Annotated in this window: 46 protein-coding genes and 3 pseudogenes (1 of these 49 only partly in view); 32 read left to right on the plus strand and 17 right to left on the minus strand. The window is 45.4% G+C overall.

Annotation, left to right across the window (positions count from 1 at the left end; genetic code table 11):
* On the minus strand, positions 1–130 hold the beginning of the coding sequence (locus tag MBEAL2_RS13730) for a deoxyribonuclease IV (RefSeq protein ID WP_047152861.1). The gene continues 974 nt to the left of window position 1, outside the view; the window shows 130 of its 1,104 coding nt (coding positions 1–130); the start codon lies at positions 128–130; its stop codon lies beyond the left edge, outside the window.
* Between the two features lie 128 nt (positions 131–258).
* On the opposite strand from MBEAL2_RS13730, the gene cysK reads away from it, so the two are divergent.
* Together cysK and MBEAL2_RS13740 are read left to right on the plus strand one after the other, a co-directional pair.
* Positions 259–1,185 (plus strand): cysteine synthase A, encoded by a 927-nt coding sequence (cysK, locus tag MBEAL2_RS13735; protein WP_047152862.1) that lies wholly within the window; start codon positions 259–261, stop codon positions 1,183–1,185.
* Positions 1,186–1,325: 140 nt separating this feature from the next.
* On the plus strand, positions 1,326–1,787 hold the full coding sequence (locus MBEAL2_RS13740) for a CBO0543 family protein (protein ID WP_201780820.1): 462 nt from the start codon (positions 1,326–1,328) through the stop codon (positions 1,785–1,787).
* A gap of 214 nt (positions 1,788–2,001) precedes the next feature.
* Here the strand turns inward: MBEAL2_RS13740 and MBEAL2_RS13745 are convergent, their stop codons facing one another.
* Positions 2,002–2,826 (minus strand): alpha/beta hydrolase family protein, encoded by an 825-nt coding sequence (locus MBEAL2_RS13745; RefSeq protein ID WP_047152863.1) that lies wholly within the window; start codon positions 2,824–2,826, stop codon positions 2,002–2,004.
* A 313-nt stretch (positions 2,827–3,139) separates the two neighbouring features.
* Here MBEAL2_RS13745 and MBEAL2_RS13750 point away from each other — a divergent pair, with 313 nt between their 5' ends.
* From MBEAL2_RS13750 to MBEAL2_RS13785, 8 genes and pseudogenes are all read left to right on the plus strand, one after another.
* Positions 3,140–3,376: a hypothetical protein gene (locus MBEAL2_RS13750; RefSeq protein WP_047152864.1), complete on the plus strand. Its 237-nt coding sequence runs from the start codon at positions 3,140–3,142 to the stop codon at positions 3,374–3,376.
* 188 nt (positions 3,377–3,564) lie between these two features.
* Positions 3,565–4,665 (plus strand): 3-phosphoserine/phosphohydroxythreonine transaminase, encoded by a 1,101-nt coding sequence (serC, locus tag MBEAL2_RS13755; protein WP_047152865.1) that lies wholly within the window; start codon positions 3,565–3,567, stop codon positions 4,663–4,665.
* 152 nt (positions 4,666–4,817) lie between these two features.
* Positions 4,818–5,674: pseudogene (locus MBEAL2_RS13760) on the plus strand (MurR/RpiR family transcriptional regulator).
* 209 nt (positions 5,675–5,883) lie between these two features.
* Positions 5,884–7,407 carry a gluconokinase gene (gene gntK, locus MBEAL2_RS13765; RefSeq protein WP_047152903.1) on the plus strand — a complete coding sequence of 508 codons (1,524 nt, stop codon included), beginning with the start codon at positions 5,884–5,886 and terminating at the stop codon, positions 7,405–7,407.
* A gap of 48 nt (positions 7,408–7,455) precedes the next feature.
* Positions 7,456–8,352, plus strand: coding sequence for a phosphogluconate dehydrogenase (NAD(+)-dependent, decarboxylating) (gnd, locus tag MBEAL2_RS13770; RefSeq protein ID WP_047152866.1), 897 nt, complete (start codon positions 7,456–7,458; stop codon positions 8,350–8,352).
* 179 nt (positions 8,353–8,531) lie between these two features.
* Positions 8,532–10,577 (plus strand): molybdopterin-containing oxidoreductase family protein, encoded by a 2,046-nt coding sequence (locus MBEAL2_RS13775; protein ID WP_047152867.1) that lies wholly within the window; start codon positions 8,532–8,534, stop codon positions 10,575–10,577.
* 153 nt (positions 10,578–10,730) lie between these two features.
* On the plus strand, positions 10,731–11,561 hold the full coding sequence (locus MBEAL2_RS13780; protein WP_236692844.1) for an STAS domain-containing protein: 831 nt from the start codon (positions 10,731–10,733) through the stop codon (positions 11,559–11,561).
* A gap of 620 nt (positions 11,562–12,181) precedes the next feature.
* Positions 12,182–12,607: pseudogene (locus MBEAL2_RS13785) on the plus strand (reverse transcriptase domain-containing protein); the annotation flags it as partial.
* Between the two features lie 88 nt (positions 12,608–12,695).
* Here the strand turns inward: MBEAL2_RS13785 and xerA are convergent.
* Both xerA and MBEAL2_RS13795 read right to left on the minus strand, forming a co-directional pair.
* Positions 12,696–13,661 carry a site-specific tyrosine recombinase/integron integrase gene (xerA, locus tag MBEAL2_RS13790; RefSeq protein WP_052947715.1) on the minus strand — a complete coding sequence of 322 codons (966 nt, stop codon included), beginning with the start codon at positions 13,659–13,661 and terminating at the stop codon, positions 12,696–12,698.
* On the minus strand, positions 13,654–15,567 hold the full coding sequence (locus MBEAL2_RS13795; protein ID WP_047152868.1) for a tyrosine-type recombinase/integrase: 1,914 nt from the start codon (positions 15,565–15,567) through the stop codon (positions 13,654–13,656). The genes xerA and MBEAL2_RS13795 overlap by 8 nt, the downstream gene beginning before the upstream one ends.
* Before the next feature lie 86 nt (positions 15,568–15,653).
* On the opposite strand from MBEAL2_RS13795, the pseudogene MBEAL2_RS13800 reads away from it, so the two are divergent.
* Positions 15,654–16,499: pseudogene (locus tag MBEAL2_RS13800) on the plus strand (reverse transcriptase domain-containing protein); the annotation flags it as partial.
* A gap of 573 nt (positions 16,500–17,072) precedes the next feature.
* On the opposite strand, the gene MBEAL2_RS13805 reads toward MBEAL2_RS13800, so the two are convergent.
* The 3 genes from MBEAL2_RS13805 to MBEAL2_RS13810 are packed head-to-tail and all read right to left on the minus strand — an operon-like array spanning position 17,073 to position 19,270.
* On the minus strand, positions 17,073–18,257 hold the full coding sequence (locus tag MBEAL2_RS13805) for an IS200/IS605 family accessory protein TnpB-related protein (protein WP_052947716.1): 1,185 nt from the start codon (positions 18,255–18,257) through the stop codon (positions 17,073–17,075).
* The gene (locus MBEAL2_RS29285) at positions 18,238–18,639 is read right to left on the minus strand and encodes a hypothetical protein (protein WP_052947717.1); all 402 of its coding nucleotides are present in this window, start codon (positions 18,637–18,639) and stop codon (positions 18,238–18,240) included. Before MBEAL2_RS29285 ends, MBEAL2_RS13805 begins: the two co-directional genes overlap by 20 nt.
* Positions 18,605–19,270 carry an IS607 family transposase gene (locus tag MBEAL2_RS13810; RefSeq protein WP_047152869.1) on the minus strand — a complete coding sequence of 222 codons (666 nt, stop codon included), beginning with the start codon at positions 19,268–19,270 and terminating at the stop codon, positions 18,605–18,607. The genes MBEAL2_RS29285 and MBEAL2_RS13810 overlap by 35 nt, the downstream gene beginning before the upstream one ends.
* A gap of 147 nt (positions 19,271–19,417) precedes the next feature.
* Here MBEAL2_RS13810 and MBEAL2_RS13815 point away from each other — a divergent pair, with 147 nt between their 5' ends.
* The 3 genes from MBEAL2_RS13815 to MBEAL2_RS13825 all read left to right on the plus strand — a co-directional run bounded on the left by MBEAL2_RS13815 (position 19,418) and on the right by MBEAL2_RS13825 (position 22,900).
* Complete coding sequence (locus tag MBEAL2_RS13815; protein WP_047152870.1) at positions 19,418–20,743, plus strand: IS1380 family transposase; 1,326 nt, start codon at positions 19,418–19,420, stop codon at positions 20,741–20,743.
* A 552-nt stretch (positions 20,744–21,295) separates the two neighbouring features.
* Positions 21,296–21,991, plus strand: coding sequence for a ribose-5-phosphate isomerase RpiA (gene rpiA / locus MBEAL2_RS13820; RefSeq protein ID WP_047152871.1), 696 nt, complete (start codon positions 21,296–21,298; stop codon positions 21,989–21,991).
* Positions 21,992–22,183: 192 nt separating this feature from the next.
* Positions 22,184–22,900 (plus strand): threonine aldolase family protein, encoded by a 717-nt coding sequence (locus tag MBEAL2_RS13825; protein WP_052947718.1) that lies wholly within the window; start codon positions 22,184–22,186, stop codon positions 22,898–22,900.
* Between the two features lie 188 nt (positions 22,901–23,088).
* On the opposite strand, the gene MBEAL2_RS33985 is transcribed toward MBEAL2_RS13825, so the two are convergent.
* The 3 genes from MBEAL2_RS33985 to MBEAL2_RS13840 all read right to left on the minus strand — a co-directional run bounded on the left by MBEAL2_RS33985 (position 23,089) and on the right by MBEAL2_RS13840 (position 26,687).
* Positions 23,089–23,865, minus strand: a complete 777-nt coding sequence (locus tag MBEAL2_RS33985; RefSeq protein ID WP_052947719.1) for a carboxymuconolactone decarboxylase family protein — start codon at positions 23,863–23,865, stop codon at positions 23,089–23,091.
* Between the two features lie 41 nt (positions 23,866–23,906).
* Positions 23,907–24,278, minus strand: coding sequence for a MerR family transcriptional regulator (locus tag MBEAL2_RS13835; protein WP_047152872.1), 372 nt, complete (start codon positions 24,276–24,278; stop codon positions 23,907–23,909).
* A gap of 831 nt (positions 24,279–25,109) precedes the next feature.
* A complete protein-coding gene (locus MBEAL2_RS13840) occupies positions 25,110–26,687 on the minus strand; it encodes a COG4705 family protein (protein WP_047152873.1) in 1,578 nt (525 codons plus the stop codon).
* Between the two features lie 255 nt (positions 26,688–26,942).
* Here MBEAL2_RS13840 and MBEAL2_RS13845 point away from each other — a divergent pair, with 255 nt between their 5' ends.
* The 3 genes from MBEAL2_RS13845 (at position 26,943) to MBEAL2_RS13855 (ending at position 28,631) form a co-directional block, all read left to right on the plus strand.
* Positions 26,943–27,620: a superoxide dismutase family protein gene (locus tag MBEAL2_RS13845; protein WP_047152874.1), complete on the plus strand. Its 678-nt coding sequence runs from the start codon at positions 26,943–26,945 to the stop codon at positions 27,618–27,620.
* A gap of 121 nt (positions 27,621–27,741) precedes the next feature.
* Complete coding sequence (locus tag MBEAL2_RS13850; RefSeq protein WP_047152875.1) at positions 27,742–28,083, plus strand: hypothetical protein; 342 nt, start codon at positions 27,742–27,744, stop codon at positions 28,081–28,083.
* A 230-nt stretch (positions 28,084–28,313) separates the two neighbouring features.
* Complete coding sequence (locus MBEAL2_RS13855) at positions 28,314–28,631, plus strand: hypothetical protein (protein WP_047152876.1); 318 nt, start codon at positions 28,314–28,316, stop codon at positions 28,629–28,631.
* 28 nt (positions 28,632–28,659) lie between these two features.
* Here MBEAL2_RS13855 and MBEAL2_RS13860 read toward each other — a convergent pair whose 3' ends face one another.
* The 3 genes from MBEAL2_RS13860 to MBEAL2_RS13870 are packed head-to-tail and all read right to left on the minus strand — an operon-like array spanning position 28,660 to position 30,529.
* On the minus strand, positions 28,660–29,463 hold the full coding sequence (locus MBEAL2_RS13860; protein ID WP_047152877.1) for a Cof-type HAD-IIB family hydrolase: 804 nt from the start codon (positions 29,461–29,463) through the stop codon (positions 28,660–28,662).
* Positions 29,464–29,510: 47 nt separating this feature from the next.
* On the minus strand, positions 29,511–30,158 hold the full coding sequence (gene kapD, locus MBEAL2_RS13865) for a 3'-5' exonuclease KapD (protein WP_047152878.1): 648 nt from the start codon (positions 30,156–30,158) through the stop codon (positions 29,511–29,513).
* Between the two features lie 35 nt (positions 30,159–30,193).
* A complete protein-coding gene (locus MBEAL2_RS13870; RefSeq protein WP_047152879.1) occupies positions 30,194–30,529 on the minus strand; it encodes a MerR family transcriptional regulator in 336 nt (111 codons plus the stop codon).
* A gap of 259 nt (positions 30,530–30,788) precedes the next feature.
* On the opposite strand from MBEAL2_RS13870, the gene MBEAL2_RS13875 reads away from it, so the two are divergent.
* On the plus strand, positions 30,789–31,979 hold the full coding sequence (locus tag MBEAL2_RS13875) for an MFS transporter (protein ID WP_047152880.1): 1,191 nt from the start codon (positions 30,789–30,791) through the stop codon (positions 31,977–31,979).
* A gap of 248 nt (positions 31,980–32,227) precedes the next feature.
* On the opposite strand, the gene MBEAL2_RS13880 is transcribed toward MBEAL2_RS13875, so the two are convergent.
* The 4 genes from MBEAL2_RS13880 to MBEAL2_RS13890 all read right to left on the minus strand — a co-directional run bounded on the left by MBEAL2_RS13880 (position 32,228) and on the right by MBEAL2_RS13890 (position 35,686).
* Positions 32,228–33,844 (minus strand): ABC-F family ATP-binding cassette domain-containing protein, encoded by a 1,617-nt coding sequence (locus MBEAL2_RS13880; protein WP_047152881.1) that lies wholly within the window; start codon positions 33,842–33,844, stop codon positions 32,228–32,230.
* A 234-nt stretch (positions 33,845–34,078) separates the two neighbouring features.
* On the minus strand, positions 34,079–34,291 hold the full coding sequence (locus MBEAL2_RS13885) for a hypothetical protein (protein WP_047152882.1): 213 nt from the start codon (positions 34,289–34,291) through the stop codon (positions 34,079–34,081).
* A 52-nt stretch (positions 34,292–34,343) separates the two neighbouring features.
* Positions 34,344–34,472, minus strand: coding sequence for a hypothetical protein (locus MBEAL2_RS33630; RefSeq protein WP_269082477.1), 129 nt, complete (start codon positions 34,470–34,472; stop codon positions 34,344–34,346).
* 329 nt (positions 34,473–34,801) lie between these two features.
* The gene (locus MBEAL2_RS13890; protein ID WP_082129937.1) at positions 34,802–35,686 is read right to left on the minus strand and encodes an aldo/keto reductase; all 885 of its coding nucleotides are present in this window, start codon (positions 35,684–35,686) and stop codon (positions 34,802–34,804) included.
* A gap of 204 nt (positions 35,687–35,890) precedes the next feature.
* Between MBEAL2_RS13890 and MBEAL2_RS13895 the strand changes: the two genes are divergently transcribed.
* From MBEAL2_RS13895 to MBEAL2_RS29290, 14 genes are all read left to right on the plus strand, one after another.
* Positions 35,891–36,445 (plus strand): thioredoxin family protein, encoded by a 555-nt coding sequence (locus MBEAL2_RS13895; protein WP_047152883.1) that lies wholly within the window; start codon positions 35,891–35,893, stop codon positions 36,443–36,445.
* Between the two features lie 180 nt (positions 36,446–36,625).
* Positions 36,626–37,426, plus strand: coding sequence for an ABC transporter substrate-binding protein (locus MBEAL2_RS13900; RefSeq protein WP_047152884.1), 801 nt, complete (start codon positions 36,626–36,628; stop codon positions 37,424–37,426).
* A gap of 371 nt (positions 37,427–37,797) precedes the next feature.
* Positions 37,798–38,523, plus strand: coding sequence for an amidohydrolase family protein (locus tag MBEAL2_RS13905; RefSeq protein ID WP_369405502.1), 726 nt, complete (start codon positions 37,798–37,800; stop codon positions 38,521–38,523).
* Between the two features lie 135 nt (positions 38,524–38,658).
* Positions 38,659–40,161 (plus strand): 2-oxoacid:acceptor oxidoreductase family protein, encoded by a 1,503-nt coding sequence (locus tag MBEAL2_RS13910; protein ID WP_047152885.1) that lies wholly within the window; start codon positions 38,659–38,661, stop codon positions 40,159–40,161.
* Positions 40,162–40,340: 179 nt separating this feature from the next.
* Positions 40,341–41,171, plus strand: a complete 831-nt coding sequence (locus tag MBEAL2_RS13915) for a thiamine pyrophosphate-dependent enzyme (protein WP_047152886.1) — start codon at positions 40,341–40,343, stop codon at positions 41,169–41,171.
* 33 nt (positions 41,172–41,204) lie between these two features.
* Positions 41,205–41,972, plus strand: coding sequence for an SDR family NAD(P)-dependent oxidoreductase (locus MBEAL2_RS13920; protein WP_047152887.1), 768 nt, complete (start codon positions 41,205–41,207; stop codon positions 41,970–41,972).
* Between the two features lie 87 nt (positions 41,973–42,059).
* On the plus strand, positions 42,060–42,719 hold the full coding sequence (locus MBEAL2_RS13925) for a GntR family transcriptional regulator (RefSeq protein ID WP_236692846.1): 660 nt from the start codon (positions 42,060–42,062) through the stop codon (positions 42,717–42,719).
* Between the two features lie 203 nt (positions 42,720–42,922).
* Positions 42,923–45,058: a DNA topoisomerase III gene (locus MBEAL2_RS13930; RefSeq protein ID WP_047152889.1), complete on the plus strand. Its 2,136-nt coding sequence runs from the start codon at positions 42,923–42,925 to the stop codon at positions 45,056–45,058.
* A gap of 129 nt (positions 45,059–45,187) precedes the next feature.
* The gene (locus MBEAL2_RS13935) at positions 45,188–45,718 is read left to right on the plus strand and encodes an acyl-CoA thioesterase (protein ID WP_047152890.1); all 531 of its coding nucleotides are present in this window, start codon (positions 45,188–45,190) and stop codon (positions 45,716–45,718) included.
* A 33-nt stretch (positions 45,719–45,751) separates the two neighbouring features.
* Positions 45,752–46,102 carry a hypothetical protein gene (locus tag MBEAL2_RS13940; protein ID WP_047152891.1) on the plus strand — a complete coding sequence of 117 codons (351 nt, stop codon included), beginning with the start codon at positions 45,752–45,754 and terminating at the stop codon, positions 46,100–46,102.
* 74 nt (positions 46,103–46,176) lie between these two features.
* Positions 46,177–49,731 carry a helicase-exonuclease AddAB subunit AddB gene (gene addB / locus MBEAL2_RS13945; protein ID WP_047152892.1) on the plus strand — a complete coding sequence of 1,185 codons (3,555 nt, stop codon included), beginning with the start codon at positions 46,177–46,179 and terminating at the stop codon, positions 49,729–49,731.
* On the plus strand, positions 49,715–53,545 hold the full coding sequence (gene addA, locus MBEAL2_RS13950; protein WP_047152893.1) for a helicase-exonuclease AddAB subunit AddA: 3,831 nt from the start codon (positions 49,715–49,717) through the stop codon (positions 53,543–53,545). The genes addB and addA overlap by 17 nt, the downstream gene beginning before the upstream one ends.
* Complete coding sequence (locus MBEAL2_RS13955) at positions 53,545–54,720, plus strand: metallophosphoesterase family protein (protein WP_047152894.1); 1,176 nt, start codon at positions 53,545–53,547, stop codon at positions 54,718–54,720. Before addA ends, MBEAL2_RS13955 begins: the two co-directional genes overlap by 1 nt.
* Positions 54,721–54,768: 48 nt before the next feature.
* Complete coding sequence (locus MBEAL2_RS29290; protein ID WP_052947721.1) at positions 54,769–55,656, plus strand: AAA family ATPase; 888 nt, start codon at positions 54,769–54,771, stop codon at positions 55,654–55,656.
* Positions 55,657–57,671: the final 2,015 nt, after the last annotated feature.

A 57,671-nucleotide genomic window follows, 5' to 3' on the forward strand; every position in this document is an offset into this window, starting at 1 on the left:
GCTTGCGCCTCGTATTTTGTGGAGCTCCGGTGTAGACCATAAAGGAAGTAGAGCCGTAGCTTGCGGCTTCCTGTACTGCATTTAGCAATCCCTGTTTCGAAAAAGATACGTGTGACCCGATTTTTAGCATGTAATTTCACTCCTTATCGCTTTATTCTAACAGAAAATGCGTTTCCTTTGCAGCAATGCACTGGAATAAACAAATACTTATCTATATACTTGGAATTATAAAAGCAGCAAAAGGATGGAGTGAGCAGGTTGAAAGGAAAAGTAGTAAATCATATTCACGAACTCATCGGCGAGACACCCATCGTTCGTATTCGCAGATTAACCGGTCCGAATGATGCCGACGTATATGTAAAGCTTGAGAAGTTTAATCCAAGCGGGAGTGTAAAAGATCGTGCCGCCTATTATATGATGGCGAAAGCAGAGGAAGAGGGTGCTCTGCGAGAAGGCGCGACGATTATTGAACCGACGAGTGGAAACACCGGTATTGGATTGGCGATGAATGCGGCTGCGAAAGGGTATCGCTGCATTCTGGTTATGCCCGATAATATGACGAAGGAAAGGATCCGCATTCTGCAGGCGTACGGAGCCGAGGTTGTGCTGACACCGGCAGAAGAGAAAATGCCTGGCTCGATCCGGAAAGCCCGGGAGCTGGCTGAGAAAATCCCTGGAAGCTTTATCCCGATGCAGTTTGAAAACGGCGCAAATCCGGAGATTCACCGCAAAACCACTGCCCCCGAGATCTTAGAACAAATGGATCGCCGTCTCGATGTTTTTGTCTCTACAGCGGGAACGGGCGGAACCATTACCGGGACAGGGGAAGCGTTAAAAGAGCAGCTTCCTGATCTGCGCATCGTGGTCGTCGAACCTAAGGGTTCACCGGTACTGTCTGGAGGGAAACCGGGTCCTCATAAACTTGTGGGAACAAGCCCCGGTTTTATCCCTTCCATCCTTAATCAGAATGTATACGATGAGATTATGCAGTGCGAAGACGACGACGCCCTGCATACGATGCGGAATCTGGCCGCAAAAGAAGGCATTCTTGTCGGACCGTCAGCGGGAGGTGCCGTATATGCAGCGCTTCAACAAGCCAAGAAGCAGGGAAAAGGCAAACGGATCCTTGCCATTGCTGCCGATTCCGGGGAAAGGTATTTAAGCATGGATATTTTCAATCCTTAAAATTTAAAAAACCTAAAAAGCAAAGGTAAGCAAACATATTAATCCTACTTAATATGTTTGCTTACCTTTGCTTTTTTAGAATATGAAATTACACAAATGAACAACTTAAGAAAAGCTAAATGATATTAAGGAGGGATACTATGACACCCGAACAGAGTAGTTACTTACAAAAAATATATAGAATGCAAGAAGATCTTACAAGGGCATCGACTGACTACTGGCGGAAATATTCCAATATGGGAACCTGGCAATTCTGGGTAAGTTTAGCTATGCTTATCCTGCCTTTAGTTATCCTGTATTTTTTGCTCGACAGGAAAAAGGCGTTTCGTATCGGTTTTTTTGGCTTGAATGTTCATGTTTGGTTTACTCATATCGATAATATAGGGATAAGACTTGCATTATGGAGCTATCCACATCATGCCATTCCCTTAACGCCTACAAGCTTTGGTTTAGATGCCGCTTTAGTCCCCGTCGTTTATATGCTGGTTTATCAATGGACAATTAACCATGATAAAAACCCCTACATATATTTAACAGGCTTAGCGTCGTTTTTGCCTTCCTATTCAAACCACTGTTATCCGCCGCCGGATTATTCGATTTGAATAGGGGAATGAATTATTTTTATCTATTTCTTGGATACATGGTTATTATGTTGTTATCTCTTTGGATCACAAAGTTTTTTCTTTATCTCCAGAAAGAACAGGGAACACCCCCTAAAGGTGAGCTTAGTCTGTGGAAAACGATTGGCAATAAAGAAAAAGCAAAATAACCCCGGCCATTATCAGCCGGGTTCTTCCGTATAAGCAAACTTGATAACTAAATGATCCAATCGCTCCAGTTTGCAGATTTCCCTTCCATTCGCTCCAGCCAGCTGCCGGTTACGGCAAGCAGCTCCTCTGTAGCATCAAATGTAGAGAAGGTATGATCAGCTCCGTTAATGACATGCTTCTCGCATGTTCCTGTCACCCGGTGGCGAAGCACCCGCTCATATAAATAGCAATAATCTACGGGAATGACTTCGTCTCCTGACCCGTGGACAATAAGCACATCCCGCAAAAACCGGTGTCCCGGGGTGAGAGGATGGTGTTTCGTTAAAGAAGTGAAAAATCGCTCGGTCAGTAAATACCCTAAGTAATCGATCGCTCCACGCTCGTGAATTCTCTCATACGTTTCCTGTCCGACAACCCGCACAATATCGCTAAAAGGGTGCGCAACAGGTGACCATAAAACAAGCGACGTCACGCGCGTATCCTTCTCCGCGGTCAGAAGAGCGACAGCACCGCCGAGGCTGTGCCCAAGCAAATAGACGCGCGACTTGTCCACACAATCAATTCCGAGTGCGTAATCAAGCACATACCGGGTTTGCTCGATTAAAATGTCAAGTCCTCCGTCGCCATACGCTCCTGAGCTTTCCCCGCAGCCGCCGTAGTCAAACCGGATCGCGAGACAGCCCTTGGAAGCTAAATCACGCGCCGCCTTCACAAAAAGCCGGTTAGCACCGATTCGGCTGCCGGTAAATCCATGGCAGACAATGACAAGCGGCCAGTTTTTATTTTTCAATTTCTCTTTCCCGCATGTTGGATAATGGAGTGTGGCGGCAAGCTTTACCGTATCGCATTCAATCGTGACAACCCGTTCCATGAAAATCCTCCTAAAGTCAAAATCTCCAGTCCGGTAAGAAACAAAAAGGCTGTTTATATTTTCAGATTTATTATCCGAAGTATACTGCAAGCGAAAACCTTCGTCAATGTTTATATTGATAATTCTTATATAAATAATCGGATTTGTTTTGACAGAAACAAAAACGAAGGATAGAACTGCTGTCTGTTCCACTTTTTCTCAAGATGTATTATTATTATTAATAAATACATACAATTTTCATAACACGCCAAACAACGATTGTATACAGACCATCATCAAAGTGTTATTTTGCCGATATCACGGAGGGACAGCGATGCAAAAATACATTGAAGGAAAGCTTACATTTGTTGAAGGAAAAGGGGTGCTTATCGTTGAAGACGGCAGCACCATTCCGCTCGCCGAAGGCATACTCATCCAGGTCATGGACGAATTATACGGGTGGACAGACGGATTCTTCCAGAACGGCAAGGGGTTTCTCCATAGCAGGGGCACCGATGAACTGCAGCCCGGAGATCGAATTCGAATGAAGAAAGAGGCATTTATTTCATAATATAATGATTGGCGGAAAAGATATTGTTCGTCTTTTCCTCTTTTTTTTCTAAAAAAGAGGAAAAAATGAAGAAAAAATGAATTTTTTGCCCTGTTTTTTTTAAATTTCGATAACATCCCTTTTCATTTAAATCGATTAGGTGTAGGATAGATACAACGTTTTTATATATGACAAGGAGTGAGAGGAAAATGTTGAAACAGGTACAGCGTGCATACAATTTTAATGCGGGTCCGTCTGCTTTGCCGCTATCCGTTCTGGAAAAGGCGCAACAGGAATTGCTCGATTTTGAAGGAACAGGCATGTCGATTATGGAAATGAGCCATCGCAGCGCTGTATATGAGAAAGTACACAACGAGGCGATTGCGAATCTTAAGGCACTTCTTTCCGTACCGGACGAGTACCATGTTCTTTTCCTGCAGGGAGGGGCGAGCACCCAGTTCAGCATGATTCCGATGAATTTTCTTACACCGGAACGAAAAGCAGGGTACGTGATGACAGGGTCCTGGTCTGAAAAAGCACATAAAGAAGCGAAGCTGCTTGGCGGCGAGACGTATTTTGCCGCCAGCACAAAGGAAACGAACTACAATCGCATCCCGGCTCCAGGTGAAATCTCAATTCAGGAAAACACAGCGTTCCTTCACGTTACTTCGAACAATACGATTTTCGGAACACAGTGGTTTGATTTTCCGGACACAGGGGATATTCCGCTCATCGCCGACATGTCGAGCGACATTCTGTCCCATTCCATTGACGCCAGCAAGTTTGCGCTCATTTACGCGGGCGCCCAGAAAAATCTCGGGCCTTCCGGTGTAACGGTAGCCATCCTCCGTCCCGATATGCTGGAGCGTGTGAATGAGAACGTACCGACGATGCTTCGCTATGATACACACATAAAAAATAATTCCCTCTACAATACGCCTCCAACGTTCGGCATTTATATGCTGGGGTTAGTACTGAAGTGGGCAAAAGAACAGGGCGGCCTGGCAGCGCTTGAAAAGCACAACAAAGAGAAGGCAGCACTTATATATAACACAATTGATGAAAGCAATGGATTCTATAAAGGCCATGCTGAGAAGGACAGCCGCTCCTTAATGAATATTACGTTCCGTCTATCATCTGAGGAGTTAGAGAAGAAATTTCTCGCCGAAGCGAAGGATGCGGGCTTTGTTGGACTGAACGGCCACCGTTCTGTAGGAGGCTGCAGAGCTTCCGCTTATAACGCAGTACCGTATGAGAGCTGCAAAGCTTTACAGGAATTTATGCAATCTTTCCAAAAACATAACGGCTAAGAAAAACATCGCGGGCACTCTAAAGAAAAGGAAGGCGCACATTAAGCTGCCTTCCTTTTTGACTATACAGACGTATTTTTTAAATACTCGGAAACATCTGTCCAATCTTCTTCGTATAATAGGGAGTACAAACCGAACAGGAGGGGAATGAAATGAGCCCTGCACAGCAAAGCCATGGATTGACCCGTATGCGCTCCATGCTCTCCTCTTTGTCAGCGAAGGAGAAGGTGGCAGCGGAGTACATTATGGCCAATCCGGAAGAAGTCATCCATTCATCCATTTCTGAACTGGCAGATAAAAGCGGGGTCGCCGAAGCAACAATATTCCGCCTCTGCAAACGGCTCGGCTTTAAAGGCTACCAGGCCTTTAAAATCGTCCTGGCAAGCGATGTGGTGAAACCGATGGAGAACATACATGAAGAGATTTCAGAATGCGATACGATGATGGACATTACAAAAAAATCTTCTCAAGCAGCATTGAAGCGCTGAAGGATACACTCTCCCTCCTGGACAATGAGCAGCTGGAGAAATCGGTTGCCTGTCTATCGAAAGCAAAAAAGATTGATTTCTACGGTTCTGGCGGTTCTGGCGTCATCGCACAGGATGCTTACCATAAATTTATCCGCACCGGTATTCCGACTACGGCACATACGGACGGGCATTTGCAAATCATGTCCGCTGCCCTTCTTGACGCTTCCTGTGTTGCGGTTGGCATTTCACACAGTGGAAGCAATATTGATGTGATTAACGCCATTCAGACTGCGCGTGAACGCGGAGCAAAAACGATCGGGATAAGCAGCACGATGAAGTCTCCGTTAAACCGGGCCGTCGATATGGCAATAGGCATAACCTCGCGTGAAACCCTGTTCCGTTCGGAAGCGATGGCATCAAGGCTTGTCCAGTTAACGGTCGTGGACGCACTCTACGTTGGTGTCTCACTGAGAAGACAGGCAGAAACACTCGATAACCTGCAGAAAATTCGAGAGTCGATTGCGATAAAACGGTATTAAAAAACGTTTGCTTAAGACAACCGTCTTGAGGCAAACGTTTTTTTTCACCGGATAAGGGGAAATATACCAGATAGGCAGAGAATGACATGAAATTTTTTTTCTACATATTGACTTATAAAAGAAAACAAATTTACTATAGTAAAAAGGCATTATCACATCAAGCGGTTACATAAAGGAGGGGCAGAGCCATGAAGGCCACGGAGTCGTATATGATAGGTGTGGATATCGGTACGACAAGCACAAAAGCGGTCCTTTACACTGAAAAAGGAAACGTGGTTGCAAAGCACGGCGTAGAATACCCGCTGTTCACTCCGACGCCGTCAACAGCGGAACAGAATCCGGAAGAAATCTTCCAGGCAGTCCTTGCAACCATCCGCAAAATCGCTCGAAACAGCGGGGCAGATCCTTCAAAAATTTCGTGCGTTTCTTTTAGTTCGGCCATGCATAGTGTCATCGCTGTGGATGCAGGGGGAAAGCCGCTAACACAATGCATAACGTGGGCGGATAATCGAAGCATTGGCTGGACAGAGAAAATTAAAAACGAGATGAATGGCCATGAGATATATTTGCGTACAGGCACCCCGCTTCACCCGATGGCGCCGCTTTCCAAGCTCGTCTGGCTAAAAAATGAGCATGCGGATATTTTTAGCCGAACTGCAAAATTTATATCTATCAAAGAATATGTATTTTTTAAGCTTTTCAATCAATACATTATCGATTATTCAATCGCTTCAGCAACCGGGCTGTTTCACCTGGAGAACCTGGACTGGGATGAAGAGGCGCTGCGTGTTGCCGGCGTTACTCCGGCCCATTTATCTACACCCGTACCGACAACGCACTCCCTGAAACTGGAGAAGGAAGGGGCGGATGAACTGGGACTGGCGGCGGGAACCGCGTTTGTTGTGGGGGCGAGTGACGGTGTCCTCTCCAATCTCGGTGTGAATGCGATTGAACCTGGCGTTGTTGCGGTTACGATTGGAACAAGCGGAGCCATCCGCACCGTTTTCCCACGGCCGGTTACCGATCCGAAGGGGCGAATCTTCTGTTACGCCCTTACGGAAAACCACTGGGTCATCGGCGGCCCGGTCAACAATGGAGGGATGGTATTCCGCTGGGTACGGGACGAAATTGCCGCCTCAGAAATCGAAACAGCCAAACGCTTAGGAATCGATCCATACGATGTGCTCACACGCATTGCAGAAAGAGTAACTCCCGGCGCAGATGGCCTCCTTTTCCACCCTTATCTTGCGGGGGAACGGGCGCCGCTGTGGAATGCAAATGCGCGCGGATCGTTCTTCGGACTCGCCATGCATCATAAGAAAGAGCACATGATTCGCGCGGTTCTGGAAGGCGTTATTTTCAACCTGTACAGCGTGCTTCTCGCACTGGAGGAACTCATCGGCGTTCCAAAACAGGTACAGGCAACAGGAGGGTTTGCCCGTTCCGCCCTCTGGCGGCAGATGATGGCCGATATTTTCAACCAGCATGTTACGGTGCCTGAGAGCTATGAAAGCTCCTGCCTGGGAGCGGCTGTACTCGGCCTGTATGCGGTAGGGCGGACCTCCTCGCTCAGCATCGTAGCCGATATGGTGGGCGCCACGCATGAGCATCACCCTTTACCGGCTAACGTTGAGATCTACAACGAGCTCATGCCGATTTATATCAATCTTTCACGAAAACTTACAGATGAGTACGAACAAATCGCCTCGTTCCAGAAAAAAATGCTGGGATAACGTAGACAGGGGAAAGCCAAGTACTAATTTATAAAGGAGTGTAATGAAATGAAAGTAGGATTAGTCGGTTTAGGAAAAATGGGGTATAATCTCGCTTTAAACATGCTCGATAAAAAACATGAGGTCGTCGCTTATGACACGCAGGCTGAACAGGTGAAAAAAATCAGCGCAGAAGGGGCAGCCGGAGTGGATACACTCTCCGCGCTCGTCAGCGAAATGCAGACGCCAAGAGTCATCATCATGCTGGTGCCTGCCGGCTCGATTGTAGAAGGGGTTATTAATGAACTGGCCCCGCAGCTAGAACAGGGTGATATTCTTATTGATGCAGGCAATTCGATGTATAAGGACACGCTGCGCCGTTATGCGCAATTGAAAGAAAAAGGCATCCACTATGTGGATTGTGGAACAAGCGGTGGAACCGAGGGAGCCCGCCATGGCGTGTGTACGATGGTAGGGGGGGACGAGGAAGCTTTAAACCACATCTCGCCCCTGTTTGAAAGCATCTCGATCCCGAATGGGTTTCTGAAATCAGGAAAGGCCGGCAGCGGACACTTCCTCAAGATGGTGCACAACGGAATCGAGTACGGAATGATGCAGGCGATTGGCGAAGGATTTGAAATCCTTGAGAAAAGCGAATTCGACTACAACTACGAAGCTGTTGCGAAAGTATGGAACAATGGTTCCGTTATTCGCAGCTGGCTCATGGAACTTATGGAAAACGCCTTTTCCAAGCAGCCAAAGCTGGAGGACATTCGCGGAGTGATGAATTCGTCGGGTGAAGGCATTTGGACGATCGAAGCCGCGCTGGAACTGCAGGCGAGCGCTCCGGTTATCGCCATGTCCCAGTTTATGCGCTTCCGCTCTCTAGAGGATGATACGTTCCATGGAAAAGTAGTAGCCGCCCTGCGCAACGAATTTGGCGGGCACGCGGTTGTAAAAAAATAAAACATTATACCATGACAAAAACCTGCGATTGGATTAAAGTTAATCTAAGACAGGTTTTTTTCGTAGATAAGAAAGTATAACTTTCTTATCTACATAAGGGCAACTAAGGCGATCGCCAGTGCCTGCGGCTTGGCGCTAGCCAAGTTTTCTTTATACAGAGAGTGCAGAGGTGAATCCGGTTGAATGCGTATGTAAATGAAAAGGATGGAGTGTTTCCGTCCGTCTGCTCGCTTGATTGTCCGGACATGTGCAGTCTGCTTGTCCACAAAAAAGACGGAAAAATAGTAAAAATAGAGGGCGACCCGACCCACCCGGTCACACAGGGCGCTATATGCAACAAAGTGCGGAACATGCCGGCAAGGATTTACGATCCGGCTCGCCTGCAATATCCAATGAAAAGGGTGGGCGCCAAAGGAGAAGGTAAATTTGCACGGATTAGCTGGGAAGAAGCGATCGAGACGATTGCTTCTAACTGGCGCCGTCTCATTGATTCGCACGGGGCAGAAAGCATCCTGCCCTACAGTTTCTATGGAAACATGGGCAGCCTGAACGCGGAAGGGATGGATCGGCGATTCTTCCACCGCCTCGGTGCTACAAGGCTGGACAGGACGATATGCCAGGCGGCCGGGACGGTTGGATACGGCTATACGATGGGCGGAAGCTTTGGAATCAATCCGGAGGAAACCGTTGAGTCTAAGCTGCTTATTTTCTGGGGCTGCAACGCGGTAAGCACGAATATGCACCAGGTCATGCTGGCGGAGAAAGCACGGAAAAACGGGGCAAAAGTCATCGTAATTGATGTCCATAAAAACCAGACAGGCCGCTGGGCGGACTGGTTTATCCCTGTCCTTCCGGGCACCGATGCCGCACTGGCCCTTGGTATCATGCATATACTGTTTGCCGAAAAGCTTGTGGATGAAGCGTTCCTTCGGGAGAATACAGTAGGGTATGAGGAGCTGCGCAGCCATGTTCAGTCCTATGACCCCGCAACTGTTTCAGACGTTACAAAAGTTCCTGTAGAAGATATTTATAAGCTGGCCCGCATGTACGGCACAACCTCACCCGCCTTTATCCGGATCGGCAACGGGCCGCAGCACCATGATAACGGCGGCATGTTTATCCGGGCCGTTTCCTGTTTGCCCGCTCTCACCGGCCAGTGGGGTGTTAAAGGAGGAGGTGCCATTAAAGGGAATAGCGGCTATGCGGCAATGAATTCTTATGCCCTCGAAAGGCCTGACCTTCAGCCACAGCGGACACGGCGTGTGAATATGAACCAACTGGGCGAGGCGCTGCTTGAGTTAGACCCCCCGGTTTATTCCCTCTTTGTGTACAATTGCAACCCGGCCGTCGTAGCGCCGGAAGGAGAGAAAGTGCGGCAAGGGCTTGCCCGGGAGGATTTATTTACGGTTGTGCACGATTTATTCCTTACGGAAACGGCGAAGTATGCGGATATTGTGCTGCCCGCTTCGTCTTCGTTTGAAAATCTGGATTTATATACATCATACTGGCATTTCTATATGCAGCTGCAGCAGCCTGTCATTGAACGATATGGAGAAAGTAAGTCAAATACCGAAGTATTCCGCCTGCTGGCGAGCGCGATGGGGTTTGATGAAGCGCCGCTGCGGGACTCGGATGAAGAGATGATTCGCCAATTGCTGAATTATCCGCAAAACCCTTTTATTAAAGGAATTGACTTTGAAACCCTGGTTGAGAACCAGTTTGTACGAATCCAGGGTGACAGCCGCGCGTTCTTCGCCGGTTCGCTGCCGACGCCAAGCGGAAAAATCGAGCTTTATTCGAAACAAATGGAGAAGGCGGGCTATTCGCCGCTTCCGGTTTATGTCCCGATAAAAGAGAAGGAGACGTATCCACTGCTATTTGTTTCGGCTCCCAACCATAACTTTTTAAACTCAACGTTTTCGAATAATGAAAAGCATGCTGCACTTGAAAAGCTCCCGCGCATCTATATGCATCCTGATGACGCCAATGCCCGTGGTGTTGTGCACGGAGAGAAGGTACGTGTGTACAACGACAGAGGAGAGTGCGAGTTAACGGTGTTTGTCGGTGATAATGTGCTTCCAGGTGTTACAGTGACGCAGGGGTTGTGGTCTAACACAACGGGAACGAAACAGCTTGTGAATAGTCTAACCCCGAGCCGTCTTTCTGATATGGGAGGAGGCGCTACGTTCTTTTCCGCAAGGGTTGAGGTGGAAAGGCTGGCGTGAATAAACATTGATTTTGGAGTGCTTTAAGCCCTTACTTAGTAGGGGCTTTTTCTGTGATGATGGATATATCTTTTATCCATATTCTTCTTTTTAACTTTAATTTAGTCTTTTAGGATATAATTTAAGTATTAAAAAAGTGGGAGCGTGGAAACATTGAATTTCATTTCAAATAGTTCTTATTTAGGTGTTTCTAACCACCTGATCGAAAAGGCAGAATCGCTGGCTATTGAAATAGTTCAAGATATTATTAACAAACTGGAACAGGAATTCCCTAAAGAAGAAGTAGACCAGGGAATTGTTATCTATACTGAATTTATGACGTTCTTAGGAGAATCTCTTACTTTCAATGAAGAAGAAATACCGGAAGATCTTATCTCATGGAGCAAAAGGGTGGGAGAACATGAAGCTTCTTTAAGGGGAAGAATTTCAGATGTGGTTGTTCTTTATCCCACTATTCGAGTTATCTTTGTCGAACATATTACAAAAATAAGCCTGGAATACGGACTTTCTGCAGAGGAAGTCGCTTTTGTTCTCAAACGGATTGGCTATATATTGGATATAAGTATTAATGAAACTATCTTGGCATTTGAACGCCTTAAAGATAAAATGATCAAAGAAACACAGGAAGAAGTGAATATACTATCAGCACCTATTGTACCTCTTCAAGATGGACTTGCTGTCCTTCCCTTAATCGGTTCGATTGATACGAACAGAGCGAAATATCTGTTGGAAAACACTGTCCCAAGAATTGCAGAGTTAAAGGTTAAATCCATAATCATTGATTTTTCCGGCATCCTAGTTATTGATACAGCAGTTGCAAATCATATTTTTAAAATTCACGATGTTCTTCGCTTGTTGGGAATCGATACAATTGCAACAGGTATCAGACCTGAATTAGCTCAAACTGTTGTTAAAAGCGGAATGGATTTTTCATCCATTAAAACCTATGCAAATGTTCAGCAAGCACTAGAAGACATGAAGTGAAATTAAGATAATAAAAATGGTTAAAATAGAAATCACTATTCTACTGCAGAATAGTGATTTTTTATGTGTGCGCCCGGCATGGGCATTATCTATAGGGTTGAAGTCCCGAATAGTGAAGGCAGTAGTAGCTATTAGCTTAAGGCAAGGGTGTCGACCGTGAGGTCGAATCTGAAGGAAGCCGGCGGCAAACCTCCGGTCTGAGGAACACGAACCTCATAGAAGGCTAGCATTCGTTGGGTGAGTCTGCACAACAAGATAAAGCCCTTACTGCCAAAGGCGAATGAAAGTAAATGAGGCAGATAGGTGGAGGGGAAGATAATGCTCTTACCCGGGGAGGTCTGTCTGGCACGCCGAGTACACTTGGTAACCTTATCCGTGAGGATAAGTTGAACAGACAGAAGTCAGCAGAAGCCATAGTACATGGGATGTGACGACAACCCATGGAAGGGCTGAACATTATGGAGAATGAAAGACAAGGCGTTCGAAGACACGCGATGAAGGCAGACAATCCAATGGGACTTATCTGAAGGAGGACGTGGTGAATCCACCGGGAACTTCAGAAGGGCGGAGTGTGCCTTCGGCACAAATTGACCCTTTCATTCACGCAAGGAGCATACGTTATGATAGAACAATTGCTGTCACGGGATAATCTTTTACTTGCCTTAAAGCGAGTGGAACGGAATAAAGGAAGCCATGGCGTGGACGGTATGTCCGTAAAATTCCTACGAGAACATATTAAGGAACACTGGCATGACATCCGCCGCTCTATTGAGATGGGCACCTATCAGCCCAGCCCAGTCCGTCGGGTCGAAATCCCGAAACCGAACGGTGGAGTGAGGCTGTTAGGTATCCCTACCGTGACCGACCGATTCATTCAACAGGCAATCGCACAAGTATTGAACCCTCTGTTTGACCCTGGTTTTTCGGAACATAGTTATGGCTTTCGCCCTTCCAGGCGGGGACATGACGCTGTGCGGAAAGCAAAGCATTATATCCAGCAGGGATACCGATGGGTCGTTGATATGGACCTTGAGAAGTTTAGCGATATTAATTTAGAGTGAACCTTGCCCATTTAAGTTAAATAACGATTATTATCTATGTTTTTCTAGTTAAATCGCAGTATTTCAGAATTTTTTATTGCGTACCCGTTCGGGCACCGTAAGGTGCTTGAAAACAAGTGACTGGTTTACCGGATAAGCCTATGACAGTACGCATTTTACGCATCGGATGGCGTTGAGAAAGTTGTTTTAAGTCTTTAATGGTGATGTGTAGATAAATTTGAGTCGTATTTAGGCTCTTATGGCCTAATAATTTTTGAATGGCCACTAAATGAGCGCCTTCTTGCAAAAGGTGAGTAGCGCATGTGTGTCGCAATTTATGGGGAGTGACTTTCTTATCGATACCAGCTCTTGCCGCATATTTCTTAACCATAAACTGAATAGCTCGAGAAGTTAGCGCACCTCCCTTTTTGCTGACAAAGAGCTCAGAAATCGTGCTAGTTCTCGAAGTGAGGTATTCCTTAATGACGTCTTCAACGATTGAGTCCAGTGGTACATATCGCTCCCGTCCCCCCTTTCCTTGAATAAGGATTCGTTTCTCTTCCCAATGGACATTACGTAGCTGGAGGGAGCAGATTTCACTTACTCGTAGTCCAACTGAGTAGATCAAAGTAAGGATTGCCCGGTCACGGCGGCCTAAAATAGTTGTGGTGTCTGGTTGGGTGAGTATCTGTTGAATTTCTTTGTTTTCTAAGACGACTGGAAGTCGTTCCGGTGTATCGAGAAGTTTCGGCCATTTTTTTCGTTCATCTTGTTTAGGACTTATTATCTCCATAAGAATGAGATAGTCGATAAATGCCGAAAGTGTGGCCAATTTACGTTGCACAGCAGAAGAACCATTCTTACGGTCAACACGAAGGTAGCGGATATAATCCACAACCATTTTAGCTTTGGAGGGATTGTCCATTTGTGGGTAGTCATTCATACAAAAGGCTTGCCAAACTTTCATATCGATGGCGTAGGCATCGGCGGTTTTAGGACGACAACCTCGAACAAATTGAGTATAGTCGAGAAATTCTCTAAGGATGGCTTCATTATTCATGCTTTTTCTCTCCTGACACGGGTGGAATATTTCTACGAAGCAGGCTAACGGCTTTTTTTATATCCTCGAAATCGGCGTGAGCATAAGGGGTGGTTTCTTTTAACGTCTTATGTCCAAGTGCTTTAGCTATAACTTCTACTCTTCCACCTCGTTGGATAAGATGAGCCGTGAAAGTATGACGAATGGTATGAGGGCTAACAGGTTTTTCAATATGAGCAGCTTCGGAATATTTTCGTATACGCCTTGTTATGGTCCATGGTTTAATACGAGTTCCTTTTTGATTCAATAGGAAGGGGCCAGATTTGGCTTTGCGATAGAGCCCAATATACTGTTTTAAGTCGTTAATAGCGGCTTTAGGAATAGCTATTTGACGATCACGCGATTTTCCTTCTCGTACATGAATCCAGCCTTCTTTTAGGTCCACATCTTCGATGTTTAAAGCACTCAGTTCTCCGACACGGAGCCCTGTTGCATAGAGTACCAAAAGAGTAATAAAGTCCATAAAACCTTCGCTAGTTGAGCGATCAGGTGCAGAAAGTATACGTTGCATTTCTTCTTCTGTTAAATAGCTTTGTTCTTTTGACTGTTTGGGTACCATTTTAAGGACCTCCATCGGATTATCAGTTCTCCAGCCACGGTCTATGGCGTAAGCCATAAACGAGCGAAGGTGGGATAGATTTTTGTCTATCGTACATGGAGAGATTCCGGCTTGTCTACGAGCACTCAGCCAGCGAATGATGTCTGTGCCACATAAGACCTTAATGCCCTTCTCTAGACAATGAGGACAGCCTACGGCAAGTCGAATAAGACTGAAACGAAATTCCTTTAACGTAGCATTTGAATATTTGTTCATATCTTCTGCAATCCGAAGAAATTCTTGAATTTGTTCGGCTAATTTCCCTGTAAGTGGTTCGGCTACGGGAGTCATCGTATATTTTCGACGTAAGGGTTTATTTTGGCTGGATACGTTAACGATTTCCAACTTGGGTTTTGATGGACAAGACATCTCGTTGATAGGGTGTGACTCAAGTGTTGCAGCTATCTCTGGGTTTTGAATCCGAGTATAATGAAGGGTTGTTGTAAGTCGCTTATGGCCTAACCAATCTTTTATCTGTACGATATTGCCTCCTTGTTGATAGAGATGAGTAGCGCATGTGTGACGAAGTTGATGGGGGCGAAGGGGTTTTCCCCACATCTCATGATACTTCCTAAAGGTAACACCTATTAAGTTATTGTCCATCGCTTCTTTCCGCCAGGTTAAGAATAAGGGCGAGTTAGGTTCAAGATCATTACGCGTAGCTAAATAAATCTGAAGTAATTCTAATATCTCATTAACAACAGGAACTCGCCGTTCTTTTCGCCCTTTTCCTTCTTGAATGATGAGAACTTGTTCTTCCCATAGAACATCTCTGATCTGTAAGTTTGCTGCTTCTCCAGCTCGAATGCCGGAGGCATACAAAAGAGCAAATAAGGCTAGATTACGCTTTCGGATAGGGTCGAATTGACGTCGGCTTAAACAACTGTCGATTTGCCTTTTTAATTCCTTAAGGCAATCTTGAATCTCTTCTAATGAAGCGATTTCAGGTAAGGATTGATAAGGATCTAGATTCGTATACCTTAGATGACGAGCAGGATTTTCTGAACGTATTTCTTGTTGCACTAAGTAAGTGAAGAAAGAACGAATCTGACCAATGATTAAATTTTGATATCCATGAGATTTGCCTTCTGTGCGTTCAATACAGTAGTTTTCCAAGTGAATGAGATCAACATTTTGAAAATCGATGGATAAGTTCTCTAGATATTGGACTAGCTTTTTAAGTTCCCGCCAAGTAGCTTTCACCACTTTTGGCGTATATCCTCGAATAATGGTTTGATATTCTCGATAATCTTCAATGATAGATTCCATAAGATGTACACCTCTCCATAGTTAGTTTACAAGATCTTACGATCTTGTGTAGGGCTGATCCTATGGTTCTATCTTATATCGCTAAAGAGAAGTTCTTCGACAAAGTGAACCATGACCGCTTAATGAGGAAAGTAGCGGAGAAAGTAGAGGATAAAACCCTTCTCCTATTGATTCGTCGCTTTCTTCAATCGGGCGTCATGGTAAACGGAGTCGTTAGAGATTCAGAGGAAGGCACACCGCAAGGTGGCCCCTTAAGTCCACTTTTATCCAACATTGTGCTGGATGAACTGGATAAGGAATTGGAGAAGCGAGGACATAAATTTGTCCGCTATGCAGACGATTGTAATATTTACGTTCGTACCAGCAAAGCGGGGGAACGGGTAAAAGCATCGGTTACCACCTTTATTGAAGAAACGTTGAAATTGAAAGTGAATCAAGAAAAGAGTGCGGTAGACCGTCCGTGGAAACGAAAGTTTCTGGGCTTTAGCTTTACTTTTCATCTCAAACCGAAAGTCCGTATCGCTTCCCAATCGCTACAGCGGGTCAAACAGAAAATCCGTCAAATCACATCTCGGAAAAGGCCAGTTTTTCTTGGTGATAGAATCGAGGAACTGAATGAGTATTTGACAGGATGGCTGGGATACTTTGCGCTGGCAGATACGCCAAGTGTTTTCAAACAACTTGATGAATGGACTCGCAGACGGCTGCGAATGTGCTTATGGAAACAATGGAAACTTCCCCGAACAAAAGTAAAAAGGCTCATCGCTTTAGGCGTGCCTAAAGGAAAAGCCTACGAATGGGGAAATTCCCGCAAGGGATATTGGCGTATCTCGAAAAGCCCTGTCCTGCACAGACCCTTGAACAATCGATTCTTCGAATCGTATCAGCTTAAAAGTCTGGCAGAACGATATAACTCCTTACGGAGTACATAATGAACCGCCGTATACCGAACGGTACGTACGGTGGTGTGAGAGGTCGGGGGTTCATCACCCCCTCCTACTCGATTATAAGAGCAAAAAAAGAAGCCTTATCGCTTCTGTTGTTCTTTTGACCATTTTCCCTTAAAACTTTCGTTTGAACTTTCATGAAGCGATCGTATTTTCCCCTGCTTTATTGATAAATTTAATTCTTAAATGAGTATCAAGAATGTAAATACCGTTCCTAAAAACATAGACATTTGTGTACAATAAATGACATGCCTTCTTCAAATGAATAAATCCATTTGGACGCAGGACGAACAGTGCTTCCTGCGGATTGCGTCAAGGAATCACGCCTTGAATACAAAACCCACCATCCATACAAAAACGTCTTTCGACCTTTTTACATTTCAACGGACAGATCACAGCGTCACGAAAGTGATGAAGGATAGGGCTTAACAACCCCGCCCTGTATAAGCTGTTAGCTTCGCCAGATAAAACAGTAAATGATTTCGAAAAGATAGAGTACGTGGTCATGTTCATCCTTACAGGCGAACACAAAGCGTTGCTCTATCCGTTTTTTGTTTTTTAAATAAAATCAGCTTGAAGCAGTTGAATTTTTTCATTAAACGAAAGTTGTTTTTTTATACTTTTGGTAATGGATGCCCATTGGCTGTATCGTTTTTTGTTTTTGTTCCATGTCTTTGGCAAAGGAAGGACGGTAAAACCTTTCGGTTTTTCGATTTTCAAACCCAATCCACGGCGACCAATAACAAGAGCCGCAGACCCATGTGAGGAAAAACCGTATCGTTTCATAAATTTCATATGACCAATTTGCGATGTATAAGCAGGATTGACATGCCATGTGCCGATTCCTTCTTTTTTTGCCTTCGCAAGGAGTATGTCTTTAAATGCAGTGTACGCAAACCCCGAAAGCATCCGTCCGTATTTTTTGCTTTGCTCTCCTAACGATGCCTTCTTTTTGGCAAAGGATAGTTTTTCGTAAACAATATGCTTTCCTTTGTCCCTCGCATATTCTACAACCTGCTTGATTGCGTCCCCAAGGGACGCCTTTGCCTGTTCTTGTGATACATTGTACATACGAACAGGAATGAACCATTCTTTCAGTGGATTTCCGAATCGGTCAATATCTACCACGGATAAGAAACCCGCATTCAAATCAACGGCGATGACACCACCCAATTTCGAAGTGGCTGTCGAAGGGATTTCTTTTTCTGTGGTTGCTAGAATGTACCATCCTTTGTCCTTACGGACAAAGCGATACGAAATAGAACTTTTCACGTATTTTTTTGGGTTTCCCCCGCTTGTTTCTCCGATATAAATTTCACGTGCTTCGTCCAATTCTTTTTGTCCGTACGGAAACATTACATTTTCAAGCGTAAGATATTCTCCATATTCTTTTTCGAATTGATACGCCACACGCAACCGAAGGTTGTTTTCTTTATCATACGTACAAGATTGATTGCCATATGTCTCGTCTTTTGAACCAACGACAGTGAATTGTGAAGAACGAGCATGGTCCCAATCCCGTTTCCATTCTGCATGACTTTTCCAACCGTTGTCTTCTAGATGAAACTGCTTATGAAAAAGTTTTCTTGAACCAAAACAGAGGGAGGGAACGTTCCGTTCTTTTCTTTTTATATAATTAGCAAGCTTATGTTCTAAATTTCGAAGTTTTCGCTTTTTTTGGTGAATGAAATGTTTAATGTTCCGATATTTTTTAACTGTTTTTTCAAATTGTACATCTTTCATAGACAGCAATATGAGTTTTTTTATGTACTTTTGTTTTTTTGTTGTTCTTTTTTTCTCTATCGATTGTTGCACTTCTTTGATTTTTTAACTCTGTTATCTCTATGGCATATTCAAGCGATTCTTTCGTTGCCTTCACTTTCCCTTTAAGGTGCATCTGAATGGAATTGAACTGCCTTGCGGTGATTTGATATTTTGAAATAAATTTGCTTTTTGTCGATGTGAGCGAAGCGTTATGGACATACAATGCAACAAATAGTCTTCGTTCGACATGACCAAAAAACGCACCAAATACAGAGAAATAATCGTATAAAGAAGAAGACGTTCCGTCTTCATTTCGCACTACGATTTCATTCTTCACTTTCGTTTGGTACGTTTGCAACATCCTCTAACACTCCTTTCACTTTATCTTTTAATAATTGATTTTTATGACTTTGTAATCCATATAATTTTCCTGAAAAACTTGTGACAACGGCTAACAAATCCTCTGCCAGTTCTTGTTGTGTTGTTTTTTCCTCTGTTTGTTCGTGAAGTACATGAACGGAAACACCATGACTAGAAAAATAGGTTTCTAAATAATGAAAGCCAAAACGTGTTAATCTATCTTTGTACAAAACAAAAACATCCGTAATTTCTCCGTCTTTGGCGATTTTCATTAGCTTTTGAATTCCTTTTCGTTGATCGTTTAAGCCTGATCCTACATCTGTGATGCTAACAAGAGAAGTCGGATTTTCCGCTTTTGCTTTCTCCAACAAAATATGAACCTGACGATCCAAATCTCCTTTTTTCTTTTGTTCAGCAGACGAAACTCGTGCATAAACAGCGATGTGTTTTTCATTTTGAGATGATATTTCGCCCATTAACCGTTCAACTTCTGAAGCAGGAACTCTTCTTCTACCTCCAGGTGTTCGTATCATTTTTATTTTTCCAGCTACATCCCAACGTTGAAGTGTTTTCGTTGACACACCTAACATGTCACACGCTTTTGATAATGTATATAATCCTGAATTATTCATATAGCGAGACCGAAGGTCTCATGATCCTTGGTAACACGATATATTAGCAACATTTTTCACTTCACCTAATCGGGGAAACAACAAAAAGAGACCCATCTTTGGTATTGTTATAAGTACGACCAAACAACAAACCAAGGGGGTCTCCTTATGAAGAGTGTAACGGAAAAATCCATGGACTACAACAAAAGGATTAAAATTAATTTTGAAGGTGGAAACCTAACCTCGGATGCCGGATTGCTTTTATATAAAGAATTTGATGAAAAAATTGGATTTAGCCAAACGATTCGTCAGATGTTAAAAATCAAAGATCCGGTTTCTCATCACACACATACAAATGAAGATGTAATGATTCAAAAAATCTATCAGCATTTGGTTGGCTATCATACGGATGATCATGCGGACGAACTAAAGAATGAGCCTGTATTTACAACGATTTTAGAAAAAGAACGTTTGGCGTCTCAGCCTACCCTTTCTAGACTCAATCAAAAGTTCGATAAAGAGGCAATGAAACAACTGCAATCGATTAATCGTATCCTTTTGGATCGTATTATCCATAAAATACAGCCAGCAGATTCATTTGTTTGGGATCTGGATTCATCCAATTTTGCGACATATGGACAACAACATGGTGCTGCTTTCAATTCACATTACCAAACGAATGGCTATCATCCTCTTTTCATGTTCGATGGCCTAACGGGTGATTGCATAAAAGGGGAACTTCGTTCCGGAAACGTTTATACCTCTCGACAAGTCGTACGATTTGTCGGCCCAGAGATCAAAAGATTCAAGAAAAAATGCCCTGGTGCCACCATCTGCATTCGAGCAGATAGTGGCTTCGCAGTACCTGAACTTTATGAGTTGGCCGAAACACATGGAGTGAATTATGTGATTCGTTTGAAAGCCAATGCTCGTTTGAAGGCGAAAGCACAAGAAATCGAAGAAACGTTAAGAGAGCAATATGATCTCAATACAACGGAGCGAAAAGTATTTTACAAAGAGTTTCTGTATCAAGCTGCAAGATGGAACCAGCCCAGACGCGTGGTTGTCAAAATAGAGAAGCCGGAAGGTGAACTTTTCTCTATTTACACGTTTATTGTTACAAATCTTAAACTATCCCCCAAAAACATCGTTATGTTTTATCAAAACCGTGGGACAATGGAAAATTTTATTAAAGAAGGGAAATACGGCTTCGCCTTCGATCATATGAATAGTTCTGATTTCTATATCAATGCCTGCAAATTCCAATTGGCAATTTTGGCTTACAACTTTCATAATTGGTTTCGCCGACTCTGTTTACCAAAGAAATTGAAAACCAATCGTATAGAAACCCTTCGTACAAAGTTGATTAAAATTGCAGGAAAAATCGTGAACACTGGGAGGTACACCATTTTCAAACTGTGTAGCAGTTGTTTATATCAACAAGCCTTTTGGAAAACGATACATAAGATACAGCAACTCCCGGGTTTCCTATAAAAGTAAACTGCAAAAGAGGGTTGAAAAATCTTTCTTCTTGAATGAGGGATAAGTGTACCCTTTTTGATTAAAATTGGTTTAAATTGTAAAATGTTTGAGCCAAAAACTCATCTTAAAATCGCTTATCGTTTTTAATCATGAAAAGTAGCTCACTTACTTTACGAATATTTCCATTCCATCACCCTATCGGTGTGTAATTACTACACTATGAATAATTCAGGATAATTTATTTTCCATATTTTAAACATATCACTTTGTATATGTTTGTCAATATATGTATACTTATAAACAAAACTGAAAAAACCCTCTTCGAGTTCGTCTAACGCTTCCTGGAATATGTCAATGATGTCCATCCCCTTTGTTAATTCCCTCTATGTCTATTCATTCCATTATAACGATTAAACCCCACAGATAGTTAGTTTTACTCCATAATATTTTTTGTGTGTTGCATAGGAGATTTTAGGAAGCGGCTTAAATAAAACATGGTTTTTGTTTTAAATGGAATAATGAGAGAGGGACACTATTACTTGTAAGTATGAAGGAGATTTAAGAATGAATGAAAAACAACTTGCAGGGGAAAAAGCTGCCGAGTTCATTGAAAATAAGACGGTGGTGGGGTTAGGAACAGGTTCTACCGTTTACTTCACCATAAAAAAGCTAAGCGAAAGAGTAAGTGAAGGATTAGAAATAAAAGCCGTATCAACGTCAACCTCCACCACACAGCTTGCTAATTCCCTTGGAATACCGTTAATTTCAATGAATGAAGTGGAAAGAATTGACCTAACAATTGATGGCGCAGACGAAATTGATGCTCATTTCAATGGGATTAAAGGCGGGGGCGGAGCCTTGCTTTTTGAGAAGATTGTAGCCAATGCTTCTGACCAAATCATCTGGGTAGTGGATTCGTCAAAGATGGTTCAACAGCTGGGTGGTTTTCCGCTGCCAATTGAAGTCGTCCCGTTCGGCTATCAGCATGTCTTAGCATGGTTACGCAAGGAAGGACTGAACCCTATCCTCAGAATAAAAGGCAATAAGCCTTTTATGACAGATAGCCATCATTTTATCATTGATTTACATATGAAGAGGATTGAGAAGCCTAACCAATTAGAAAATTTCTTAAATGGAATGACAGGTATCGTCGAACACGGTTTGTTTTTAAATATGGTGGATACGGTTATAATCGGCAACGAGGATTCAGCTGAAGTATTGAACTTGTCGGAAGGCAACAAACTCGATTGTAGGCAATAAAGTCGATTGTAATCGAAAAGTATACAATGAATTAATATACTAATTAATGTATAAAAATAAGTCGGGTTATAGGAATGCATAAATATGAAGTCATTAGTACAAATGTTTTAATCAGGCATTTAAAACAGAAATTATATGTAACATCATCTGCTGTAGTAACGGTATTGTTACCAATGATTAGTGAGGTGAATTATGTATATTGATTATCGAACGGATGCTGGAACACGACCGACAAATGAAATGCGTAAAGCCATGTATTGCGCTGAAGTGGGTGATGATGTTTTCGGTGAAGATCCCTCGGTTAATCGCTTGGAGGAAACGGCAGCTGAGTTGTTAGGAAAAGAGTCTGCTCTACTTGTTATATCCCATGCCATCATCGGTGGTATGCAGACTCGTTCACTTCCTAGCGCTGGGGGTGTCATGGAGCCGAAAACAGTGAATGCAGTAATCAGACATCCTGATGAGTCAATGCAGACAAGTCTTCTTTGCATAGAAAACACACACAACCGGGCTGGTGGCACCATCGTTCCTTTAAAAAATATGATGGAATTGTACACGATTGCAAAACGTGCGGGTGTGGCTGTTCATCTTGATGGAGCAAGGCTGATGAATGCTGTTGTCTCGACATCGATTCCCGTACATGAATATGCACGCTATACCGATGCTGTACAAATTTGTTTATGCAAAAGTTTGGGTGCTCCAGTTGGTGCAATTGTGGCAGGATCATACGAGTTTGTCAGGAGGGCACGCTTATGGCGCAAGAGACTTGGAGGCGCAATGCCACAGGCAGGAATCATTGCCGCTCCAGGGCTTGTTGCACTTACTACCATGGTGGAGCGATTGGCTGAGGACCATGAAAATGCGAAGAATAATCTAAGATTTAAAAAGAGAAGGGATTCTGGTATCTGAATTCGGTATGGATACACTCCGATTCGTTACACATAAAGACATTTCAGCAAATGATATCGATAAAACGTTAATACGTTTCGCCCGTACTCTTTGATAATAAGGATATTCTTACTCCAAAACGTAATCGAGCTAGATAAAACAGTTACAAAAAACCATCGTTAAGGTAGACCGATGGTTTTTTACTACGTTTACCGATGATGTTTTTCTGCTGTGATTTTTTTTAGTACGCTAATAGCGTTCAAAACTTTAGGGAACCCGACATACAACGCACATTGAAGTAATGCTTCGATAATTTCTTCCTTAGTCAATCCAACATTAAAAGCTGTATTGATATGTACGTTCAATTGTGGAGCACAATCACCTTGTGCTGTTAATGAACCGAGCGTGACTAATTGCCGTTGCTTCAAATCTAATGCGGTACGACAGTAAATCTCACCGAAGGTAAAGCCGATGATATTCTCACCTAGTTTTGGTGCTATACTATCTAACGATTCTAAAACTGCGTGTCCGTGCTCCCCTTCGATTTCCTCCATCTTAGTCACGCCTTTTTCAATTTTCGATGATTCATTTTTAAGTTCATCGGTAATTTTAACTACTAAACCCCGATCAGCAAAGACTTGCTTGGCACAATTTACTGCATTTAGGGACCGAGGGAATCCACTAAAAGGGATACAGTGGGTCATGATTTCAATAATCTCGTTTGGTGTGATACCAATGTTAAGGCTAAAGTTTGTATGCCATTTTAACTGAGGAGCACAATCACCTAATGAAATGAGCGTAGCAAGTGTTATTATTTCTCTTTGTTGGTGATTTAAAATAGGATTACTGAAATATTGCCCATAAGATTCAATGATGTATCTTCCTATATGGGGAGATATGCTGTTAAGTCCATCAATAATTCCTTTAATTCCATCTTCATAAAATTCGTTTAGCAATGCTTCACCAGTTTCAAAGTTTGTGTTCATTGTTTTCCTCCATGTCTTTTGTGTTGTTATCTGTTACAGAATTACTCCTTGACCTCCATTTCACAGTAGTAATTGATTTTGTCCTCAATCGCCTTTACGTTTTTCTGTAGTTCAAGAATGTGCTTGTTTACTTCATCCCAATGTTCTTGAAGCAACGCCCGACGTTCAGAAATTGTTTCACTACCTCTATGTCGTAAATCAGCGAACTGCTGCATTCTACGGATTGGCATCCCGGTGTCACGGAGTCTAGTTAGGAACCTAATCCATTCAATATCGACGGTAGAATATTGCCGATAGCCGTTTGATGTACGGGTTACAGTAGGAAGTAATCCAATCCGCTCATAATAACGTAGAGTGTGAACAGTAAGATTAGTAATTTTTGCGACTTGTTGAATCGTAAATTCTTGTTCCATGTCAATAGTTTACACGTTAGAGCGCGCTCGAAGGCAAGCACTTTTTTGAGTAATTTTTATACATAAAAGACTATTTTTGGAGGTGACGTCAGCTTACATGGGTGCATGAGGGTTAGAACACGTACGTGACGCGGACTTTTCTTGCTATTTTCCAAAATGGATATATTGAGCTAACGAGAATCGATTGCTTAACAGTGCTGCTTCGGCAGCTACTTTCTTTTACTCCGCTAAAGGGCAATTTAGTGGAATAAATCGTTTTTTTAAAATTTCAAGAGAAGTTGGAAAACAGAGGAGATAAATGCTTCTCTCTAGAACATTTAGAGAGCGGGATAAAAAAGGGAGGGGATTATAAATGCAGGAACTTAAATTTATGAATGACTACAAAAACAATGAACCCCTTAGAAAGAGCTTTTTTAAGCTTGCTACCAATACCTTTGGTATAATTTTTGAAACTTTGTGAATATCCATCCCGCATGCTCGTTCAATGAGGACTTCCATGGAAAAACACCCTTTCTACGGCTTATCATTACTGGAGGCTGGTGCAGCAACCAGAGTAGGATTAATCTCCCATGAGTGTTTCCCGTAAGGGAACGACAGTCTGTGATGCACCGTGGTCGCTGGAGTTAGACTAACGGTTGGGCTCTATGGCACCATAGTTCATCGACCTTCCTCGCCAGCCGTACTATCAGTATGAACACAAAAACCAAATTTTCATAGTCTGTGGTGCAGCATTTGCGCTGCATGGATGGCTAACGGGCAGTTTTGCGAAGTCAGATATTAACATAATCAAGTGAAAACGGTCGTCTTTTTTCAGACGACCGTTTTTCATTTTTATTTATTTGCTCCGTTTAAGATACTAAGCGAATTGTTAAGTGCAGATTTGCACTTGTTGGCATCAGGGTTTCCTGAACGAGCTGCTGCTAATACAACGTCAATAGTTCCATCAATTTGGGTCCATGTTGTGCCGTCAATTTTTCTTAGTTTAGGCTCCGATGTATCCCATTCATGTTCCAACTCGTCAGCGCCTTGTTTCGCTGAAGCAAAATTATTTGAGTTTACATTTTTTAACATATCATTTTCGATTTTAACAAAATCTGTTAATTGTCCAGCTAATTTATTTTGTGAGGAAACGGTTTGCGATTTTCCAGCTAATGTAGTTTGTGGAGAATCGGTTTGCGCTGCTGATTTATTTACTCCGTTTATTACACTAAGCGAATTGTTAAGTACGGATTTGCACTGGCTGGCATCAGGGTTTCCTGAACGAACTGCTGCCAATACAGCGTCAATAGTTCCATCAATTTGGGTCCATGTTGTGCCGTCAATTTTTCTTAGTTTAGGTTCCGATGTGTCCCATTGATGTTCCAACTCGTCAGCGCCTTGTTTCGCTGAAGCAAAATTATTTGAGTTTACATTTTTCAACATATTATTTTCGATTTTAATAAAATCTGTTAATTGTCCAGCTAATGTAGCTTGTGAAGAAGCTGATGTAGCTTGCGAAGAATCGGTTTGTGATACTATATTATTGCTTAATCGAACATAACCACCTATACCAACAACTAAGAAAATACACAGTACCACAATGGTTTGCGCCAAAACATTTTTCTTGTTTCCATTTGCTTGGTTTGTTTCTGCTGTTTCGCTTTTTGCCGTTGTATCAAATTTTGTAACAGCAAGAAAAACGATTATCGCTAAAATAGCTATAAGAAAAATTACACTCGTAACTGTTGTCCCAAAACCTAACCCGCCATTAATTTTTGTTTGAGATAGGTAATCTCCTAATGATGCTCCGAGTGGACGAGTAAGAATATACGCAATCCAAAACGCTAATATTCCATCAAGTTTCAAAAATTTCCATGCCAAAAATACGCAAGCTATTATAATAACGACTGCTATTCCTGTGTTAAGATAACCAAAACCAAGTTGTTCGGAATATAAATCGCCGACTGCTGTTCCAAGCGCAAATGTGAAAAGAATGGTAAGCCAATAGAAAACTTCTCTTTTTCTTGTATGAATCGAGTGTACCGAGAGTGTTTTTTCACTAAGATACCAAAAAAGAAAAGTTAATCCTAGCAGCACGGAGAAAACTACTGTACTAAGCTCAAGAGGTACTCCCATACTGTCTGTCAAATTATCAGTTACCAACGTTCCAAATACGCTTATAAGAACAACCGTTAGCCAATAAATGCCTGGAACATATTTAGTTGCTCTGAATTGAAGAAACAATACGATGAAAAACGCGATTCCCATAATTATTGTAGTGACAGTTAAACCATATCCAAGACTGAAATTTAGGAAATCAGCAAATGTTTCACCGACAGTTGTGCATAAAATCTTGATTATCCAGAAGAAAATAGTAACTTCTGGTACTTTGCTAAGTAAAATTTTCAATTTGTTTTGGTTGGATTCCATATATTTTTTCCTTTCTTTACGGTGGTTTCCCACAAATTAATTTTTCGTTTTACCTCGTTCTATATAAAGATACATGCTTTTTTTAAAAAAAACATTATAGTGAGATTAAAATAACATTAAAAAAGGATGAGAAAGACGAAAGGGAATTTACATAGCCTGTTCATCATGTTTGATGGCCTTCACTATTGGGTATTCATAACTGAAGTACGAGCTGATTTGTAAAGTCTAGCTCACTAAAGGAACGGGAGGTATCACATGAAAAAATTTGCGGCCGGGGTTTTAGTCGGGGCCATTTTATCCAGTGGAATGGTGTATGCCGCTTCCATCAACGTTAATACGGTACCGATTAAATTTTTTGTTAACGGAGTGGAAAGGGTATCATCTGGTGGCCAAACAATCATACATAATGGAAGGACCTACGTATCTGCAAAAGAAGTTTCGGGGTGGCTTGGACAGTCTATCTACTGGAACAAAAGCACATCTGCTGTTTCGATAGGCAAACCCCAGGTTGAGATTGTGGATGCGAACGGAAAGAAAATCGGTTCCGCTACGCTTACCGAAGAGCAGAATGGAGTACAAATTAACCTCAAAGCTTCACATCTTACAGCTGGAAAACATGGATTCCATATCCATGAAAAAGCGTTCACAGGCGCGGATTTTAAAACCGCAGGGGGACACTTCAATCCGGAAGGGAAGAAGCACGGACTTGAGAATCCTGACGGACACCATATGGGGGACATGGAAAACCTTGAGGTAAAGGAAGACGGCACAGTAACAGCAGAGATTACAGTTCATAATGCAACGCTGAAAAAAGGCACCCCTAACTCTCTTCTCGGCAAATCAATGATTATCCACGCAAAAGCAGACGACGGGAAAACAGACCCGTCGGGGAATTCCGGAGATCGAATTGCAGGCGGCATAATCCCTGACTAGCAGGGATTAGTAAAATAATATTTTCTTTTCTGGTGGCGAAATGGAAAAATCGTGATTATATTTCCCCTCGCGCGGGGTAACATATAATCGAGTGACGATACTCGCTGAGGAGGAAATCGAAATGGCATCGGATATTTTACAAAAAATCGATGGACACCGCTTCTACTGCACATCACTGGACGTACAAAACAACGATCCAAACACATTTGATACACTGGTTGAAAGCTTTCCAGATGAAAGTACATCTGACTTGGAATCCGGAAATTATATTGTCGAGTATTATTTCGGACATGGTGTTATGGGTATCAGAGCGGCACAAAGCAGAGATTTACTGCTGCTGGAAGAAGGGTTTTCTGAGGGAGTGACCGGAAAAGACGGGTTAAGGTATGAAGAAGTTCCCGCGTCACCTGCTGTGCTTAAGTGGTATGCGGAGATGGTACGCAAGAATGGACAAGAAACATAGTGCAGAATGATGGAATAAGGATGGCGTTTGCAGGGATGCCTTCCTTTTTTATTTATCACGACTAAAGACTCATGTAAGATAAGCTCAAAGTCCCTTTTTTGTCGAAATATGTTAGTATAGATTATAGGTATACAACACTTTTCCGTTTGATTCGCTAATTTGTCCTAAACGAGTAGTTCTTTATCTACCGAGAAAAACAGAGACTTTGTCAGGATATGGAGACGAGAGAGATGGCTGCGTTTTTTTCTTTTTTCATTGGCTTTATTATTTCTTTTTTTGTTTTAGCTTTGTTTTATAAGGCATGTGCCGCGTGTGAAGTAGGGTCTTTATATTTCGTGCTGCTTGCGTTTTCTGCGTACGCAATTTTTTGCAATCTCTACTTCCATATTGCTGTTCCCCAGCTTTTATGGGCGTTCTTTGCCGCGCAGGGCGTATATTCGCTGCGATTTTTTATCAAAAAAGGAAAAAGGGGAGAGCCGCAGAAAAACCGGCCAAGGGTGCCAGCCAAACAGCCTGAAGAATTTGAGTTGGAATACATAGCGCAATGAAAAACCGGGAGCAATCCCGGTTTTTATTTTACCTATTTTTATTCAAAATAAATTTCTCAATCACGTGGCGGACTCCTTCTTCATTATTGGAAAGAGTGACATAGTCAGCCCGCTCCTTTATGGCATCAGGTGCATTTCCCATCGCCACCCCAAGGCCTGCCGCCTCAAGCAAATCGAGATCATTGTAGCTGTCCCCGATTCCGATAATTTCGGCCGGCTCAATGCCGAGCCGTTCGGCGAGAAAAAGGACCGCCTTTCCTTTATTTGCTTCGGGGTGCATTACTTCCAGGAAGTAGGATTTAGACTTCGTAATATGCGCTTCCTCTTTGAATTCCTGCGCCAATTCTTCCGCAAGAACATCAAGAACTTCAGGGTCCTCGAAATGAAGCAGCTTAATAAATCCCCGTTCACTCAGCTTTTCAAGGTCCGGCTCGATTTTATAGGGCACACCGGCGAATTTTGCATACTCCTGAATCTTGTCATTGTCTACCGCCGAATATAAAGTATCATCCTGGTACACTTGAAGGTGGATGTTTTTCCTCCTGGCAAGTTCGATTAAACGGCGCGAAATTTCTGGGGAAACAAGGCGCTCATACAATGTTTCTTTTCCTTCGATATCCTTGATCAAAGCTCCCTGGTACGTAATGAGCGGCACGTTAATGCCGAGCTGGGAAGCAAAGGGGACGGCAGATGGGAACATTCTGCCGGTTGCAACCGTAACCACAACCCCCGCATCCATCGCCTGTCGAATTGCCTTTATTGTACCGGGAGTAATCGTTAAATCGTCTGTAAGCAGGGTGTCGTCTAAATCGATGGCAATCATTCGATACATGAAAGTCCAGCTCCTTATATGTAAATAGATATGTAGAAGAGGTAAGCCTACACTAATTGCTCTTTTAATTTCTGCAGTAAGTCAGAGTGCCCCATTAAATCAGCGATCGATGTCTGCATGGAAACTTTCTGTGGCGGCGTATATACCCATTCGTCCTCAAGCATGCGCTGTAATACTTTATACGTTGCTAAGGCGTCTTCAAGAGCCCGGTGTGACTGCGCTCCTTCGGTTAGCCCGTATGTTTGCAGGGCATACCAGAGCCCCGGTGTATTTCTATGCCCGTAGTGAGCCTGATACGCTTTAGACAAATCAAGCCAATCGTCGAGCATAACAGAGAAGGGAAACTTAACTTTATGCTCACGGCAGTTGCGGCGAAGCCCTTTAATATCTAAATCGCCCCAGGTGACAAGCGTAGTCTGGCCCGGTATGTACCATGCAAGCAAAACGTCGATCATTTGTGTGAATTTAATTCCTTCTATTACATCATTTTGCGTGATTCCTGTTAAACTCATGCACTTCTCTCCAAGTTCAGGAAAGAATACGGGAGCAACCAGGGAAGAGTATGTATTCATGATTGTATCTTCCCGCATGGCAGCCATGCCAATCTCGATGACTTCGTGAAAAAAACCTTTTGGAGCTTCATTGCGTTCAAACGTCGTGAACTCAAAATCAATAAAAATAAACTGGTTTTCCATTTTTCTCCCCGCTTCTTTCTGCCTCTTACCGCCATTTATTCACGATTTTGATTTGAATCGTTGGATAACTTTTTGAACACTTCGTTTATTGATTTCATGCGTTCCTGTACCTTTTTAGCTGCTGCATCAAGAGTAAAGCCATCCTCCAAAAGCTCTTTTATGAGGAGGATTTTCTTAATGTTTAAATAATCATATTTTCTTGTTGTACCTTCTCCTTCTTTAACAGGCTGAATAATCCCTTTTTCCTCCCAATATCGAATCTGTCTTTGTGGAACGCCCGTAATATTCGATACTTCTCCAATTCCAACAACAAGTTTGCTGAGCAAATCAAAGTCTAGCAAAATATTTTCTGCTTGCTCATTTTTATCCATAATCTCACCTTCTGCCTGGACTTTAATGACACTATTTTACGACATATGAATACTATTTACAATTCGCGGATAACATATTGACATTAATTGTAGATTTGTTACAATAAATGCGTAATATCTACAAATCCGAAAAGGAGATGATTGTATGCCAATTATTAACATTGATTGTTGGGAAGGATTCAGCGAGGAACAAAAAAAGCAGTGGGTTAAACGGAATAAGGATTGAATTGAACTTGGTTGAGGAAGGGAGCATACCGCAATGGAGTTAACTGCAAAAAGAGGTAGGGAAGCAACAGTAACAAATTATAATTTAATAACGATTATCCTTATATGGTGTGGTTTTGCTGTTGTTTCGAGCCTATATGTCACAATACCGATGGTTTCGATTTTTGTGAAAGAGTTCGAAATTACTACTGCTCAGGCCGCGTGGAGCAGCAGTGCTTTTTCATTCACCTATGCGACAAGCTTTTTATTCTTTGGTCCTTTATCTGACCGTTATGGACGGAAACAAATGATGTTTTGGGGATTAGTTGCTCTCTTTATCGTCTCACCTCTCCTGGCATTCGTTACTGACTTTTCCTGGCTCGTTGCCCTCCGGGCGATTCAAGGGATAGCGGCCGCAACGTTTGCGCCCGCAGTGCTCGCTTATATTGTTGAGATCTATCCGGCGGAAAGAAGGGTCACAGCCATCGGGTTCGTTAGCAGCGGGTTTTTGATGTCAGGTATTGCAGGCCAGGTACTGAGCAGTTGGGTAAGCCAGAACTTAGGGTGGCCTTATGTTTTTAGCTTTCTGGCCGGCGCTTATTTTCTCTCTTCTTTCTTAGTAGGATGGCTCCTTCCAAGAGGGGAGAGGCAAGAACATATTAGCGTTGTCCTTGCGCTCAAGCAAATGGGTGCGATCCTGTCTCGGAAATCCCTGCTTGTTTGTTATTTTATTGCGGCCACTCTTTTGCTTTCCTTTGTTGGCATGTATACGGCGCTTGGAAGTTACCTAAGCCAATCACCTTTTGATTTAAGCAGCAGTCAGATTCTTTTAGTTCGGGCGGCAGGTATTTTTGGGATGTGTCTGTCTCCATTTGTGGGTCATTTCGTAAAAAAGCTTGGAACGAAGACAGTATTACAGGCGGGATTGGTCTCATCCGTGCTTGGTCTATGTATAGTTGGAGTTAGTTCAAGTCTTGCTTTGCTTATTTTTATGAGTGTTCTGTTTGTTGCCGGCATCTCTATTACTGTCCCTGCGCTCATTTCCTTGGTTGGTGAGTTAGCAGTGGAATCTCGAGGCATCGCTGTATCTTTATATACATTTATCCTGTTCATAGGAGCGACACTTGGGCCTATCATTACGTTGTGTTTCTTGAAAACAGGCAGCTATACACTAACATTTGAGAGTTTATCCATTTCATTAGGTATCGGCTTTTTATTTTCATTTCTAATAAGAAAACCAAAATAACGAGGTGGACAACATGGAGAACGTTATACAAGAGAACGATGTAATGGAAGGGCAGGAGTACAAAAGCGCCTTAACAGCAGTTTTACCATTACTGATGCTCCTGGAAGGATATGGAACAACGGGCGTATAACTGAAAAATGGCTGCATGACAGCTGGCTTTTAATCTAAGGCACCGTTTAAACTGGAAAAGCCGATTATTTCCTGAACAAAAGAAATAATCGGCTTTTGATTTATTCGATCTTTGCTACTTACGCATACATTTTTTCACGCTGGCTTCGAATGTCTTCATTCGCCAGGTAATCATCGTACTCCATTTGCTTATCAATCAAACCGTTCGGCGTAATCTCGATCACGCGGTTGGCAACGGTTTGAACAAATTGGTGGTCATGCGAAACGAACAGCATCGATCCGTCAAATTCAATCAGGCCGTTATTGAGCGCAGTGATGGACTCCAAATCAAGGTGGTTTGTTGGCTCATCCAGCATCAGCACGTTGGCGCTTTTCAGCATCATACGTGAAAGCATGCAGCGCACCTTTTCTCCTCCGGAAAGCACACTCGCTTTTTTCAATGCTTCCTCGCCGGAGAACAGCATACGTCCAAGGAAACCGCGCACGAAGGTTTCATCCTGATCATGTGAATACTGGCGAAGCCAATCAACCAGGTTTAAATCCACGCCTTCAAAATACGTGGAGTTGTCTTTCGGGAAGTAAGCCTGGGAAGTGGTAACACCCCATGAGAATTCCCCGCTGTCGGCTTCCATTTCACCCATGAGAATTTGAAACAGAGTGGTCTTCGCAAGTTCATCCTGTCCGACAAGCGCGATTTTATCGCCTTTATTGACCGTAAAGCTGATGTTTTTCAGCACTTCCACACCGTCGATTGTTTTGTTGATACCGTCTACCGTTAAGATATCTTTCCCGGCTTCTCTTTCCGGCTTAAAGTTAATGTACGGATACTTCCTGGATGACGGTTTAATATCGTCCAATGTAAGCTTATCGAGCTGCTTCTTACGTGAAGTTGCCTGTTTTGCCTTCGATGCATTGGAACTGAAGCGGCGAATAAACGCTTCGAGTTCTTTAATTTTCTCTTCTTTTTTCTTGTTTGCGTCTTTCGCAAGCTTTACTGCCAGCTGGCTTGACTCGTACCAGAAGTCATAGTTTCCGACATACAGCTGGATTTTTCCGAAATCAATATCCGCGATGTGTGTGCACACTTTGTTTAAGAAGTGGCGATCGTGCGATACGACGATAACGGTATTTTCATAGTTGTACAGGAAATTTTCCAGCCAGTTAATGGATTCCAGGTCAAGGTGGTTCGTCGGTTCATCCAGCAAAAGAATGTCAGGGTTACCGAACAAAACCTGTGCCAAAAGCACACGCACCTTTTCGCTTCCGTCCAGTTCCTTCATTTTTTTATCGTGGAGATCTGTTGAAATTCCAAGCCCCATCAGCATTTCCGCTGCCTCAGACTCAGCCTGCCAGCCATTTAGTTCAGCGAACTCGCCTTCAAGCTCGGACGCTTTGATTCCATCCTCATCGGAGAAATCCGGTTTCGCATACAGCGCATCTTTCTCTTCCATAATCTCGTAGAGTCTGCGGTGACCCATAATGACGGTTTTCAAAACTTCAAATTCATCGAATTCAAAGTGGTTCTGCTTTAAAACAGCCAGCCGCTCACCAGGTGTAATGCTTACTTCGCCGTTGTTTGGCTCAATTTCACCGGAAAGGATTTTCAGAAAGGTTGATTTCCCCGCACCATTGGCTCCAATGAGCCCATAACAATTGCCGGGTGTGAATTTTATATTTACATCTGTGAACAGGGCTCTCTTCCCGTAACGCAGGGTAACGCCGTTTGTACTAATCATAGGATACCGTCCTTTATTGTTACTATTTTCAGTTCATCAAACACTAATTATAGCATATGTATGTTCCAATTATAAAGAAAGTGAGAAATGAATGCTTTTCACCTTACAGAAGGGGACGGCAAGCATTAAGGCAAGCTATGGGGGAAAACCATCATCATTCGGGTAAAAGTAAGCTAATTAGAAACAGCCGCCAGGCAGGCGGCTGTTTGTTTTTGGTCCTATCATTTACGCCAATCAGAATGGGTTTATAGCGGTTCCATATAGGTTTTCTTCATATCCTTTAGAGAAAGAGAGAGGCTTTGGTTCGTTATTTGAGGACCATGTGCTGTCGGCCATTTCCATCGTGTAGTCAGGAATTTGTTCCACCGGCTGATTGCGTACGGTTCTAAATTCCTTGCGCAGCATGTTCTCTACCTTTCTACGTCTACGGCCTGCTTTCATACTCACTAAAATCGCCCTCCCAGGATTGTGTTTTCGTTATCCGGTTCACTTGTGTGGCCTAATGAGTGTCATAGTAAACGTCATCACCGTATGCCTCTTCCGTCATTTCTCTGCACATCCAGCAGTAGCTGCGACTTCGCTCCGAAAATACAAGTTCCTCACCGCAATAGATGCATACATCCTTCATAGCCATTCCTCCTAATAAATTAATAAAGGATTATTATGCTTCCATTTTCACCCGCAGATGACAGATGAGCACTTCACTTATGAAGTGTTACCTCTACTATAGTCAGCAGGTTGAAGCGTTTTCAACAAGCAAATTCCTTGATTTATATCCTTATTTCCCTTGTTTATTCGGTTTTCGTTACGTTTATTACCTTTTTCAGATAATTCTCTCTTTTTTCTTCTTTTTTCATTATTTCATCTGAAACAAGGACAAAACAAAGAATTGACACCATTATGCAACTAAGTGTATGCGGTCATTATGACGATCAGTGTGGCTCTGCTTCCATTTGCTTATCTGGCATCCGGCTTGCTCGCAGAATGGGCGGGGGCCGGGGTAGTGATTACACACGAAAGGGCGAATTGAGATAAACTTACTTCATTCTTTTCAGCGATGGTACGATAATGATTGACTAATTCGAAATTGCGGTTCGTAAAATATTTTTTGAGTAATTTTTCTCCGTGTGCGGCATGGCTTTCAGGCGGAGCGTCTTCCTGGTTTTTATATTTTCCTGACAGCATTCCCCGCGCCATTGGGCTGTACACCATGACACCCACACCTTCGGACTCGCAAAACGGCAGCAGCTCTTGTTCGATTTCTCTCGATAGCAAATTATACTGGGGTTGAACAGATACAAACTTCTCAAGGTTCATCCTCTCGCTGATGGCGTGGGACTTCATAATTTGCCAGGCGGCAAAATTAGAACATCCGATGTAACGGACTTTTCCCTGGCGTACGAGGTCATCTAATGTTCGCAGTGTTTCTTCTAACGGCGTAGCCGGGTCAAAGATATGAACCTGGTACAAATCGATATAGTCTGTTTGTAAGCGGTGTAGTGAGTTCTCCACTTCTCTCATGATATGGGTACGCGAAAGGCCTGACTCATTTTTGCCATGGCCCATATGTATTCCTACCTTGGTGGCTAATACAACCTTGTCTCTTCTTCCTTTGAGCGCCCGTCCAAGAATGGCTTCGGACTCTCCTGTACCGTATGGAGCCTCAGTATCCTGGCCTTTTCCATAAAAATTGGCGGTATCAATAAAATTGATTCCCCGGTCAAGTGCGGTGTTTAAAATAGAAACCGAAGCCTCTTCATCTATCCACCTCCCAAACGCCATCGTTCCCAAACATAGCGTAGATATCTCCAGCCCTGTTTTGCCTAGCTTCTTATACTGCATGTTTGTCACCTCAGCCTTATATTTTTCACTATTCCTGCCAACGATTCTTACATTTTACTACAGTTTGCAATAAAAACGATAAATTATGGAGTATACAGGTACAAGGAGCGCAGCCTATTCCAGTGTAGCCAATGAATTGGAAATTTGAAATAATGGAGACGAAACAGAGCAGTTAAAACTCTCAATGCGAAAGGAGTCATTTTAATGGCATTAAAATCCTGGTACGAAAAAGGAATGACATTTGAGCAGTATCGTACGAGCATGCAAGTAAATCAGCAGGAGTTAAACCGGATTTATGAACAGCTTGTTCTCTCCGAAGAGGATGTAAAAACATTCGAGGATATGGCGAAGCGCAACTGGAGCGGCATCGTTCTTACGGCAGATTGGTGTGGCGATGCTGCTTTATGTGTTCCGATTGTTCAGAGGATAGCAGAGCTAAGCAATATGGAGCTGCGTTTTCTCATCCGTGATGAGAACCTGGAGCTTATGGACCAGTATTTAACCAACGGTACATCCAGATCGATTCCAATCTTCATTTTCATTGATCAAGATGGCCAGGAAACAAAGGTATGGGGCCCTCGCTCGCCGGAGGTTCAGGAGTTTATTACATCCTTAAGAGCCGGACTGCCGGCAGCAGATGCACCGGATTTTCAGGAAAAACAGCAAAATGTGTTTCGCCAGTTCAAAGAAAGAATTACGACCGATCCAGCGGTATGGGGCACAGTTGTAGAAAGCGTTAAAGCAAAGCTTCAGGATTAAGAAATAGTAAAGAAAAACGCCTGGATATAACAATCCAAGCGTTTTTTCGTTAAAAGCATGGAAGAATCTCTCATTGCGACTCTAGGTAAGTCAGGTAATTCAATGTATAATGAGAGTGATTATGACACGGAATGATTCAATGCGCATCATCATCACACTTTTATGTAGGGGTGGTACACTATGACAAAAGAAATACGGTTAGACCATCTAAACAGGAAGGTGGAAGTGCCTGTTTCTCCCAGGCGAATCCTATCACTTTGCCCCTCCATCACACATACGATGTTTGCGCTGGACCTTGCCGATCAAATCGTCGGGAGGACGCAGTTTTGCATTCATCCGGCGGACCAGGTTCAATCAGTACCAAAGGTAGGGGGCACAAAACAAATCGATTATGATGTGGTAGATAAACTGAATCCTGACCTCATTATCGTTGAAAAAGAAGAAAACCCAAAAGAAATGGTAGAGAAACTGGCGGAAAGCTATCCCGTTTATGTTACCGATGTAGAGGATTATACAGATGCCCTGCAAATGATTCGCGATCTCGGCGTGCTGACAAATAGAGAACAGCAAGCCCGAAGCATGGTAGAAACCATTGAAGAGAAGTTTCGCGGATTACAAACAATACAAGATTGCAAGGTTGCCTATGTTATTTGGAGAAAGCCCTACATGGCGGCAGGCAGCCATACATACATCGACTCACTGCTCAAAGCGTGCGGTTTTACAAATGTCTTTCAAGGCTATCCTGGCAGATACCCGGAAGTCACAGAGGAAGATTTCCGCAAAGCAAAGCCTGATTTTATTTTTTTATCTTCCGAGCCGTTTCCGTTTAAGGAACCGCACCGGGAGGAATTCCGCAAGCTGTTTCCTGACAGTGAAACGGTACTTGTAGACGGAGAGATGTTCTCCTGGTATGGGGCGCAGATGACGGAAGCAGCTGGCTATTTTAATCAATTATTAACCAGATTAAGGAGATGTCCTTAATCTGCATTAAGAGCTATGGGATGGCATAACGTGGACGCTCGGCTGCCTTGCAACGGTGGCCGAGCCGCAGCAGTAGAATCGAAAGTATAATAGCTAAAAATTATTTTCCGTAGTAAGTTTAATTTAAAAAGACTGACTATTGACAAAATTTTAAATTCGTTTTATAACTGATATATCAGATATTAGCTTCCAACTCCTTTATACAAGCCTACGAGATGGAAATGTTTTTTCACAATATCTAAAAGTATCCTTTTGTAAGCGTATACATTTTGAACGATTAATCAATTTGCCAGGGGAGGAATAATGATGGACCGTGGGAGTTAAGAAAGGCAATACGCAGCATTCGCAAGAGCGGGGCAGACGTAGTTAAGATTTACATCGATGGGGAAGGAATGCTTGATAATGACCAACCCGGTGAACTAACGTATACCGAAGAAGAAGTGGTTGCTGCTGTCGACGAGGCGCATCGCCGCGGCCTGTTAGCGGTTTGTCATGCACGAGGAGCAGAAGCGGTAAGAATAGCGGTACATGCCGGTATGGACATTATTGGCCACGCAAACGTGCTTGATGATGAAACAGTAGAACTCCTAAGGAGCGTAAGAGATCGAATCTTTGTCGTACCGGCTATCGAGTGGCATGTAGGGCTCTGGGAACGGGGCGCAGAATTTGGCGTGACACGGGAATTTCTGGAGGCAACCGGATATCAGGAAGAACTAAGCGAAACGATTTCCAGCGTTAAAAGAATGAAAGAAGCGGGTGTACGCGTCCTGCCAGGTGGTGACTTCGGTTTCAACTGGTCGCCGCATGGTACTTATGCTCGCGACCTCCAGAATTTTGTCGAGTATTTCGGATATACTCCGAAAGAAGTTCTTCTTGCAGCAACCAGGGATGCCGGAGCCGCAATGAGGCCGCGAGGAATGATCGGAACACTGGAATCGGGTAAGCTTGCCGATCTCATTGTAGTCGAAGGGAATCCATTGGAGGATGTAAGGATTCTTCAGGAAAAAGAACGGATCGTCGGGGTAATGAAAGATGGAAAATGGTACCACAATGACTTTGTCAGTTTCGCAGAACCTATCGTTAGTCATTTAGTTTAACATAAGCGGGCGATTATGCTTTATACGGTTAATGCCAGCCATCGTGCTGGCATTAACCGTATATTCATCTGATATATCAGATATCCAGTATCAGTTCTTGATTTCTTATATAAGCTTATTAGGAGGAAAACGACAATGAAAACTGCTGCGTTATTTGGATTGACCGGGCAAGGGATAGAAACAGCAGGGGAGATTCTATCCAGTATCTTGCAGTCACAGGGGTATTCTCATCGGGCATGGAGAGATTTCTCCACAATTATTAGGGGTGGATATACCGCCTTTGAGATTTATATTTCTGAAGAAGGGGAAGAATCTCCGCCTCCACGAATCGAAGCGATTGACATAGCGGTAGTATGGGATGATGAGGGAGCAAAACGTTACGTATCGAGATTAGAAGATAAAGGGCTGTTATTCGGTCCGAAAATAACGCAGCTTGTTCCGCCTGAAAATCAAGAAGAATGTCCGAAATTAGGATTTAATGTATGGGCTCTCGGAGTCATCGCAGGATATGTTGGGATACCATTTGATCTCGTAAATGAGGAGGTAGGCTCCCATTTTAAAGATGAGAAAAATCATGATTTAGTTTATCGGGGTTATGTTTTAGGGAGGTCCAAAACCAAAAACGACGATTTAAAACCAACCTTCATAGAAAATGTCACGATATCAGGTAATGATGCTTTATCTCTAGGAGCCATTGCAGGAGAGGTTAGACACTATTTTGGTTATCCAATTACCCCTGCTTCTGAAATTCTGGAGAATTTGTCTAAATGGCTTCCCCCGATTGATGGGAAAACCTATCAGATGGAGGATGAAATTGCGGCGATTCATGCCGCGATCGGTGCTAGTTTTGCTGGTAAAAGAACGTTTGTTGCGACGAGCGGTCCCGGACTGTCACTCATGACAGAGGGGATTAGCTATCTTGGTGCTACTGAAATTCCTCTTGTTATTATTGATAACCAACGTGGAGGTCCATCAACCGGAATGCCGACAAAAACCGAGCAAAGCGATCTTCTTCATCTTCGGCATGCCGGCCATGGAGAATTTGCGCGGATTTTGCTTACACCAACAGATGTACTAGATTGCATTGTTGTTATTCAAGAAGCCCTTAATCTGGCCGATTATTATCAATGCCCGGTCATTATCGCCCTTGATTTAGATCTTGCATTAAGGCGTATCTCTATTCCATGGTCTTCCGTAGAGACTGCCATCCGCAGCGTCTCTGTTGATAGAGGACGGACTCTTCTTGAATCCACTCCTTTAGAAGAGTATGTGAGATATCGTTCAGATGATGGGGCTCCCCCAGTGAGAACCATTCCTGGAATTAAAGGCGGGGCTTACGTGGCTAGCGGAGATGAACACGATGAAAGGGGATTTATGGAGCCTGATTACAAAGAAGTGCGGCACACGCTGCACATGAGACGGCTGCATAAGACCGATCGCATCCAGTATAACCGGCCTTTATCGATTGTAGGTAATACAGAAGCGCCAATCGCGATTGTTGGAACCGGTTCAATGGGAGAGCTCATTGAAAACGTGGTAAATCTTCACCCTGATAAATATGTCGGCATTTTGCTTCGTCAACTGCACCCAGTCCCAATGGAAAATCTATCAGCTGCCTTATCCAATGCAAAACAGTGATTGTTACGGAATATAATGCAACAGGACAAATACGGTCCATAATTGAACCTGTCCTTGTGAACAAAAATGTACATTCCCTCCTCCGATTTGATGGTGAACACTACACACTTGAAGAATTCGAGGATGCCTTAAAGCGCATTGAGTCTAATCACAATGAATTAATTAGGGGGTAAATGTGAATGTCAAACGAACTTACCATAAAAGATTACTCGAACGGTAATACGCCTACGTGGTGTCCGGCGTGTGGTGATTTTTCAGTATTGAAATGCATGCAGCGTGCGTTATTTTCACTGCAAATTAGTCCGGAAAACACCGTCTTAGTTTCAGGGATAGGCTGCAGCGGTAAAATCGGGCACTATTACGGTGGATATAGCATTCATGGAACGCATGGGCGTTCTTTGCCCATTGCACAGGGAGTGAAGGCAGCCCGGCCGGAGCTAACGGTTATTGCAGCAGGGGGAGATGGGGACGGATACGGTATTGGTGTAGGTCACCTTGTCCATGCCGCCAGGCGAAATTTAAATATTACTTATATCGTAATGGACAATGGAGTGTATGGGAATACAAAAGGGCAGACCTCACCAACAAGCCGGGTCGGATACCAGTCTTCCACAACACCGTCAGGGAATCCGGATATACCTGTGAATCCACTGCTGTTGGCCTGGGCTTCCGGAGCTTCATTTATTGCACAGGGATTTTCGGGGGATGCGAAACACCTTGAGAACCTTATTATAGAAGGAATAAAACATAACGGTTTTTCTTTGATAAATGTTTTTAGTCCATGTGTTGTTTTTAATAAGTCCCAGGGCTATGATTTTTATCGCGAAAATATTAGCTACGCAGAAAATCCGGCAAGGACGCCTCAGGAGTACGTGGGGATACTTAACCAGTCTTCCATGCCTGTAGGAGTACTGTGGAAATCGGATAACAATGATTCAATTAAGCCTGCTCAACAAATAAACAATAGGGACAATGATCTTGTAGCTTATCTTCATTCTCAACTTGTATAACTTTGAACTAAATTATAGGGGGGTGCCCGCTTTATGAATTACCAATTTGATTTTAAAGACAAAATCGTTGTGGTAACCGGTGCAAGCAGAGGGATTGGAAGGAATATCGCCGTTGGTTTTGGTTCGTTAGGTGCTAATGTCGTGTTGGTTAGCCGTAACAAAGATCAATTGGAAGAAACCGCTGCTCTAGTACAGGACGCAGGGGGGGAAGCGACTGTTATTCCTGCAGATTTATCAGTATTAGGCAATATTCAGGAAGCAGTGGCGACAATCAAACAAAATTACCCCAGAATTGATATACTCATAAATAACTCCGGAGTCACAAGAAGGAAACCATCAACAGAAGTGACAGAAGAGGATTGGGATTATATTATGGATCTCAACCAAAAATCGTACTTTTTTATGTGCCAGGCTGTAGGAAAAGAAATGATGAAACAAGGCTATGGAAAAATTGTGAATATAGCTTCAGTAGGCGGAGTTATAGGAATAACTAAATCAGCTCCCTATAGTTCAAGTAAAGGGGGAGTTGTACTATTCACTAAAGTTCTGGCCTGTGAGTGGGCGAAATATAACATCCAGGTCAATGCCGTTGGACCGGGATATATTCATACGGAGTTAGTCGCTAATGCGATAAAGGATCAAGAGTTTTTAAATACGATAACTTCCCGGACACCGAGCAGGCGATTAGGAAATCCTGATGAGGTTGTGGGTGGAGTTCTATACCTTGCTTCTGATTTAGCAAACTACGTAACCGGCCATACATTAATGATTGACGGCGGCCTTACCGCATACGGGGTCTGATTCCCGGAAGTTCCCCAGGCCACAGGGGGCGTAGTTTCGGCTGCCCCCCAGCCTATCTGTTTAATCATGAAAGGTAGGGCGATTCATTTGATAGCCAAGCAGGTTGAGTTTGATAATCGCAACTTATATGAGCGGGTTTATATATACTTACGGGATAAAATTGTCCTTAATCAATTACCGCCAGGGTCTAGAATTAATTATGAAGAACTAATAGAGGAACTGGGAGTAAGCAAGACGCCTTTACGGGACGGAATCAATCGTCTGCAACAAGAGGGGTTAATTGAAGTAAAACCGCGGTCAGGAACTTATGTGAGTATACCGAAAGTCAAGGATATAGTAGAAATCTATGATGTCCGGAAAGCTTTAGAATGTGAAGCTGTTCAATTGGCCAGCCTAAGTATCCCAAAAACTGAATTGAAATCATTGCTATGTGAAGCAGAGCAAGCTGAAGCAGAAATTAAAAAAGGGAATCCGGAACCGTTTTTTCAGGCTGATAGACGGTTGCACCGAACCATTATTCAATATTCAAACAACCGCCGGCTGATAACCTTTATGGAAACGCTGGAACTGCAAATCAAATGGTTTGCTATTATTATTGCAAAGAATTTTGACAGGCCTTTGCAAGCGAATGACATGCACAAGAAAATTTTGACAGCAATGTATCATTCGAAAGTGGATGAAGCTAAAAAACGAATGGAAGAACATATAGAGGAAATTAAACTTTATACGGTTGCTGATTATTCATAGCCGTACTCAAAGGATTTTGACGCTACCGCTATTCTTGTTGTATATTTCTTAGTGAAGTGTAATTTTGATAGACTGCTGCACAGAAGCGATCTTCTAGTAACATTACTAGAAGATTTTTATTTAATCTTTTATTTCCATGGGTTTATCCCGCAAATAGATAAGATATCATGTTAAAACAGATGATTAATAAAGGAGTACCTCTGATGAAGACATTAGTTCTTGCTGAAAAACCGAGCGTGGCCAAAGAGATTGCCCGTGTGCTCGGCTGCCACCAAAAGCATAAAAATCACATAGAAGGGCCCCAGTACGTAGTAACCTGGGCGCTCGGCCACCTTGTCACGCTCGCTGAACCGGAAGAATATGATCCGAAATATAAAACATGGAAGCTTGAGGATCTGCCTATTCTTCCACAATCCATGCGCCTCAAAGTAATGAAAGAAACGTCCCACCAATTTCGCGCCGTCTCCCAGTTAGCGAAACGGCAGGACATTAAGGAATTAATTATCGCAACGGATGCCGGCCGGGAAGGGGAGCTAGTCGCCCGCTGGATAATGGAAATGGTAAATTGGAAAAAACCGTTTAAACGCCTGTGGATTTCTTCCCAGACAGACAAAGCAATTAAAGAAGGCTTCGCCAGCCTTAAACCGGGCGCCGCATACAATGACCTCTATCAATCCGCCGTATGCCGGGCGGAAGCGGACTGGCTTATCGGCCTTAACGTCACACGCGCTCTCACAAGCAAATACAATGCCCAGCTGGCGGCCGGGCGCGTGCAGACGCCGACCCTCGCCATGATGGTGGAGCGTGAAAAAGAAATCCGGGCCTTTCAGCCGGTTGAATACTGGACCATTCAGGCTGACTTCGGCTCATTTACCGGGATGTGGCGGTCTTCCGCCAACCAGGAAAGCCGAATTTTCGACAGAGCAAAAGCAGAAGCGATTCAGCATAAAACTTCTGATAAACAGGGCAAAGTGACCCGGGTAAAAACAACCGAGAAAATCGAACCCCAGCCGCTTGCTTACGATTTAACAGAATTGCAGAGGGACGCGAACAAACGGTACGGATTTTCTGCCAAACAAACATCCAATGTGCTGCAAAGGCTGTATGAACAGCACAAGCTCGTAACGTATCCGAGAACGGATTCCCGCCATTTAACGTCGGATATGGTGCCGACGCTGAAGGCGCGGCTGGAAAGCGTGGGGGTAGGCCCGTATTCCGCGTTTGTCCGCCCCCTATTAAAGAAGTCACTGCCGATCAGCAAAAGAATTGTTGATGACAGCAAAGTAACCGACCACCATGCAATTATCCCAACGGAAGAACCGCTTCATTTAGGGGATTTAAGCACGGATGAGAAAAAATTATACGATTTGATTGTCCGCCGCTTTATTGCCCTTTTCTATCCGGTATACCGTTACGACAGCATCCAAATCGCCGTCACGGTTGAAGGAGAAACGTTCCATTCGAAAGGAAAAGCGGTAAAGGACGCCGGCTGGAAAGAAGTGTACGGGAAAGATGCTGACAGCCGCGGAACAGACGAGGAAGAGGATGAAATATCCGATCAGCTGCTCCCCTCGATTCAGGAGGGGGAACAACTGCAGGTAAGAAGCTGCAGCATCCAAAGCCAGCACACGACACCGCCTCTGCGTCATACAGAAGCTTCACTGCTTACACAGATGGAGAAAAACAATTTAGGCACACCGGCCACACGCGCGGACATCATTGAGAAACTGCTGCAAACCGACACGATTGAACGGCAGGGGAACCGGCTTCACCCGACAAAAAAAGGGCTTCAGCTTGTTGAACTTGTTGCCAGTGAATTACGCTCTTCTGATTTGACCGCAAGCTGGGAAATGGAGCTTGAGCGCATTGCCCGGGGCAAGGGGAATGCCGGGCAGTTTCTCGCCGGAATAAGGGAGCAAACATCAAAGCTCGTCAAGGAAATTACAATGAGCGCGACCGAATACAAACCGCATAACGTAACCGGTTCGAAATGCCCTGACTGCGGTCAAAATCTCCAGGAGTTTAAAGGGAAAAGGGGCAAACTGTTAATCTGCCCGGACCGGGAATGCGGCTATCGCCGTTCAGCTGAGAAGCAGCTCTCCAACAAACGCTGCCCGCAGTGTAAAAAGAAAATGGAGTTTCGTACCGGGAAGGCCGGAAAGTACTTCCAGTGCAAACCGTGCAATGTAATTGAAATGCTTGAGGACAAAGGCCCGGGCAGCAAAAAAGTAAATAAACGAGAAGAACGAACACTCTTAAAAAAATACAGCGGTGAAGAAAACCTCACTTCCAGCCTCGGTGATGCTTTAAAAGCCGCTCTGGGAAAACAGGAAGAATAGTGCTTCTCCTTCTGGACCTGTGATGAAAAATGATTCTATATACAAGATTAAAACAGCAATTTCTTGTACATAAAGTTGAATAGATCATCTTTTTATCAAATACAAATGGGACAGAAGGGGACAGAAAAAATGATAAATGAAATAACTGCCAAATATGCAAAGGAATCGCGCACGATTAAGGAACATCTCGTTCTCCCTCCGGATACGAACCACCATGGGACCATGTTCGGAGGAGAAGTGATGTCATACATTGATGACGTCGCTACAATATGCGCCAGCAAGCATGCCCGCAACCCTGTTGTAACCGCATCGACCGACTCTGTTGATTTCTTGCGGCCGATTAAAACCGGCCACTCGGTAAGCTTCGAATCGTTTGTAACGTGGACTCATAATACTTCAATGGAAGTGTTCGTCCGGATTATTTCAGAAGATTTACTAACAGGAAAAAGAGAGGTTTGCGCGACTTCCTTCTTAACGTTCGTTGCCCTCGGCCCGGACGGACGGCCTACCCATGTACCGGGGGTCATACCGGAAAGACCAGAAGAAATTGCGCTTCATGAATCCGCTCCTGAACGGGTGAAGATCCGCAGAGCGCGCCGCAAGGAACGGGAGAAATTCGCCGAGGGGTTCGGTGTGCTAAAACCGTGGGAGACCTTATAAGCAAAGAGAAAACAGAATAACAGGGAGGACGGAATGTTGGACACGAGCAGGGAAGCACAACTCCTCTACCAGTTTTTAAAAGAAGCTTACATCCGGCGAGGCTACGTCTTCTCCGGAGCCGTCAGCTACAGCCAGATTTCAATCGACGTGCTGCGAAGCTTTGACCGCCAGTACACCGAGTGTATCATTCAGGAATTGCTTGAGGCCAGGCTTATCCAGCGGAGAGATGGGCGGGTTCATGCATATGAGCTGACCAAGCAGCAAAGAAAGCAGCTTCTGCTTGAATACGATCTCGTAAATAAATGGGCCTCAGCCCAGACCTCTTCGCAATCGCTTCGTCCTTATATAAATATTCATGGCGAAGCGGAACAAGTTTTGCTGTAAAACGTAGGTTTGTACACCCTGGCAAACTTGTTCTACAATAGAGAAAAAATCGGGGAGAGGGAGGCTTACATATTATGGGTTTACGATGGATACTGGGGCGTGCGGGGAGCGGCAAAAGCTATTTTTGCCTTGATGAGATACGTTCGCGCCTCAAGGAAAATCCGATCGGTTCACCGCTTATTTACCTTGTGCCCCAGCAGATGAGCTTCCAATCTGAATATGCGCTTGCCGCTGCGCCCGGCCTGGGCGGGACCATGCGGGCGCAGGTCTTAAGTTTTAACCGCCTGGCGTGGAAGGTGCTCTCAGAGACAGGCGGGCTTTCCCGTGTTCATATTGATAGTACAGGCATTAAGATGCTTTTACAAAAAATAATAGACAAGCACCGTACGGATTTCCGGATTTTCGCACGGGCAGCCGGGAAAAAAGGGTTTATTGATCAATTGGAGCAGATGTATTGCGAAATGGCCCGGTATGGCATCGTACCGGAAGATTTACTGGGTCAGCAGATGCAGGCCGCTCGTAAAACGGAAGGGGAGCAAAGCGCAAGGTTCCTGTCTGATAAGCTGCACGACATGCATCTGATTTATACGGAGCTTGAACAAAGGCTTACCGGCCGCTATTTGGACGCCGAGCATTATTTGCCGCTGCTGAACGAACGAATTGCTCTTTCACAGTATATTTCCGAGGCCGACGTCTGGATCGACGGATTTGATGGATTTACTCCGCAGGAGCTGGCTGTCATTTCTTCTTTGCTCAACCAAGCCAAAAGTGTATCCGTCGCGCTCACACTGGACAAGCCGTATGAGGATGACATTCCGGACGAGCTTGATTTATTTTACCCAACCGCGCTAACGTACCGCCGTATAAATGAGCTGGCGGAAAAACAAAACATACATACCGATTCTCCTATTTTGCTTGGGGTTCCAAACAAGACGCCCGTACGCTTTGCCCATAGCCCTGCAATCGCCCATCTGGAAGGCAGCTTTAGGGAAAGCCGCCACACATCGTTTCCGGATGAACCGCAAACGGTCCGCCTCTCTGCGGCCGCTCATCGGCGTGCGGAAGTAGAGGGTGTCGCCCGGCATATTCTTAGCCTGGTGCGGGATGAAGGATACCGCTGGCGGGATGTTGCGATCATTGTCCGCAATATGGAAAGCTATGAGGATATTTTTACAACGATATTTACAGACTATAACCTTCCGTTTTTCCTTGATCAGAAGCGTTTAATGGTCCATCACCCGCTTGTTGAGTTCATCCGCTCTTCGCTTGAGGTAGCCCGCTTTAACTGGCGCTATGATGCCGTTTTTCGCTGCGCGAAAACGGATTTGCTGCTTCCGCTGATAGAGGGTACGGATCGAAACGAGCTTCGCGAACAGCTCGATCGGCTGGAAAACTATGTTCTTTCCCATGGAATCGAAGGGTACCGCTGGATGGATAAACAGCCATGGCGTTACCAGATTTACCGGGGACTGGATGATGAAGCAGCCGATTCGCCGCGCACGCAAACGGAAGAAGAGAAGCAAATCGAAGAGCAATTAAACACACTGCGGCATCGCATCACAGCGCCGCTCATCGAATTGCAAACTTTTCTCCAGAATGCCGGCAACGTGCGCATGATGTGTGAGGGGCTTTATGCTTTTTTACTTGCGCTCGAAGTTCCGGAACAGCTGGAGAGGTGGAGCGAAGAGTCGATTGCGAGCGGCCAGCTCGGCAAAGCCCGCGAGCATGATCAAGTATGGCAGGCATTAATCGACATGCTTGATCAATTCGTTGAGGTCATGGGCGAGGAACAGATGTCGTTTGACGAATTTGCTTCCGTGCTTGACGCGGGAATGGAAAATCTTCGTTTTTCACTTGTCCCGCCCGCACTCGATCAGGTGCTTGTAGGCAGCGTGGATAAAACGAGATTCGCCAATGTGAAATGCAGCTTTATCCTTGGCATCAATGACGGGGTTTTTCCGGCAAGAATACAAGATGATAGCATTCTATCAGAAAGCGAACGAAGCTTCCTGGCGGTGAACGGAATGGAGCTGGCTCCCGGAAGCCAGCGCAAGCTGTTGGATGAACAGTTTATGATTTACCGGGCGTTTACTTCCGCCTCCGATCTGGTTCTGCTCAGCTATCCGCTGGCGGACGAAGAAGGGAAAGCACTGCTTCCCTCCGGCCTCGTGAAACGCATCAAGGAGTGGTTTCCGCAGCTTCGCGAATCTTTTATTCCGGTGGAAGCTGCAGATATAGAAGGGGATGAGCAGCTTTCGTTCATCTCAAGTCCGGAGCGCACCCTTTCCTACCTTACTTCGCAGCTTCAGCACTGGCGCAAAGGATACCCGCTTCCATCCCTTTGGTGGCATGCTTACAACTGGTTTACAGTAAATATGCCGGAGCCGCTCACGCGGGCAACCCACAGTCTCTTTTATCGAAATGAAGAGGCTCCGCTGCGGCGCGGAACAAGCCAGGCACTGTATGGCAAGCACCTGAAGGCAAGTGTGTCCCGTATGGAGAAGTTCCAGGCGTGCCCGTACGCCCAGTTCGCTTCCTATGGGCTCCGTCTAAAGGAGAGGGAGCTGTACCGTTTGGAAGCGCCCGATATCGGCCAGCTGTTCCACGGAACATTGAAGCTGATCGGCGAGCATATTCAACAGGAGAAGCTCTCATGGGCCGAGCTTGAATCCGAAGCGCTGCGCACGCTGGCGTCGGAAAAGGTGGACGTGCTTACGCCGCTGCTGCAGCGTGAAATTCTATTAAGTTCAAATCGTCACCACTATTTAACACATAAATTAAAAAACGTTGTCGGACGGGCGGCGCAGGTGCTCGGAGAACACGCACGCCGCAGCCAGTTTGAGCCAAAGGAGCTTGAGCTTGCCTTCGGTGCAAACGGAAAATTGCCCGCCTTGACGTTTACGCTTCCGAACGGCTGTACGATGGAGCTCGTCGGGCGAATCGACCGGGTAGACGGTGCAGTGGGAGAGCAGGGGCTGCTGCTTCGCGTCATTGACTATAAATCAAGTCAAACCTCACTGCAGCTCACCGATGTTTACTTCGGTTTGTCTCTGCAGATGCTGACGTATTTAGATGTTCTCATTTCGCATGCGAAAGCCGTGTTCGGTGAAAAAGCGCTGCCTGCGGGTGTGCTTTATTTCCACGTACATAACCCGATGCTGCAGAACAGCTCGCCGATGTCAGGCGAAGCCATTCAGCGTGAACTTGGCAAGCATTTTAAGATGAAAGGGCTCGTTGTCGCCGATCGGGAAATTGTCCGGCTTATGGATACGGAGCTGGATACAGGACACTCCGACATTCTTCCTGTAAGCATTAAGAAAGATGGAACGTTCTACAGCAATGCGGCGGTGGCGACCGCTGAGCAGTTTGAGATGCTGCGCCGTTATACACGTCGGGTGATTCGCGAAATTGGCATGAACATTACCGACGGGATGGTCGCTATCTCTCCTTACCGTAAAAAGAAAAAAACGGCCTGTACGTTCTGCTCGTACCGTTCCGTTTGCCAGTTTGATCCGCTTATTGAAACAAATGAGTTCAGAATTCTGCGCGAAGAACCGAAAGAGAAAATATGGCAGGACGTAGCCCGGCACATCGAGGAAGGAGGGATTCTGGATGAAAACGATAGATAAACCAGCCGGTACGACGTGGACAGATGACCAGTGGGAAGCGATTGCGGTACGCGGCACCAATGTCCTTGTGGCAGCCGCCGCAGGTTCCGGAAAAACCGCCGTGCTTGTTGAGCGGATTATCCGGCGCATTTCGGATGAAGCGAGTCCCGTTGATGTCGACCGCCTGCTTGTCGTTACGTTCACGAAAGCGGCGGCCGCCGAGATGCGCCAGCGTATCGGAGGGGCGCTGGAAAAAGCGCTGGCTTCTAATTCTTCCTCTATTCATTTACGCAGGCAGCTCACTCTATTAAATCGTGCATCGATTACAACGCTTCACTCCTTCTGTATGGAAGTGCTGCAGCGTTATTACCATTTAATAGATTTGGACCCTTCGTTCCGCATTGCAGATGATACGGAAGCCCGGCTGCTGCGCCAGGATACGATCGACCAATTGTTTGAAGAAGAATATGGCAGGGGGGAGGACAACGCTTCCTTTTACCGGCTGGTGGACAGCTACGCCGGTGACCGGAGCGATACCGCCCTGCAAAATTTGATCCAGCGATTATATGATTTCTCACGCAGCCATCCGTGGCCGGATGCATGGCTTGACGATATGCTTGCCATGTATAGCGCGGCAGACCTTGCTGCTTTTTATGAACAGCCCTGGTTTCGTTCGCTCGAGAAGGACGTCCGGCTTGAACTAAACGGGGCAAAAGCGCTGCTGGAGAAAGCGGCCGAAATTGCCGGATTTGCCGGAGGCCCGCTGCCTTATCTGGAAACGCTCCACGAAGACCTTTCGCTTGTTATGAACCTGCAGGCAGCCGGGGAACAGTCCTGGGACATGCTGTATGAGGCGTTCCAAACCGTGCAGTTCGGTAAATTAAAAGCGTGCCGAGGCGATCAATTCGATAAAGCTCTCCAGGAAAAAGTAAAAGGGATGCGCGATCAGGTAAAGAAAAGAATCACTGATTTGGCCGGCGAGCTTTTCACCATGCATCCGCAGCAGTACCTGGAAAACGTCTGGCAGGTCAGGCCTTTGCTGCAGAAGCTAGTCGGGCTGGTACGGTCCTTCGCCGAGTGCTACCAAATGGCCAAGGTGGAGAAGGGGCTCGTTGATTTCGCAGATTTAGAGCACTACTGCCTGCAGATCTTGCGGCACGAGGAAGCGGGGCCTGATTCGCTGCTTCCGTCGGCGGCTTCCCTCGACTACCGGGCCCAGTTCGCTGAAGTTCTCGTCGATGAATACCAGGATACGAATATGGTGCAGGAAACGATCGTGCGCCTGGTCGCAAGCGATAGCGAGAATAGCGGAAACCTTTTTATGGTTGGAGATGTAAAACAAAGCATCTACCGGTTCCGCCTGGCCGAACCGGGCCTGTTTCTCGAAAAATATTTACAATACACAAAGAACGGTTCAGGACCAGGCAAGCGCATCGACCTGGCGAAAAACTTCCGCAGCCGGCGTGAAGTCATCGATGGAACGAACTTCTTATTTAAACAAATCATGAGCGAGTCGGCCGGTGAAATTGAATACGACGCAGCCGCCGAGCTTGTTCTTGGAGCAATCGATTATCCTGTGCCGGAAGGATCGGAACCTTCCGTTGACGTGCTGTTAATCAATAAATCCACGGATAAAAACGAAGCGGATCCTGAAGAGGAGCCGGAAGAAAGCCTGACGGATTACAGCGATGCAGAAGGCGAGCAGCCGATCGATGTATCCGAACTGGAAACCGTGCAGCTGGAAGCCCGCCTCATCGCCAATAAAATCCAGGAACTGATTGGAACGACCGGCCAGCCTCCCTACCAGGTGTTCGATAAAGACAGCCAATCGATGCGGCCGGTGCGGTACCGGGATATTGTGATTTTGCTGCGGGCGACCAGCCAGTGGGCGCCGGTCATTGCGGAGGAGTTCAAGGCGTATGGCATCCCTGCCTATGCCGAAGTGAGCACAGGGTATTTTAGCGCAACCGAAATTCAGGTCATGACCTCGCTGCTTCATGTGATTGATAACCCGCTGCAGGATATTCCGCTCGCCTCCGTTCTCCGTTCTCCGATTGTGCAGTTATCGGCTGAAGAAATGGCACAAATCCGCCTCACGCAGAAGGAAGGCAGCTTCTATGAGGCACTGGCTGCCTACATGGGTGCGGCTGAGAATGCCGGGACCGAACTTCAGGCGAAGCTGTCCGCCTTTGTTTCCAATCTGACGAACTGGCGGACAGAAGCAAGACAGGGAGCCTTATCTTCGCTTATCTGGCAGCTCTACCGGGAGACTGGTTATTATGATTTTACCGGCGGACTGCCCGGCGGCAAACAGCGCCAGGCGAACCTGCGCGCGCTGTACGATCGGGCCTGCCAGTATGAAGCAACGTCGTTTCGCGGCCTGTTTCGCTTCCTTCGTTTCATTGAGCGCATGCAGGACCAGGGAGGCGATTTAGGAGCGGCCCGGTCGCTCGGGGAACAGGAAGATGTCGTGCGCATCATGACGATCCATAAAAGCAAGGGGCTTGAATTCCCGGTCGTATTTGTCGCGGGGCTGGCCAAGCAGTACAACCTTATGGATTTAAACGGCAGCTTTCTTCTGCACAAAGAGCTGGGGTTCGGGCCAAAATATGTCGATCCTGAGCTTCGTATCAGCTTCCCAACCCTTCCCTATGCGGCGATGAAACGGCGGATGCGCCTTGAACAACTGGCGGAAGAGATGCGGGTGCTCTATGTGGCGGTGACAAGGGCAAGAGAAAAGCTCTTTCTTGTTGGCACGGTAAAAAACCTGGAAAAATCAGTGGACAAGTGGGCACAAACGATAGCATGGCCCCACTGGTCGCTGCCTGACTATGAGCTGGTGCGGGGAAGAACGTACCTGGACTGGATTGGTCCCTGCCTTATCCGGCACCATCATGCGAAAGATTTGCTGGAAATCACAGGCACGGCGGAACGCTCCATCGAAGCTGTTGCCGATCATGCTTCAGCCTGGTCGGTTACATGTTATTCTGCAGAGGATTTTATCCTGACAGCAGCAGCGGAAAATAATGCAGTTTCCGATCTGGAAAATTTAATTGCCTTAGGCCATGCGGTACCGGTTGCCGGCCCGCACCAGGAGGTTGTCGAGCAACGCCTTTCCTGGAAATACAATGCTCCGGCTTCAGAAAGCCATCTGTCCAAGCAATCCGTTTCAGAAATCAAGCGGCGCCAGCAAGCTGCCCTTAAACAATTGGAACAGGAAGATACAGGCTATCTTCCGCGCAGCTTTAACCGCGAAACGGCAGCACGCCCGCGCTTTCTCTCCCGGCAGAAGGTAAATGCGGCAGAGCGAGGGACAGCCATGCATACGGTCCTGCAGCAGCTCCCTGTTTCCCGTGCGCTGAGCGCTGCGGAAATCGAGGAGCATATTGCACGGATGGTAGAACGCGAGCTGTTAACTGCGGCGGAGGCAGAAGCGGTTAGCCCGGAACAAATCGAACGATTCTTCCATTCCCTTCCGGGGCAAAAGATGCTGTCGTCCACACAGGTGCGCCGGGAAGTCCCCTTCAATCTTGCAATACCCGCACCGGATGCTTATCCTGGATGGCCCGCACAAGAGAAAGGCGAAATCGTTCTCGTACAGGGGGTTATTGACTGTTTGTTTGAAGACAATGGGGAGTGGATTCTGCTCGATTATAAAACAGACGCCACCGCGAATCTGCCCGATGCTGTCCTTGCAGAACGATACCGGGTTCAGCTGGATTGGTATGCGCGTGCGGTTGAAGACATCTCGAAGAAGCGGGTTAAAGAGAAAATCCTTTATTTTTTTGATGGCGAACGCGTCATTCATTTGAACGCTAAAAAGGGGGAGATGTAATGCGCATTATTCACACAGCGGACTGGCACCTCGGCAAAACGCTGGAAGGCCGGAGCCGCTTGCCTGAACAGGCTGCCTTTATTGATGAATTGTGTGAGATTGTGGAGAGAGAACAAATCGACCTCATTTTAATGGCTGGGGATGTCTTTGATACCGTTAACCCTCCGTCAGCGGCGGAGCAGTTGTTTTATGAAAGCATGGCTCGTTTATCTGACAATGGGAAGCGAAGGATTATCGCCATTGCCGGAAACCACGACAACCCGGAGCGGCTGGCGGCATCGCGTCCGCTGGCGGAAACGAGAGGAATCGAGCTTCTCGGTTTGCCGGTCCCGCAAATTTTGACCGTGGATGTTCCATCGAGCGGGGAGCAGGCGCGTATCTTTGCCCTCCCGTATCCTTCAGAATCAAGGCTCCAGGTTTTGCTTACAGACAGCAATGAGGAAGAACTCCTTCAACTGGCTTATGATCAAAGGCTGGCACAGCTCTTCGCGTTGCAAAGCCGCCATTTTTCGAAGGACACGATCAACCTGGCAATGAGCCACTTGTATGTCATGGGAAGCCATGAATCAGAGTCGGAGCGCCCGATTCAGGTAGGCGGGGCATACACCGTCTCCGCGACAACGCTTCCTGCGGCCGCGCAGTATGTCGCACTCGGCCACCTGCACCGGCCGCAAAACGTAAGCAAGGCACCGACACTGGCGCGCTATTCAGGTTCCCCGCTTGCCTACAGCTTTTCTGAAGCGGGCCAGGCCAAATCTGTAACACTGCTTGATATTAAGCCGGGCCAGGAAGCGCATATGGAGGAAATCTTTCTTTCCAGCGGCAAACCTCTGGTAGAATGGAAAGCAAAGGAAGGAATCGAACAGGTGCACCGCTGGCTGGATGAGCAGCGGGATCTAAACGCATGGATCGACCTTGAAATCCATGTGACCGAAACGATAGCGATGGAGCACATTCACCACCTCCGCAAGAGCCATAGCGGAATTCTTGGCATCCGTCCCATCTATGCAGCCGCGGCAGAAGTGGAAGCGATCCGGGTCGATCGTTCCCGCATGCCGATTGATGAATTGTTCCAGCGCTTTTATGTAAGGCAAACCGGAGGCGCCCAGCCGGACGAGGAAACGATAAAGCTATTCATGGAATTGATCGGAGAAGAAGATGAATCTCTTGTTTAGGGAGGGATCGGTACAGGAACTTCCCAGGAAAGGAGACGGGAGTTAGTTATGCGTCCTATCCAATTAAAGGTAGCAGGCCTCCACAGCTTTCGCGAACAGCAGGAAGTGGATTTTGAAAACTTATGCAGCGGCGGCGTATTCGGGATTTTCGGGCCGACAGGCAGCGGAAAATCTTCCCTCTTAGACGCGATGACCCTTGCGTTATACGGAAAAGTCGAGCGGGCAAACAACAATACGCAGGGGATTATGAATCAGTTCGAGGACCAGCTGTCAGTTTCCTTCACATTCGAATTAGGCAATGCGGATGGCTTGAAGCGGTATCGTGTGGAACGAAGGTACAAGCGGACAGATGAAGTACGGCTAAAGACAGTGACCTGCCGCTTTATTGAAATAAGTGGCGAGGAACACAAGGTGATGGCGGATAAAGAGCGGGATGTTACACAGTGCGTGCAAAACGTCCTGGGCCTTACTGTGGATGACTTTACCCGGGCTGTTGTTCTGCCGCAGGGGAAGTTCGCCGAGTTCCTATCGCTCAAAGGGAGCGAACGGCGCCAGATGCTGCAGCGCCTGTTTCATCTGGAGAAATACGGCGATGTATTGAATATAAAGCTGAAGAAAAGATATGCGGAAACGAAAGGCAGTGTCGATCAAATTCTGGCGGAGCAGCAGGGGTTAGGTGAGGCATCGGCAGAAAATGTGAAACTGGCTAAAAAACGAAGTGAACAGGCGGAGGCCACACTTAAAATAAAGCAAAAACAGCTGCAGGAAGCTGAAGGGGCAGCGGAAAGAGACCGGCGAATTTGGGAGTTGCAAGAAGAGAAAAAAAAACGTCGAGCAAGCCATTGCCAGGCACCGCGAACGGCAGGAGGAAATTCTGGCGATGGAGAAGCGTTTGCAGGAAGCGGAACTCGCAGAGAAGCTGCGTCCATACGCTGAAGAATTAGACCGTTCCAATGCAGCGCTTGCCCACTGGAAGCAGGAAGTAGCGAAAACAGAAGCTGTGTTGGCCCAGGCCCGGAACAGTTACGAGCGGTCTTTCGAAGAGTGGAATGCGGCACGCGCAGAACTTACCGCCGAAGAGCCCCGGCTCACGGTTCGCATGGAGCAGCTAACCCGTGCCCGGCAATTGCAAAGCGAAATCACCTCTCTTCGCCATGAAATCGAAGAGCAAAAAAAGGTCGTACTGCAATGCATCACGGTTTATGAGGAAAAGCAAAACAAATGGCAGGAAGCCCTTCAGTGGAAAGAAAAAGCGCTAAAGAAGCAGGCGGAGCTGCAGGAAGCTTTGCAGCAGAAAACAGTAAAATCAGCGGAACGGCAGCACGTTACAAGCGCCCGGCAGGCGGCGCAGGCACTGCAAAGCCAGCGCCACCTCTTTGAAGCTGCAGAGCAGGAGATCAGAGGCAAGACGAAGGCAGCGGCCGAACTGGAGCAAAGAATGAAAAAGGCTGCAGGAGAAATCGGGACGCTGCAGGAGCATATAGGCCGCTCCATTCATGATACAGCAACGCTTCATCATGAGGTTTGTGAAAGTGGCACCAGGATTGAACATGTCCTCGTCCTCGTTCCAGAACTGCTTGAGGAGCAAAAACAGGAGCTGGCACGGTATACGAGAAATCAATTGGCAGCACAGCTTGTCCAACAGCTTCAGACGGGCGAGCCTTGTCCCGTATGCGGTTCTAGCGAGCACCCACATCCTGCAGAAATTACGGTACATAGCGATAGTGCCAGCGACGTGGAGGACTGCATTGCCCGGCTTGATGCGCTCTTTCAAAAAGCAGCCGGTCACAAACAGGATGGAAGCGGGCTTACATATCGCCTCGAACAGCTATCCCAATCTTTTGGCGAAATTATTGAGGATAGTTCGAATGCCGCCGCAGCCGATGCGGCGTTAGATTTAGCTCCTTCCGCTCTTGGGAATACGGACGGAAGGGCTGGCTGGAATCCTGAGTTCACAGTCGTTGAAAAAATCGAATACCTGACAAGTGAGTTGTCTTTCATTTCCGAGCGAATTCGCTATTTCCAGGAAGAGATGGCACGGCAGGAAGCAGCATGCAGAAACTCCGCCAGGGAATATACCCGGCTTCGCCAGCAGCACGCGGAAATGCAAATCTCCTATGATCTCGAGGTAAAAGCGCTGCAGGAGAGAAAAGCAAAGCAGCAGGCGTTGACGGAAGAGATGGCAGCTATGGAGCAGAACTGGGTTGAACGGTTTTCTCCGCTTACTCTGGACGGGATCGAACAGGCCGCGGCGCATATCGATGCACGGGATCAAGAGGTGGAAGGACTGCAAGAGCGGTTGAATAAGAGCGTTCCCTATATTGAACAAAAGGAACAGGAAATCGTACAGCTGCAGCAGGAATTAGGCCAGCTTGAGAAAGATAGAGTCCGATTGGACACGGAACTGGCAGGCAAAGCAGGAAACCTGGCAGAAAAGCAAACGCGCCTGACAGAGATCGCCGGTGCAGCTGACGTCCATCAGCTACTGGCAGAAACAGAAGAGCGGCTGCGTACGATTCGAACCAGGGCCAAGGAAAAAGAAGAAAAGACCGCCGCCATGCAAAAAGAACGGCAGACAGCAGAGAGGGACGAAAGCGCGGCCCGGCAATCTTTCCTTCTCGCGGAAAAGCGGCAGGCGGAGGCATCTATATCATGGGATACAGCCTGCTCGGAAACTCCTTTCCAATCCCGTGAGCATGTAACCGCTGCTCTGGCGGACGTTTCTCTTCAGGAGAAGTGGAAGGCTTCCATTATATCCTATCGGGATGAGGAGAAGAAGCTGCTGCACCAGCTTTCCCTTCTCGTGATGAATCTGGATGGCGCGGTGCTGACGGAGGAACAATGGCTGCATATAAGGGGGCAACTGCAGCAGGCCAGAGAAGAGGCGGAGCTGGCAACGAATGAAAAAATAAGGGCGGAACGGGATTACGAAGATATCGAGAGGCGGCATG

Source organism: Aneurinibacillus tyrosinisolvens (genome assembly GCF_001015055.1).
Lineage (GTDB): Bacteria > Bacillota > Bacilli > Aneurinibacillales > Aneurinibacillaceae > Aneurinibacillus_A > Aneurinibacillus_A tyrosinisolvens.

Coding starts and splice junctions, on each gene's coding strand:
- serC (WP_047152865.1), top strand. CDS start 3,565: ATGTTGAAACAGGTACAGCGTGCATACAATTTTAATGCGGGTCCGTCT.
- kapD (WP_047152878.1), bottom strand. CDS start 30,158: ATGGAAAACCAGTTTATTTTTATTGATTTTGAGTTCACGACGTTTGAA.
- MBEAL2_RS13805 (WP_052947716.1), bottom strand. CDS start 18,257: ATGAAAGATGTACAATTTGAAAAAACAGTTAAAAAATATCGGAACATT.
- MBEAL2_RS13955 (WP_047152894.1), top strand. CDS start 53,545: ATGCGCATTATTCACACAGCGGACTGGCACCTCGGCAAAACGCTGGAA.
- MBEAL2_RS13815 (WP_047152870.1), top strand. CDS start 19,418: ATGAAGAGTGTAACGGAAAAATCCATGGACTACAACAAAAGGATTAAA.
- MBEAL2_RS13940 (WP_047152891.1), top strand. CDS start 45,752: ATGTTGGACACGAGCAGGGAAGCACAACTCCTCTACCAGTTTTTAAAA.
- MBEAL2_RS13870 (WP_047152879.1), bottom strand. CDS start 30,529: ATGGATAAAAATGAGCAAGCAGAAAATATTTTGCTAGACTTTGATTTG.
- MBEAL2_RS13875 (WP_047152880.1), top strand. CDS start 30,789: ATGGAGTTAACTGCAAAAAGAGGTAGGGAAGCAACAGTAACAAATTAT.
- MBEAL2_RS29285 (WP_052947717.1), bottom strand. CDS start 18,639: ATGTTGCAAACGTACCAAACGAAAGTGAAGAATGAAATCGTAGTGCGA.
- MBEAL2_RS13935 (WP_047152890.1), top strand. CDS start 45,188: ATGATAAATGAAATAACTGCCAAATATGCAAAGGAATCGCGCACGATT.
- MBEAL2_RS13850 (WP_047152875.1), top strand. CDS start 27,742: ATGGCATCGGATATTTTACAAAAAATCGATGGACACCGCTTCTACTGC.
- MBEAL2_RS29290 (WP_052947721.1), top strand. CDS start 54,769: ATGCGTCCTATCCAATTAAAGGTAGCAGGCCTCCACAGCTTTCGCGAA.
- rpiA (WP_047152871.1), top strand. CDS start 21,296: ATGAATGAAAAACAACTTGCAGGGGAAAAAGCTGCCGAGTTCATTGAA.
- MBEAL2_RS13920 (WP_047152887.1), top strand. CDS start 41,205: ATGAATTACCAATTTGATTTTAAAGACAAAATCGTTGTGGTAACCGGT.
- xerA (WP_052947715.1), bottom strand. CDS start 13,661: ATGAATAATGAAGCCATCCTTAGAGAATTTCTCGACTATACTCAATTT.
- MBEAL2_RS13930 (WP_047152889.1), top strand. CDS start 42,923: ATGAAGACATTAGTTCTTGCTGAAAAACCGAGCGTGGCCAAAGAGATT.
- MBEAL2_RS13860 (WP_047152877.1), bottom strand. CDS start 29,463: ATGTATCGAATGATTGCCATCGATTTAGACGACACCCTGCTTACAGAC.
- MBEAL2_RS33630 (WP_269082477.1), bottom strand. CDS start 34,472: ATGAAGGATGTATGCATCTATTGCGGTGAGGAACTTGTATTTTCGGAG.
- MBEAL2_RS13880 (WP_047152881.1), bottom strand. CDS start 33,844: ATGATTAGTACAAACGGCGTTACCCTGCGTTACGGGAAGAGAGCCCTG.
- MBEAL2_RS13855 (WP_047152876.1), top strand. CDS start 28,314: ATGGCTGCGTTTTTTTCTTTTTTCATTGGCTTTATTATTTCTTTTTTT.
- MBEAL2_RS13745 (WP_047152863.1), bottom strand. CDS start 2,826: ATGGAACGGGTTGTCACGATTGAATGCGATACGGTAAAGCTTGCCGCC.
- MBEAL2_RS13895 (WP_047152883.1), top strand. CDS start 35,891: ATGGCATTAAAATCCTGGTACGAAAAAGGAATGACATTTGAGCAGTAT.
- addA (WP_047152893.1), top strand. CDS start 49,715: ATGAAAACGATAGATAAACCAGCCGGTACGACGTGGACAGATGACCAG.
- addB (WP_047152892.1), top strand. CDS start 46,177: ATGGGTTTACGATGGATACTGGGGCGTGCGGGGAGCGGCAAAAGCTAT.
- MBEAL2_RS33985 (WP_052947719.1), bottom strand. CDS start 23,865: ATGAACACAAACTTTGAAACTGGTGAAGCATTGCTAAACGAATTTTAT.
- MBEAL2_RS13810 (WP_047152869.1), bottom strand. CDS start 19,270: ATGAATAATTCAGGATTATATACATTATCAAAAGCGTGTGACATGTTA.
- MBEAL2_RS13795 (WP_047152868.1), bottom strand. CDS start 15,567: ATGGAATCTATCATTGAAGATTATCGAGAATATCAAACCATTATTCGA.
- MBEAL2_RS13825 (WP_052947718.1), top strand. CDS start 22,184: ATGTATATTGATTATCGAACGGATGCTGGAACACGACCGACAAATGAA.
- MBEAL2_RS13890 (WP_082129937.1), bottom strand. CDS start 35,686: ATGCAGTATAAGAAGCTAGGCAAAACAGGGCTGGAGATATCTACGCTA.
- MBEAL2_RS13900 (WP_047152884.1), top strand. CDS start 36,626: ATGACAAAAGAAATACGGTTAGACCATCTAAACAGGAAGGTGGAAGTG.
- gnd (WP_047152866.1), top strand. CDS start 7,456: ATGAAAGTAGGATTAGTCGGTTTAGGAAAAATGGGGTATAATCTCGCT.
- gntK (WP_047152903.1), top strand. CDS start 5,884: ATGATAGGTGTGGATATCGGTACGACAAGCACAAAAGCGGTCCTTTAC.
- MBEAL2_RS13840 (WP_047152873.1), bottom strand. CDS start 26,687: ATGGAATCCAACCAAAACAAATTGAAAATTTTACTTAGCAAAGTACCA.
- MBEAL2_RS13835 (WP_047152872.1), bottom strand. CDS start 24,278: ATGGAACAAGAATTTACGATTCAACAAGTCGCAAAAATTACTAATCTT.
- MBEAL2_RS13750 (WP_047152864.1), top strand. CDS start 3,140: ATGCAAAAATACATTGAAGGAAAGCTTACATTTGTTGAAGGAAAAGGG.
- MBEAL2_RS13845 (WP_047152874.1), top strand. CDS start 26,943: ATGAAAAAATTTGCGGCCGGGGTTTTAGTCGGGGCCATTTTATCCAGT.
- MBEAL2_RS13915 (WP_047152886.1), top strand. CDS start 40,341: ATGTCAAACGAACTTACCATAAAAGATTACTCGAACGGTAATACGCCT.
- MBEAL2_RS13740 (WP_201780820.1), top strand. CDS start 1,326: ATGACACCCGAACAGAGTAGTTACTTACAAAAAATATATAGAATGCAA.
- MBEAL2_RS13910 (WP_047152885.1), top strand. CDS start 38,659: ATGAAAACTGCTGCGTTATTTGGATTGACCGGGCAAGGGATAGAAACA.